Source organism: Streptosporangium sp. G12, assembly GCF_052983175.1.
In genome coordinates, this window is record NZ_JBRIQO010000006.1 from 225868 (window position 1) to 282034 (window position 56167).

Annotated in this window: 51 protein-coding genes and 2 pseudogenes (2 of these 53 running past the window's edge); 23 read left to right on the forward strand and 30 right to left on the reverse strand. The window is 72.1% G+C overall.

The genetic code is table 11. The features are described 5' to 3' along the window. Both ACVCAG_RS11800 and ACVCAG_RS11805 read right to left on the reverse strand, forming a co-directional pair. Positions 1-513, reverse strand: a pseudogene (locus tag ACVCAG_RS11800) (Tn3 family transposase) (its annotated part extends 3 nt beyond the left edge of the window); the annotation flags it as partial. Positions 514-525: 12 nt separating this feature from the next. Next, a pseudogene (locus ACVCAG_RS11805) lies at positions 526-879 on the reverse strand (DUF4158 domain-containing protein); the annotation flags it as partial. Positions 880-1193: 314 nt separating this feature from the next. Between ACVCAG_RS11805 and ACVCAG_RS11810 the strand changes: the two are divergent. Together ACVCAG_RS11810 and ACVCAG_RS11815 are read left to right on the forward strand one after the other, a co-directional pair. Continuing rightward, positions 1194-1913, forward strand: coding sequence for a TetR/AcrR family transcriptional regulator C-terminal domain-containing protein (locus tag ACVCAG_RS11810; protein ID WP_440083374.1), 720 nt, complete (start codon positions 1194-1196; stop codon positions 1911-1913). A gap of 468 nt (positions 1914-2381) precedes the next feature. Next, entirely contained in the window at positions 2382-4307 is a 1926-nt protein-coding gene (locus ACVCAG_RS11815; protein ID WP_440083376.1) for an amino acid transporter, read from the forward strand. Here the strand turns inward: ACVCAG_RS11815 and ACVCAG_RS11820 are convergent. Then, a complete protein-coding gene (locus ACVCAG_RS11820; protein WP_440083377.1) occupies positions 4205-5218 on the reverse strand; it encodes an EamA family transporter in 1014 nt (337 codons plus the stop codon). The genes ACVCAG_RS11815 and ACVCAG_RS11820 overlap by 103 nt on opposite strands. Positions 5219-5256: 38 nt before the next feature. Here ACVCAG_RS11820 and ACVCAG_RS11825 point away from each other — a divergent pair, with 38 nt between their 5' ends. Both ACVCAG_RS11825 and ACVCAG_RS11830 read left to right on the forward strand, forming a co-directional pair. Next, entirely contained in the window at positions 5257-5760 is a 504-nt protein-coding gene (locus tag ACVCAG_RS11825) for a MarR family transcriptional regulator (RefSeq protein ID WP_440083378.1), read from the forward strand. 139 nt (positions 5761-5899) lie between these two features. Further along, the gene (locus ACVCAG_RS11830) at positions 5900-6871 is read left to right on the forward strand and encodes an alpha/beta fold hydrolase (protein WP_440083379.1); all 972 of its coding nucleotides are present in this window, start codon (positions 5900-5902) and stop codon (positions 6869-6871) included. A 51-nt stretch (positions 6872-6922) separates the two neighbouring features. On the opposite strand, the gene ACVCAG_RS11835 is transcribed toward ACVCAG_RS11830, so the two are convergent. From ACVCAG_RS11835 to ACVCAG_RS11845, 3 genes are all read right to left on the reverse strand, one after another. Next, a complete protein-coding gene (locus ACVCAG_RS11835) occupies positions 6923-8083 on the reverse strand; it encodes an MFS transporter (RefSeq protein WP_440083380.1) in 1161 nt (386 codons plus the stop codon). Between the two features lie 64 nt (positions 8084-8147). Continuing rightward, positions 8148-8921 carry an SDR family oxidoreductase gene (locus tag ACVCAG_RS11840; RefSeq protein WP_440083381.1) on the reverse strand — a complete coding sequence of 258 codons (774 nt, stop codon included), beginning with the start codon at positions 8919-8921 and terminating at the stop codon, positions 8148-8150. Between the two features lie 14 nt (positions 8922-8935). Next, positions 8936-9415: a MarR family transcriptional regulator gene (locus ACVCAG_RS11845; protein ID WP_440083382.1), complete on the reverse strand. Its 480-nt coding sequence runs from the start codon at positions 9413-9415 to the stop codon at positions 8936-8938. 118 nt (positions 9416-9533) lie between these two features. On the opposite strand from ACVCAG_RS11845, the gene ACVCAG_RS11850 reads away from it, so the two are divergent. From ACVCAG_RS11850 to ACVCAG_RS11865, 4 genes are all read left to right on the forward strand, one after another. Then, complete coding sequence (locus ACVCAG_RS11850; protein ID WP_440083383.1) at positions 9534-12779, forward strand: efflux RND transporter permease subunit; 3246 nt, start codon at positions 9534-9536, stop codon at positions 12777-12779. Positions 12780-12906: 127 nt separating this feature from the next. Next, on the forward strand, positions 12907-14337 hold the full coding sequence (gene purB / locus ACVCAG_RS11855) for an adenylosuccinate lyase (protein WP_440083384.1): 1431 nt from the start codon (positions 12907-12909) through the stop codon (positions 14335-14337). A 29-nt stretch (positions 14338-14366) separates the two neighbouring features. Then, positions 14367-15122 carry a GNAT family N-acetyltransferase gene (locus ACVCAG_RS11860; RefSeq protein WP_440083385.1) on the forward strand — a complete coding sequence of 252 codons (756 nt, stop codon included), beginning with the start codon at positions 14367-14369 and terminating at the stop codon, positions 15120-15122. Between the two features lie 90 nt (positions 15123-15212). Beyond that, positions 15213-16235: a DUF4037 domain-containing protein gene (locus tag ACVCAG_RS11865; protein ID WP_440083386.1), complete on the forward strand. Its 1023-nt coding sequence runs from the start codon at positions 15213-15215 to the stop codon at positions 16233-16235. A 26-nt stretch (positions 16236-16261) separates the two neighbouring features. Here the strand turns inward: ACVCAG_RS11865 and ACVCAG_RS11870 are convergent, their stop codons facing one another. Beyond that, entirely contained in the window at positions 16262-16567 is a 306-nt protein-coding gene (locus tag ACVCAG_RS11870; protein WP_447189824.1) for a DUF3817 domain-containing protein, read from the reverse strand. A gap of 324 nt (positions 16568-16891) precedes the next feature. On the opposite strand from ACVCAG_RS11870, the gene ACVCAG_RS11875 reads away from it, so the two are divergent. Further along, positions 16892-18883, forward strand: coding sequence for an ABC transporter transmembrane domain-containing protein (locus ACVCAG_RS11875; RefSeq protein ID WP_440083388.1), 1992 nt, complete (start codon positions 16892-16894; stop codon positions 18881-18883). A 106-nt stretch (positions 18884-18989) separates the two neighbouring features. On the opposite strand, the gene ACVCAG_RS11880 is transcribed toward ACVCAG_RS11875, so the two are convergent. Continuing rightward, on the reverse strand, positions 18990-19817 hold the full coding sequence (locus ACVCAG_RS11880) for a TipAS antibiotic-recognition domain-containing protein (RefSeq protein WP_440083389.1): 828 nt from the start codon (positions 19815-19817) through the stop codon (positions 18990-18992). Positions 19818-19867: 50 nt separating this feature from the next. Further along, positions 19868-20848 carry a zinc-binding dehydrogenase gene (locus ACVCAG_RS11885; protein WP_447189825.1) on the reverse strand — a complete coding sequence of 327 codons (981 nt, stop codon included), beginning with the start codon at positions 20846-20848 and terminating at the stop codon, positions 19868-19870. Between the two features lie 156 nt (positions 20849-21004). Here ACVCAG_RS11885 and ACVCAG_RS11890 point away from each other — a divergent pair, with 156 nt between their 5' ends. Together ACVCAG_RS11890 and ACVCAG_RS11895 are read left to right on the forward strand one after the other, a co-directional pair. Further along, the gene (locus tag ACVCAG_RS11890) at positions 21005-21559 is read left to right on the forward strand and encodes a TetR/AcrR family transcriptional regulator (protein ID WP_447189826.1); all 555 of its coding nucleotides are present in this window, start codon (positions 21005-21007) and stop codon (positions 21557-21559) included. A 185-nt stretch (positions 21560-21744) separates the two neighbouring features. After that, the gene (locus ACVCAG_RS11895) at positions 21745-21999 is read left to right on the forward strand and encodes a helix-turn-helix domain-containing protein (protein WP_440083392.1); all 255 of its coding nucleotides are present in this window, start codon (positions 21745-21747) and stop codon (positions 21997-21999) included. A 68-nt stretch (positions 22000-22067) separates the two neighbouring features. Here the strand turns inward: ACVCAG_RS11895 and ACVCAG_RS11900 are convergent, their stop codons facing one another. Both ACVCAG_RS11900 and ACVCAG_RS11905 read right to left on the reverse strand, forming a co-directional pair. Then, the gene (locus tag ACVCAG_RS11900; RefSeq protein WP_440083393.1) at positions 22068-23144 is read right to left on the reverse strand and encodes a tyrosine-type recombinase/integrase; all 1077 of its coding nucleotides are present in this window, start codon (positions 23142-23144) and stop codon (positions 22068-22070) included. Between the two features lie 313 nt (positions 23145-23457). After that, positions 23458-23919 carry a hypothetical protein gene (locus ACVCAG_RS11905; RefSeq protein ID WP_447189827.1) on the reverse strand — a complete coding sequence of 154 codons (462 nt, stop codon included), beginning with the start codon at positions 23917-23919 and terminating at the stop codon, positions 23458-23460. Between the two features lie 1127 nt (positions 23920-25046). On the opposite strand from ACVCAG_RS11905, the gene ACVCAG_RS11910 reads away from it, so the two are divergent. The 3 genes from ACVCAG_RS11910 to ACVCAG_RS11920 all read left to right on the forward strand — a co-directional run bounded on the left by ACVCAG_RS11910 (position 25047) and on the right by ACVCAG_RS11920 (position 29186). Next, positions 25047-26072: an ATP-binding protein gene (locus tag ACVCAG_RS11910; RefSeq protein WP_440083395.1), complete on the forward strand. Its 1026-nt coding sequence runs from the start codon at positions 25047-25049 to the stop codon at positions 26070-26072. A gap of 25 nt (positions 26073-26097) precedes the next feature. After that, on the forward strand, positions 26098-26802 hold the full coding sequence (locus ACVCAG_RS11915; protein ID WP_440083396.1) for a response regulator: 705 nt from the start codon (positions 26098-26100) through the stop codon (positions 26800-26802). A gap of 206 nt (positions 26803-27008) precedes the next feature. Beyond that, the gene (locus ACVCAG_RS11920) at positions 27009-29186 is read left to right on the forward strand and encodes a BTAD domain-containing putative transcriptional regulator (protein ID WP_447189828.1); all 2178 of its coding nucleotides are present in this window, start codon (positions 27009-27011) and stop codon (positions 29184-29186) included. Between the two features lie 157 nt (positions 29187-29343). Here ACVCAG_RS11920 and ACVCAG_RS11925 read toward each other — a convergent pair whose 3' ends face one another. Continuing rightward, on the reverse strand, positions 29344-30564 hold the full coding sequence (locus ACVCAG_RS11925) for a nucleotide disphospho-sugar-binding domain-containing protein (protein ID WP_440083398.1): 1221 nt from the start codon (positions 30562-30564) through the stop codon (positions 29344-29346). A gap of 485 nt (positions 30565-31049) precedes the next feature. On the opposite strand from ACVCAG_RS11925, the gene ACVCAG_RS11930 reads away from it, so the two are divergent. From ACVCAG_RS11930 to ACVCAG_RS11945, 4 genes are all read left to right on the forward strand, one after another. Then, positions 31050-31970, forward strand: coding sequence for an NAD-dependent epimerase/dehydratase family protein (locus tag ACVCAG_RS11930; RefSeq protein WP_440083399.1), 921 nt, complete (start codon positions 31050-31052; stop codon positions 31968-31970). A gap of 36 nt (positions 31971-32006) precedes the next feature. After that, positions 32007-33485: an NDP-hexose 2,3-dehydratase family protein gene (locus tag ACVCAG_RS11935; protein WP_440083400.1), complete on the forward strand. Its 1479-nt coding sequence runs from the start codon at positions 32007-32009 to the stop codon at positions 33483-33485. Between the two features lie 46 nt (positions 33486-33531). Then, entirely contained in the window at positions 33532-34809 is a 1278-nt protein-coding gene (locus tag ACVCAG_RS11940; RefSeq protein ID WP_447189829.1) for a cytochrome P450 family protein, read from the forward strand. Positions 34810-34880: 71 nt separating this feature from the next. Further along, positions 34881-36146: a methyltransferase domain-containing protein gene (locus ACVCAG_RS11945; RefSeq protein ID WP_440083403.1), complete on the forward strand. Its 1266-nt coding sequence runs from the start codon at positions 34881-34883 to the stop codon at positions 36144-36146. Between the two features lie 56 nt (positions 36147-36202). Here the strand turns inward: ACVCAG_RS11945 and ACVCAG_RS11950 are convergent, their stop codons facing one another. The 9 genes from ACVCAG_RS11950 to ACVCAG_RS11990 all read right to left on the reverse strand — a co-directional run bounded on the left by ACVCAG_RS11950 (position 36203) and on the right by ACVCAG_RS11990 (position 44264). Beyond that, on the reverse strand, positions 36203-37012 hold the full coding sequence (locus tag ACVCAG_RS11950) for a methyltransferase domain-containing protein (protein ID WP_440083404.1): 810 nt from the start codon (positions 37010-37012) through the stop codon (positions 36203-36205). Further along, a complete protein-coding gene (gene rfbB / locus ACVCAG_RS11955; protein WP_447189830.1) occupies positions 37009-38028 on the reverse strand; it encodes a dTDP-glucose 4,6-dehydratase in 1020 nt (339 codons plus the stop codon). The genes ACVCAG_RS11950 and rfbB overlap by 4 nt, the downstream gene beginning before the upstream one ends. A 46-nt stretch (positions 38029-38074) precedes the next feature. Continuing rightward, a complete protein-coding gene (locus ACVCAG_RS11960; protein ID WP_440083406.1) occupies positions 38075-39229 on the reverse strand; it encodes an SRPBCC family protein in 1155 nt (384 codons plus the stop codon). A gap of 13 nt (positions 39230-39242) precedes the next feature. Continuing rightward, a complete protein-coding gene (locus ACVCAG_RS11965; RefSeq protein WP_447189831.1) occupies positions 39243-40544 on the reverse strand; it encodes an activator-dependent family glycosyltransferase in 1302 nt (433 codons plus the stop codon). A 31-nt stretch (positions 40545-40575) separates the two neighbouring features. After that, entirely contained in the window at positions 40576-41364 is a 789-nt protein-coding gene (locus ACVCAG_RS11970) for a phytanoyl-CoA dioxygenase family protein (protein WP_440083408.1), read from the reverse strand. A gap of 52 nt (positions 41365-41416) precedes the next feature. Then, positions 41417-42565 (reverse strand): nucleotide disphospho-sugar-binding domain-containing protein, encoded by a 1149-nt coding sequence (locus tag ACVCAG_RS11975; RefSeq protein ID WP_440083409.1) that lies wholly within the window; start codon positions 42563-42565, stop codon positions 41417-41419. 20 nt (positions 42566-42585) lie between these two features. Continuing rightward, positions 42586-42789, reverse strand: a complete 204-nt coding sequence (locus tag ACVCAG_RS11980) for a hypothetical protein (protein WP_440083411.1) — start codon at positions 42787-42789, stop codon at positions 42586-42588. 19 nt (positions 42790-42808) lie between these two features. After that, positions 42809-43594 (reverse strand): SDR family oxidoreductase, encoded by a 786-nt coding sequence (locus tag ACVCAG_RS11985; RefSeq protein ID WP_440083412.1) that lies wholly within the window; start codon positions 43592-43594, stop codon positions 42809-42811. 211 nt (positions 43595-43805) lie between these two features. Further along, positions 43806-44264 carry a nuclear transport factor 2 family protein gene (locus ACVCAG_RS11990; protein ID WP_440083413.1) on the reverse strand — a complete coding sequence of 153 codons (459 nt, stop codon included), beginning with the start codon at positions 44262-44264 and terminating at the stop codon, positions 43806-43808. Between the two features lie 167 nt (positions 44265-44431). Here ACVCAG_RS11990 and ACVCAG_RS11995 point away from each other — a divergent pair, with 167 nt between their 5' ends. Continuing rightward, positions 44432-45211: a cyclase family protein gene (locus ACVCAG_RS11995; protein ID WP_440083414.1), complete on the forward strand. Its 780-nt coding sequence runs from the start codon at positions 44432-44434 to the stop codon at positions 45209-45211. Positions 45212-45234: 23 nt separating this feature from the next. Further along, on the forward strand, positions 45235-45948 hold the full coding sequence (locus ACVCAG_RS12000; RefSeq protein ID WP_440083415.1) for a methyltransferase domain-containing protein: 714 nt from the start codon (positions 45235-45237) through the stop codon (positions 45946-45948). A 12-nt stretch (positions 45949-45960) separates the two neighbouring features. Here ACVCAG_RS12000 and rfbA read toward each other — a convergent pair whose 3' ends face one another. After that, a complete protein-coding gene (gene rfbA / locus ACVCAG_RS12005) occupies positions 45961-46836 on the reverse strand; it encodes a glucose-1-phosphate thymidylyltransferase RfbA (RefSeq protein WP_440083416.1) in 876 nt (291 codons plus the stop codon). Positions 46837-46988: 152 nt separating this feature from the next. On the opposite strand from rfbA, the gene ACVCAG_RS12010 reads away from it, so the two are divergent. After that, positions 46989-48101, forward strand: a complete 1113-nt coding sequence (locus ACVCAG_RS12010) for a DegT/DnrJ/EryC1/StrS family aminotransferase (protein ID WP_440083417.1) — start codon at positions 46989-46991, stop codon at positions 48099-48101. A gap of 16 nt (positions 48102-48117) precedes the next feature. Here the strand turns inward: ACVCAG_RS12010 and ACVCAG_RS12015 are convergent, their stop codons facing one another. From ACVCAG_RS12015 to ACVCAG_RS12035, 5 genes are all read right to left on the reverse strand, one after another. Continuing rightward, positions 48118-48375 (reverse strand): phosphopantetheine-binding protein, encoded by a 258-nt coding sequence (locus tag ACVCAG_RS12015; protein ID WP_440083418.1) that lies wholly within the window; start codon positions 48373-48375, stop codon positions 48118-48120. A gap of 22 nt (positions 48376-48397) precedes the next feature. Next, positions 48398-49609 carry a ketosynthase chain-length factor gene (locus tag ACVCAG_RS12020; RefSeq protein WP_440083494.1) on the reverse strand — a complete coding sequence of 404 codons (1212 nt, stop codon included), beginning with the start codon at positions 49607-49609 and terminating at the stop codon, positions 48398-48400. Between the two features lie 41 nt (positions 49610-49650). After that, entirely contained in the window at positions 49651-50919 is a 1269-nt protein-coding gene (locus ACVCAG_RS12025) for a beta-ketoacyl-ACP synthase II (protein WP_440083419.1), read from the reverse strand. A gap of 43 nt (positions 50920-50962) precedes the next feature. Further along, on the reverse strand, positions 50963-51256 hold the full coding sequence (locus ACVCAG_RS12030; RefSeq protein WP_440083420.1) for an antibiotic biosynthesis monooxygenase: 294 nt from the start codon (positions 51254-51256) through the stop codon (positions 50963-50965). A gap of 143 nt (positions 51257-51399) precedes the next feature. Continuing rightward, on the reverse strand, positions 51400-51711 hold the full coding sequence (locus ACVCAG_RS12035) for a muconolactone Delta-isomerase family protein (protein ID WP_447189832.1): 312 nt from the start codon (positions 51709-51711) through the stop codon (positions 51400-51402). A gap of 339 nt (positions 51712-52050) precedes the next feature. Between ACVCAG_RS12035 and rfbD the strand changes: the two genes are divergently transcribed. Beyond that, entirely contained in the window at positions 52051-52917 is an 867-nt protein-coding gene (rfbD, locus tag ACVCAG_RS12040; RefSeq protein ID WP_440083422.1) for a dTDP-4-dehydrorhamnose reductase, read from the forward strand. Between the two features lie 70 nt (positions 52918-52987). On the opposite strand, the gene ACVCAG_RS12045 is transcribed toward rfbD, so the two are convergent. From ACVCAG_RS12045 to ACVCAG_RS12055, 3 genes are all read right to left on the reverse strand, one after another. Continuing rightward, positions 52988-53797: an SDR family NAD(P)-dependent oxidoreductase gene (locus ACVCAG_RS12045; RefSeq protein WP_447189833.1), complete on the reverse strand. Its 810-nt coding sequence runs from the start codon at positions 53795-53797 to the stop codon at positions 52988-52990. Positions 53798-54029: 232 nt separating this feature from the next. Continuing rightward, the gene (locus ACVCAG_RS12050; RefSeq protein WP_440083425.1) at positions 54030-54854 is read right to left on the reverse strand and encodes an NAD(P)H-binding protein; all 825 of its coding nucleotides are present in this window, start codon (positions 54852-54854) and stop codon (positions 54030-54032) included. Between the two features lie 37 nt (positions 54855-54891). After that, entirely contained in the window at positions 54892-55476 is a 585-nt protein-coding gene (locus tag ACVCAG_RS12055) for a TetR family transcriptional regulator (RefSeq protein WP_440083427.1), read from the reverse strand. Positions 55477-55587: 111 nt separating this feature from the next. Between ACVCAG_RS12055 and ACVCAG_RS12060 the strand changes: the two genes are divergently transcribed. Beyond that, positions 55588-56167, forward strand: partial view of an ATP-binding cassette domain-containing protein gene (locus tag ACVCAG_RS12060; protein ID WP_440083428.1) — the 5' portion only. It continues 398 nt past the right edge of the window; only the first 580 of its 978 coding nucleotides appear in the window; the start codon lies at positions 55588-55590; its stop codon lies beyond the right edge, outside the window.

Below are 56167 nucleotides of genomic sequence, written 5' to 3' on the forward strand. Positions count from 1 at the left end.
CCGGCGCAGGCCTTCGGCCGGCGCGGAGGAGGAGGTGGCATAGCGGCCCAGGACGTTGAGGTGGGCGTGGCCGAGTGGGCTGAGCCGGGCGGCATCCTCATCCTTGACCGGCACGCCCTGCGCCCGCAACTGGTCGACGGCGGCCGACAGATACTTCGAATTCCACAGCGCGACCGCATTGACGACCAGCCCCAACGCGGCTAGCTGATCCTCCTGGCCCTCCCGATAAGCCTTCCGGATCTGCCCGCTTGCGCCATGGCAGATCTTGCGGGCGAGTCGATGCCGGGACTCCTGGACGGTGAGCTGCTTGTTGAGCCTGCGGCGGTAGGTGTCGTCGATCGGGTCCAGGATGGACAGCAGGTGCAGGGTCTTGTCGATGCGGCCGTACTCGGCGAACGCCTGCCCGAGCGGGGTCGGGCGCCCGCCTCGGGCGAACATGCGCAGCAGGTCGTAGGCGCGGACCTGGTTGGTCACCGGCGATCCGGCGACCCGGGACATGTCCGACCACTGGGTATCGAACAACGCCGTCGGCCCCTCGGCGTGTGTCCACGCGCGGCCGTGCAAGAACGTCAAGAACCGTTTCGCCAGCACCCGGCTCTCCCACGACTCCCGATCGTCGAAGTCGTGACAGCCGTAGACATCGCGGATCATCCACGCGTACTCATAGACCGTCTTCGGCCGCTCCCCGTATCGTTTCACCTGCGAGGGGTCCCCGATGCCCAACTGTTCGGCCAGGTAGTCCACCACGCGTGAGCGCGCGATCACTTCCCGGTCGAAGGCGTCCAGGAAGAAGAACTTCTCCATGTCCGGCAGCGACGGCATCTCACTGAGGGTCGCGTACGCCGACCTCTGCTCATCAGACAGAAACTCTGCGGGCATGACCGACGACCGTAGGCACACCACCCAGCGCCCGGTAACAACCGGAAGCACACCACACGTCCAGATCTTGAACGGAAATGATCACCCGCAGGACGACCTGCCGGAGCGTCCACCTAAGTTGCTCGCGGGTACCGCCAACGGCTGTCCGCAGGTTCCTCAACCCCGTTCACGGCCGATCTCCTTCATCGGGGCGCCTCCGGTACGCCACATCGAATTGCACTAAGTTCAAGGCGAACGAGGACCGTTTCTTGAACTAAGTGCAAGACGCTTTTTGAACTTTGTGCAAGTCGGGTTCGGTGGCCTATCGTGGCCGCATGCCGCGCGACACGCTGACCCAGGAACAGATCGTCCGCACCGCGATCGAGCTGCTCGACGAGGAGGGTCTGGACGGCCTGAACATGCGCAGCCTGGGCGGCAGGCTCGGCACCGCCGCGACGGCGGTCTACTGGCACGTCAAGAACAAGGACAACCTCATCCTGCTCGCCGGCGACCGCGTCTGGGACGAGGTCGAGCTGCCCGACCCGGAGGCGGCCGGCTGGCGCGCGGCGGCCACCACGATGGCCACCGGCCTGCACGCGATGTTCAGCCGCCACCCCTGGCTCGTCCAGGCCTTCGGCTCCCACCTGTTCTACGGCCCCGGCAAGGCGCGCCACGACGACCACAGCCTGGCCGTCTACGAGGCGGCCGGTTTCGCCGGCGCGCGGGCGGACCGCGCCGCGGCGACCGTCTTCACGTTCGTCATGGGCAACGTCCTCGGCGCCTCGGCCGCGGTCTCCCTGACCAGGCGGCTGAGCCGGGACGGCGCGGACGCCGGGGCGCTGATCCAGGACGCGATGGCCAAGGCGACCGAGGTCGCCATGGACTTCCCCCGGCTGCGCGCCCGCCTCGAGACGCCGACGGCCGCGGACTACGCCGCCGCCCCCGACAGGACCTTCGAGTTCGGTCTCCAGGCCCTCCTCGACGGCCTGGAGGGCCGGCTCGCCGGCACGGCGCCCGGTCCGCCCCCCGGCGGCGCGAGCCGACGCGACGCCTAGGGCGGGGTGCGGGCCCGGGAAACCGGGAAAGGGGTACGGACCGGGAAGCGCGACGCGACGGCCGGCGCCCGAGTGCGGTAGGGCGGATCTGGTCGAATTCGGATGAACCGGCGTCAAGAACGCGTATGGATCCGCATGATTTTCTAGGCGCCCGGCGGCCGGACCGGTAGGGAATATGGGGTGTCTTGTCTTCCTCTCCGGCGATCCCTCCCGGTTCCTCTTCCGCGGCGATCCCTCCCGGCCGCGCTCCGCCGTCCGGGACGCCTCGCCGTTCCCTCACCGGCCGGTGGCCGGTGGCCACGCCACCCCCGTACCGGACATCCCTCCCGGCGGATGTTCCTCGGTCACCCGCTCTGATCTCGCGGCGGCAGGGACCGGACATCGGCACCTGGCGGCCGGCGGCGCGACAGCGCGCCGTCCACATCCGTCAGGGACAGGGCAACGACGTGAGCGCGGGGAGAGGAAACAGTGGCAGGTACGTCGGCATCGGCGCGGGTGGACTCGGGGCTGCGGGGGTGGTTACTGCATGGGCTGCAACGCTCCGACCCCAGGACCAGCGGCCCGCACCACGAGGAACCGCCCGAGCACCGGCATTCCTGGTGGCAGGTGATGTGCCTGACCGGGGTGGACTACTTCTCCACCCTGGGCTACCAGCCGGGCATCGCCGCGCTGGCCGCCGGCGCCCTCAGCCCGCTCGCGACGTTGCTGCTGGTGGCGCTGACCCTGTTCGGCGCGCTGCCGACCTACCGGGCGGTGGCAGGGCAGAGTCCCCACGGGCTGGGCTCGCTGTCGATGCTGGAACGCCTGCTGCCCGGCTGGCGCGGCAAGCTGCTGGTGCTGTTCCTGCTCGGGTTCGTGGCCACCGCCTTCATCGTGACCATCACCCTGTCGGCGGCCGACGCCACCGCCCACATCCTGCACAACCCCTTCGTGCCGGAGTTCCTGTCCGGCCGGCAGGTCCCGGTCACCCTGGCGCTGATCGCCGCGCTCGGCGGGGTGTTCCTGGTCGGGTTCAGCGAGGCCATCTCGATCGCCGTCGTCCTGGTCGCCATCTACCTGGTGTTGAACGTGGTCGTCCTGGGCACGGCCCTGCACCGGGTGCTCGCCGACCCCGCGCTGGTCACCGGCTGGGGTGAGGCGTTGGTGGCCGAGCACTCCAGCCCGATCGCGATGGTCGCCGTCTCGCTGTACGTGATGCCCAAGCTCGCCCTGGGCCTGTCGGGCTTCGAGACGGGCGTGGCCGTGATGCCGCTGGTCAAGGGGGACCTCGTCCAGCGGATCGGCGGCGCGAGGAAACTGCTGACCACCGCGGCGGTCATCATGAGCGCCTTCCTGATCACCTCCAGTTTCGCCACCACCGTGCTCATCCCGGCCGGTGAGTTCGCCGAGGGCGGCGCGGCCAACGGGCGCGCCCTGGCCTACCTGGCGCACGAGTATCTGGGCGACGGGTTCGGCACCGTCTACGACCTGTCCACCATCGCGATCCTGTGGTTCGCCGGAGCCTCCGCGCTGGCCGGGCTGCTCAACATCGTGCCGCGCTACCTTCCCCGCTACGGCATGGCCCCCGACTGGTCGCGCGCGGCCCGGCCGATGGTGCTGGTCTTCACCGCCATCTCCTTCCTCATCACCCTGTTCTTCGGCGCCGACGTGGAGTCCCAGGGCGGCGCCTACGCCACCGGCGTGCTCGCGCTGATCCTGTCGGCCGCCGTCGCGGTCACCCTGGCCGCCTGGAACGACGGCCGTACCCGCGCGGCGGTCTCGTTCGGGGTCATCACGCTGATCTTCGCCTACGCCACCGTCGCCAACATCGTCGAACGCCCCGACGGCCTGGTGATCGCCCTGCTGTTCGTGCTGGCCATCGTGATCACCTCGCTGATCTCCCGGGCCACCCGGTCCACCGAGCTGCGCGTCACCAAGGTCACCCTGGACGACCTGGCCCGCCGCTACGTCAGCGAGTCGGGAGAGATCCGGCTGATCGCCAACGAGCCGCACGCGCGCGACTGCAAGGAGTACGTCGACAAGGCCCGCGAGGCCTGGGAGCTGCACCGGCTGCGCACCGGCGAGGGCCTGCTGTTCCTGGAGGTGAGCGTCTCCGACGCCTCGGAGTTCGCCGGTGAGCTGCACGTCGTCGGCGAGGAGCGCCACGGGTTCCGCATCCTGCGGATGGAGAGTCCCACCATCGCCAACGCCATCGCCGCCCTGCTGCTGTACCTGCGTGACCAGACCGGCAAGACCCCGCACGTCTACTTCCACTGGGCCGCCGAGGGCAACCCGGTCGGCGCGTTGCTGCGCTACCTCGTCTTCGGCGGCGGCGATATCCCGCCGCTCACCCGCGAGGTGCTGCGCCAGGCCGAGCACGAGACCGCCCGCCGCCCCCTGGTCCACGTCGGCTGACGCCGGCCCCGCCCTCCTCCGGTCCCCGAAGGCCGCTTCCGATCCCGCAGGAGGGCGGCGAGGCGGGCCGCGGCGGGCTGCCCGAGGAGGATTCCGAGGAGGACCAGGGCCAGCCCGCAGAGCTGCCGCGCGGTGAGGGCCTCTGCGGCGATCGTCGTGCCGAGCAGCACCCCGGTCACCGGGTTCAGCAACCCGACGAGGCCCACCGTCGCCGCCGGCAGGTGCCGCAGTCCCGAGAACCAGGCGGCGAAGGCGAGGGCCGTCGCGACGACGGTGACGTAGGCGAACCCGAGGACCGCGGGTGCGTCCAGCGCCGGCGGCGGCCCCTCCAGCGCGACGGCGAAGGGCAGCAGGACCAGCCCCCCGGCGATGAGCTGCCATGAGGCCGACGACAGCGCGCCGGCGCCGGTGGTCCATCGCTTGGCCAGCACGTAGCCGAACGACGACATCACCATGGCCGCGACGGACGCGAGCACGCCGAGGGCGTCGACGGCGGACGCGCCGGTGAACAGCATGAGGCACACCCCCGCGATGCCGACGCCCGCTCCGGCCAGGTGCGCGATCCGCGGCCGTTCCGAGAGCATCGACCAGGCCAGGAGCATCATCACCACGGGCGACATCGCCATGATCGTCGAGGCGACGCTCGTCGGCAGCAGCTGGGCCGCAAGATAGACCAGCGCGAAGAACGCGCTCATGTTGAGCGTTCCGAGGACGAGGGACTTCCACCACCACGAGCCGTGAGGGAGCCTTCCGCTCAGGAGGAGGAGCAGGAGCCCGGCGGGCAGCGCCCTGACGGCCGCGCCGTACAGCGGGTAGCCGGGCGGGAGGAACTGCTGGGTGACGAAGTAGGTCGTCCCCCACGCGATCGGTGCCGTCGCCGTGACCAACGTCCAGCGAAAGGTAGCTTCCATGGAAGGAATATAGCTTCCCTGGAAGCTATGCTGGGCGCATGAGCGAACCCCTGGATCACGTCGCCCGCATCCAGCGGGAGTGGGCCCGCGAGCGACCGGATGTGGATGTGAGCCCGCAGGGGGTGATCGGGCGCCTGCACCGGCTCGCCGGACACCTCACCGAACAGCTCTGCGTCGTCTACCGGCGGTACGGGCTCGGGGAGGGGGAGTTCGACGTCCTGGCCACCCTGCGGCGCGGGGGAGCGCCCTTCGAGCGCGCCCCCGGAGAGCTCGCCGCCTTCACCATGGTCACCACCGGCGCGATGACCAAGCGCATCGACCGGCTCGAACGCGACGGGCTCGTCACCCGCCGTCCGAGCGAGAGCGACGGCCGGGGGCGGGTGGTCGCGCTCACCGCCGCGGGCAGGGAGCTGATCGACCGGGCCTTCGCCGAGCACATGCGCAACGAGCGCCGCCTCCTCGACGAGCTGTCTCCGGAGGACTCGGCCCTTTTGGAGTCGCTCCTCACCACCTGGCTGGCCCGTTTCGAGGCACCCCAATAAATAAATCTACATTGTAAAGGCGTCCGATCGAGTTCAAGATCATTTACAATGGACTAAAGACTCATCACCGAAAAACAGGGCGGCCCGATCGCCGGTTGTAGCGTGGAACTCCGGCGGCCACGCGACCCCGGGAGGCCTGGTGCGATACGACGACTGGGGGGAGCGTTCGCCGCGCTGGGCGGGCATCCGCAGTGAGATGGTCGACCTCCAAGGCACCCTGGTGCACCTCCTGCGTGCGCGGGGGGACGCGGGAATGCCCACTCAGCTGCTGGTTCATCCGATGGGCGCCACCGGGACGTTCTGGCTGGACGTCATCTCGTCGCTGGCCGCTCACGGGCCGGTCATCGCGCCGGATCTGCCGGGTACGTTCACCGGTCACACGGGGACGCCGCATCACCGGGCGGCCAGGGCGCACGTCAATGCCAGGTTCCTGCGGGTGTTGACGCGCTCGCTCGGGGTGGAGCGCGTGGTCGTTCACGGCTGGTCCATGGGTGGGCTGGTGGGCCTGTTGTTCGCGCACGGTGCCGGTGAGGTGGAGGTGGAGGGGCTGGTGCTGACCAGTCCGACTCTGCCGGGTCCTTTGACGGTGGCCGGGGCGCTCGGCTGGCAGACGCTGGGCCGGCTCGCGCTGCTGGCCGGGGTGCCGGCCTTGCGTGGCGCGTTGTGGTTGTACGGCGGGCGGTTGCTGGAGGTCAAGTTGCGCAGGGGTGATCCCGTGGTCTCGCCGGGCGGCGGGCTGGATCTGGTGGGGGGTGATCTGAGGCGGGTCTCGCCGGAGCTGGTGGCGTTGCAGGCCGAGGAGCGTTGGGAGATGCGTGCTCGGCCGGACAGGCTGGCCGATGCGATGGTGGCGTTCGCCTCGGTGGTGTCGGCCATGTACGTCGATCGGCGGCCTGTTCTGGGGGCGGTCGACGGGGTGGGGGTGCCGACGTTGTTGTTGTGGGGTGATCGGGATCCGCTGATCGGGCGGGCGGTGGTCGGTTATCTGCTGGGGCGCAGGCCTGACTGGGAGTCGGGGGTGTTGGAGGGGGTGGGGCATCTGGCGCCGATGGAGGTTCCGGTGGCCTATGTGGAGGCGGTGGCGCGCTGGCGGGTGTCGCGGGCGTTGTGAGGGTGTGTCTGGGTGTGTCTTTTCGTCGGTGCCGGTGGAGTGGGTGTGGTGTCATGCCGTTTTCTTGGGGTGTAGTGCTCCGGCGGAGGCGGCCATGAAGGCGGCGAGCAGGGCGGGGATGCCCAGGGCGGCGGGCAGGCCGATGAGTTCGGCGGCGCCGCCGATGATGGCGGGGCCCGCGACGAGGCCGGCGTAGCCGACGGTGGCGACCTGGGCGATGGCCTGTCCGGCGCGGGCGGGGTCGTGGTTGCCGGCGGCGGAGAAGACCTGGGGGACGATGGCGGCCAGGCCGAGGCCGAAGAGGGCGAATCCGGCGATGGCGGTGGGGATCTGTCCGATGAGCAGGGCGGTGGTGAGGCCGAGGGTGGCGAGGAGGCCGGAGTAGCGGACCAGGCGTACGGGGCCGAGGCGTTGGGCGAGGTGGTCGCCGGTGAAGCGGCCGATGGTCATGGAGATGGAGAAGGCGGCGAATCCGGCGGCGGCGACGGCTTGGGAGGCGCCGAGGTTTTGGAAGAGGTAGACGGCGGTCCAGTCGTTGGCGGCGCCTTCTCCGACGAGGCCTGCGAAGGAGACGATGCCCATGAGGATGATCCAGGCGGTCCAGGGGGCGCGTCGGCGGGGTGTGGTGGGGGTTGTGGGGGGTGGGGTGGTGGGGAGGAGGTGGCGGCGGGCGTACAGGGAGGTGAGGGCGAGGGGGAGGCCGACGGCGGTGAGGGTGGTGGCGGCGCTGAGGTCGAGGGCGGCGAAGAGGCCTCCGATGCCTGCTCCGATGAAGCAGCCGAGGCTGAACATGCCGTGGAAGGAGGACATGATGGGGCGGCGGTAGGCGCGTTCGACTTCGACGCCGTGGGCGTTCATGGAGACGTCGAGGAAGGCGTTGGTGAAGCCGAAGAGGAAGAGGGTGGCGATGAGGGCGGGCAGGGTGGTGGCGTAGCCGGGGGGGATGACGGTGAGTGCGGTGGCGATGGCGGCGGGGGTGATGAGGCGGGCGCTGCCGAGGCGGTCGGTGAGGTGTCCGGCGAAGCGCATGCCGGTGACGAGTCCGATGGCGATGGCGAGGAGGCCGTAGCTGAGCTGGCCGTCGCTGAGGTGGAGGGTGTGTTTGACGGCGGGGATGCGGGCGGCCCAGGCTCCGGAGGTGATGCCGAGGAGGACGAAGAAGTAGCAGACGGCTTTGCGGGCACCTGTGGGGGGCCGGTGTGTGGTGGTCATGAGCTCCCCGGGTGTGTGGGATCCGGGGCGTATTCAATCATGGTGGGTTTTGGTGGTGGGGGTGTCAGTGGACGGAGAAGCCTCCGTCGACGCAGATGGCCTGGCCGGTGATGTAGGCGCTGGCGTTGCCGGCGAGGAGGACGGCGATGCCGGCGAAGTCGGCGGGCAGGCCGTTGCGGCCGGTCATGGTGCGGGCGGCGAGTGCTTCGACGCGGCCGGGGATGGCTTGGGCGGGTTGGGTGAGGGGGGTGAGGACGAAGCCGGGGATGATGGTGTTGGCGCAGACGCCGTGGGGGGACCAGGCTTCTGCCTGGGAGCGGGTGAGGCCGGCGATGGCGGCTTTGGAGATGCCGTAGGCGCCGCTGTCGCCGAAGGCTTTGTGGGATTGCTGGGAGCCGATGTTGATGATGCGGCCCCAGCCGCGTTCGGCCATGCGGGGGCCGAAGTGCTGGCCGAGGAGGTAGGGGGCGGTGATGTTGACGGCCATTGTCTGCTGGTAGTCGGCGGTGGTGAGGTCTGCCATGGGGGCGCGGATGTTGTTGGCGGCGTTGTTGACGAGGATGTCGATGTCGCCGAAGTGGGTGGGGGCCTGGTGGCACAGGCGGGTGAGGTCGTCGGGGTCGGCGAGGTCGGCGGTGATGGCGGCGGCGGTGATGTTGTGGTCGTGGAGTTCGTTGAGGGTGCGGGTGAGTTCGGTGGTGCGGCGGGCGGCGATGACGACGGCGGCGCCGGCGTGGCCGAGGGCGTGGGCGATGGCGTGGCCGATGCCGGAGCTGCCGCCGGTGATGAGGGCGGTGCGGCCGGTGAGGGAGAAGAGGGTGTCGGTGGGTGCTGTCACAGCGACGGAACCTATCATCCCACCTTTTTGTGAGGGGGGTGATCCTGGAGGGCGAGGGCGGCCTGCTGGAGCTTGTCCATGATGGCGGACAGGTCGTGCAGGGTGGGGGTGTCGAGGTGTCGCAGGAGGCGGCGGAACTCGGTGAGGCCGGCGTCGGCGATCTGTTCGACGAGGGCGCGTCCGGCGGGGGTGAGCCGGGCGCGGCGGATGCGGCGGTCGTGGGGGTCTTCGCGGCGGGCGACGAGGCCGTGGGCGACGAGGCGGTCGACGATGCCGGTGACGGTGCCGAGGCCGACGTCGAGGTGGGTGGCGAGGTCCTGGCCGGAGGCGGAGTCCTGGCCGGAGAGGATCATGACGACTTTGAGCTGGCGCATGGTCAGGTTGGAGTCGAAGAGGGGGGATGGGGCGCTGTGCTGGGCCAGGAGGCGGCCCAGGTCGCGTTGCATGGCGCCGATCTGGTCGATCAGTTGTTCGCGGTCGTCGTTCACGCTCACCTCTCGCTTCCTGAGAAGGTTATCAGGATTGGTAAGCATCGTTAAATATTCGTATGAGGCGAAGTGTTAGTCTGGGGCGAATCTTGTTGTGATATCCCTCCTTGAGGAGCCCGCCCCCATGACCTCCCTGGCCAGGTTGAGCCTCGCCAACCGCAGCCTCGTCATAATGATCGCGCTGGTGTTGAGCGCGTTCGGCCTTTTCTCGATCCCCTCGCTGAAGCAGCAGCTGCTGCCCTCGCTGTCGTTCCCGGGCGCGTTCGTGGCGGCCTCCTACCCGGGGGCCTCTCCTGAGATCGTCGAGGAGCAGGTGACCGAGCCGATCGAGAACAGCTTCCAGGGGCTGGAGGGGGTCTCGGAGGTGACCTCGACGTCTCGGGAGGGGATGGCGCAGGTCCAGGTGGCGTTCGAGTACGGCACCGACATCGACGCGGCGGTCGCGGAGATGCAGCAGGCGATCTCGCGGATCGAGGCGCAGCTGCCCGAGGGGGTCGATCCGCAGGTTCTGTCGGGCGGGACCGACGACATCCCGGTGATGCAGCTGGCGGTGGGCGACGGCGGTGACCAGCGGGTCATGGCCGAGCGGCTGGAGCGGCTGGTGGTGCCGGAGCTGCAGGCCATCGAGGGGGTGCGCTCGGCGACGGTGACGGGGGCCCGCGACGAGGTGGTGACGATCACTCCGGACGCCCGCAAGCTGGCGGTGCTGGGGTTGTCGCCGGCGGCGGTGGCCGAGGTGCTGCGGGCCAACGGGCAGCCGGTTCCGGCGGGCAGCGTGACCCAGGACAAGCTGTCGCTGACGGTTCAGGTGGGGTCGCGGGTCTCGACGCTGGAGGAGCTGAAGGATCTGTACCTGACGCCTGCCGCGCCGGCGGCGCAGCAGGCGCCCTCGCAGGCCCGGCAGACGCCGGGCGGCGGATCGGCCCAGCAGGCCCAGCAGATCCAGCAGGCGCAGCGGCCGCCGGCGGCTCCCAAGCCGGTGCGGCTGGGCGACGTGGCGACGGTGGAGCGGACGCTGGCAGAGGGGACGTCGCTGACGCGGACCAACGGGCAGCCGAGCCTGGGGTTGTCGGTGACGATGACTCCGGACGGCAACGCGGTGGCGATCTCGCATCAGGTGCGTGAGAAGCGCGCGGAGCTGGTGCGGGCGATCGGGGACTCCTCGGAGATAACGGTGATCTTCGATCAGGCGCCGTACGTGGAGCGGTCGATCGAGGACCTGACGACCGAGGGGCTGCTGGGCCTGGCGTTCGCGGTGCTGGTCATCTTGGTCTTCCTGCTGTCGGTGCGCTCGACGCTGGTGACGGCGGCGTCGATCCCGCTGTCGGTGGTCATCGCGTTGATCGCTTTGTGGGTGGGCGACTACTCGCTGAACCTGCTGACGCTGGGCGCGCTGACGATCGCGGTGGGCCGGGTGGTCGACGACTCGATCGTGGTCCTGGAGAACATCAAGCGTCACCTGGGATACGGGGAGGCCAAGCGCAAGGCGGTGCTGGCCGGGGTGCGCGAGGTCAGTGGCGCGGTGACGGCCTCGACGTTGACGACGGTGGCGGTGTTCCTGCCGATCGCGGTGGTGGGCGGCATGGTGGGGCAGCTGTTCGCGCCGTTCGCGATCACGGTGACGGTGGCGCTGCTGGCGTCGCTGCTGGTGTCGCTGACGGTGGTGCCGGTATTGGCGTACTGGTTCTTGAAGGCGCCGGTGCTCTCGCCGGAGCAGGCGCGGGTGGTGCGTGAGGAGGCCGAGGCCAAGGAGCTGCGCAGCCCGCTGCAGCGGGCCTACCTGCCGGTGCTGCGGTTCGCGACGCGGCGGCGGCTGGTGACGCTCCTGGTCGGCGTGGTGGTGTTCGCCGCGACGATGGGCCTGGCCGGGCGGCTGGAGACCAACTTCATCGACTCCTCCGGTCAGGACACGGTGTCGATCAGCCAGCGGATGCCGGCCGGTACCGACCTGGCGACGACGGACGCGGCGGCCAAGAAGGTCGAGGAGGTCCTGGCGTCGCTGAAGGGCGTGCGCGACTACCAGGTGAACGTGGGCGGCGGCGGCGGATTCCTGGGAACGGGCGGCGGTGGCGGTGACCGGGCGTCGTACTCGGTGACGGTCGCCGAGGAGACCGACAGCGCGGTGCTGGAGGAGGAGCTGCGCGGGCGGCTGAAGGAGCTGCCCGAAGCCGAGATCGGTGAGGTCACCGTGGGCGGCGGCCAGGGCGGCCCCGGCGGCGGGGCGACCGACCAGCTGCAGGTGATCGTGCAGGCGCCGGATGTGGCGACGCTGCGGACGGCGGCCGAGATGGTCCGCACCGCGATGGCCGACCTGGGCGGGCTGCGGGATGTGACCTCCAACCTGGCGGCCGGCGCCGAGCGGGTCGAGGTGCGGGTCGACCGGGAGAAGGCGGCGGCCAGGGGGCTGACGGAGACGCAGATCGGGCAGCTGGTGGCCCAGCGGTTCCGCGGGGCGCCGCTGGGTGAGATGACGCTGGACGGCCGCTCGGGTGCGGTGGTGCTGCGGACGGCGGACGCGCCCGAGGACGTCAAGGCCGTGGGCGCGCTGAAGCTGCCGACGGCGACGGGCGTGGTGAAGCTGTCGCAGGTGGCCAAGGTGTCCACGGTGGCCGGTCCCACGCAGGTGACGCGGATCGACGGTGAGCGCAGCGCGACGGTGTCGGGTACGGCGACCGGCAGTGACCTGGGCGCGGTGACGACGCAGCTGACGTCGAAGCTGGAGGCGCTGGCGTTGCCGGCGGGGGCGAGCTTCACCATGGGCGGGGTGAGCGCGGACCAGGCCGAGGCGTTCGGGCAGCTGGGGCTGGCGATGCTGGCGGCGATCGCGATCGTCTTCATGATCATGGTGGCGGCGTTCCGTAGCTTCGTGCAGCCGCTGATCCTGCTGGTGTCGGTGCCGTTCGCGGCGACCGGCGCGATCGGGCTGCTGCTGGCGACGGGCACGCCGATGGGGGTTCCGGCCCTGATCGGCATGCTGATGCTGATCGGCATCGTGGTGACCAACGCGATCGTGCTGATCGACCTGATCAACCAGTACCGCGAGCAGGGCATGGGCATCGTGGAGGCGGTGATCGAGGGGGGCCGGCGCAGGCTGCGGCCGATCCTGATGACCGCGGTGGCGACGATCTTCGCGTTGATCCCGATGGCGCTGGGACTGACCGGTTCAGGGGGGTTCATCTCCCAGCCGCTGGCGATCGTGGTGATCGGCGGGCTGCTGTCGTCGACGCTGCTGACGCTGGTGCTGGTGCCGACCCTGTACGTGATGGTGGAGCGGCTCAAGGAGCGGCTGCGGCGCACGCCCAAGGACGGCGGCGAGCGGCCGCAGCTGAAGGTCTACGACAAGGACGAGCTGGCGCCGACGACCCGGTAGGCCGCCGGCCGAAGACGAGCCGGGCGGGAGGGCCGCTCGCCCGCGCGGGCGAGCGGCCCTCCCGTTTCGCGGGGGCCGCCCGCCCCTGGTCGGGGCGGGCGGGGACGGCGGAATATACTGACCCAACGTGACTGCCAAGCCGCGTATCCCCAATGTCCTTGCCGCCCGCTACGCCTCCGCGCAGCTGGCCCGCCTGTGGTCTTCCGAGTACAAGGTGGTGGCCGAGCGGCGCCTGTGGCTGGCCGTGCTGGCCGCCCAGGCGCGGCTGGGGGTGGCGGTGCCCCCCGAGGCGCAGGCGGACTACGAGAAGGTGGTCGACCACGTCGACCTGGAGTCGATCGCCGCCCGCGAGCGCGTCACCCGCCACGACGTCAAGGCCCGCATCGAGGAGTTCAACGCGCTGGCCGGCCACGAGCAGGTGCACAAGGGCATGACCTCGCGGGATCTGACCGAGAACGTCGAGCAGCTGCAGATCCGCGACAGCCTGGTGGTGGTCCGCGACCGGTGCGTGGCGTTGCTGGCCGCGCTGGCGCGCCTGGCGGCGGAGCATTCGCGGCTGGTGATGGCCGGGCGCTCGCACAACGTGGCCGCGCAGTCGACGACGCTGGGCAAGCGGTTCGCCTCGGTGGCCGACGAGCTGCTGGTGGCGTTCGCCCGGCTGGAGGAGCTGATCGCCCGCTACCCGCTGCGCGGCGTCAAGGGGCCGGTCGGCACCGCCCAGGACATGCTGGACCTTTTGGGCGGGGACGCGGCCAAGCTGGCGGCGCTGGAGGACGAGGTGGCCGCCCACCTGGGGTTCGCCCACCGGCTGACCAGCGTGGGGCAGGTGTATCCGCGTTCGCTGGACTACGAGGTGGTCACCGCGCTGGTGCAGCTGGCGGCGGCCCCCTCCTCGCTGGCCAAGACGATCCGGCTGATGGCCGGGCACGAGCTGGTCACCGAGGGGTTCGCCGAGGGGCAGGTCGGCTCCTCGGCGATGCCGCACAAGATGAACACCCGCTCGTGCGAGCGGGTCAACGGGCTGGCGGTCATCCTGCGGGGGTATGCGTCGATGACCGGGGAGCTGGCCGGCGACCAGTGGAACGAGGGGGACGTGTCGTGTTCGGTGGTGCGCCGGGTGGCGCTGCCGGACGCGTTCTTCGCGTTCGACGGGCTGGTGGAGACCATGCTGACGGTGCTGGAGGAGTTCGGCGCCTTCCCCGCGGTGATCGCCGCCGAGCTGGACCGCTACCTGCCGTTCCTGGCGACGACGAAGATGCTGATGGCCGCGGTGCGCGCCGGGGTGGGCCGCGAGAGCGCCCATGAGCTGATCAAGGAGCACGCGGTGGCCTCGGCCCTGGCGATGCGCGAGGGGGCGGGCGGCAACGAGCTGATCGCCCGCCTGGGAGCCGACGAGCGTTTCCCGCTGCGGGAGGCGGCGCTGCGGGATCTGCTGGGCGAGCCGATCTCCTTCACCGGCGCGGCCTCGGCCCAGGTGGAGGCGGTCGTGGCGCGCGTGGCGCAGGTCGTGGCCCGCTACCCGCAGGCGGCCGCCTACCGGCCCGGGGCGATCCTCTGAACGCTCTGAACGCCACGCCGACACCGCTGGTGAAGGCCTCCGAGGTCGCGCAGGCCTGCGCGGGTGACGCGCTCGTGCTGTGGGGGGCCCAGGCGATGGGCCCGGGAGTGCGGGCGTGGGCGCTGGGGGAGGCGGTGGCGGTGGCCTGCCCCGACCTCAACCGCCGCGACCGCCTCACGGTGTGCGGCCCGGCGGGAGCGGTGAGCACCCTGGTGCGGTGGGCGCTGCGACAGGTCGGCCCCTCCTACCGGATGGTGGGGGAGCGGACGCTGGTCGAGGAGGTGGCCGCCCGCTCGGCGCACCTGCGGGTGCTGGGCTCGTTCGAGTGGATGGACACCCCGGCCGGCGTCCCGGGCGCCGCGCTCACCCGGCCGCCGGGCGGGCAGGCGGGCCCGGGACGGGTGGGGTGGCTGCGCGGCGACCAGGAGGGGGAGGTGAGCGCCCTGCTGGCGCGGGCGGCCCCCTCGGCGTGGGCGGTGCCGGGCGTGGCGGGGGTGCGGCGCTGGGCCGGGGTGCGCGACGACGACGGGCGGCTGGTGGCGGTGGCCGCCGACGCCTGGTCCTGCCCGCCGGTGGGGTTCGTCGCCGGGGTCGCCACCGCGCCGGCCGTGCGCGGGCGCGGGTACGGTGAGCGGGTGTGCCGGTTCGCCCTCGGTGAGCTGGCGGCCGCGCACGAGCGGGTCGCGCTGATGGTCGACACCGACAACCACGCCGCCATCGCCCTGTACGAGCGGCTGGGGCTGCGCGGGCGGCCGCTGGCCGCCGCGGCGCCGGACGACGCCTGAACCCCGACTGAACCTCGCCCGCCGATCGAGTGCGCCGGGCGGGGGGAAAACCTGGTGCGGAGCGCGGTCCCGGCAGGCAAAGTGGACGAAATGATGTCCAGTTTCATCCCTGGCCTGGAGCTTTCACGTGTTTTCTACGCCCAGGTCGTGCGGCCGATCGTGGCCGACGTGCCGCACAGTGCCGCGCTGATCGGCGCCGGGTCGGAGGTGCTGGCCTTCGACACCGAACGCTCCACCGACCATGACTGGGGGCCCAGGGTGGTGGTGTTCGTCGCGGCGCACCGGACCGAGCCGGTCCGGCGCGCCGTCGCCGACCGGCTGCCCGAGGCCTTTCGCGGATATCGCACCACCGTGACCGGTGAGCGATGCGGGGTGCAGGTGAGCGATCCGGCGACCTGGTTCACCGAGCGGCTCGGTTTCGACCCGCTGCGGGAGATCGGCGTGCTGGACTGGCTGTCGACCCCCTGGCAGCGCCTGGCCGAGGTCACCAGCGGGGAGGTCTTCCACGACGGCCTGGAGGTCATGGAACGGGCCCGCGCCGCGTTGCGCTGGTATCCGCCCGACCTGGAGCGCTACGTGCTGGCCGGGCAGTGGCGGCGCCTGGCCCAGCAGGAGGCCTTCCCCGGGCGGTGCGGGGAGGTCGGCGACGACGTGGGCTCGGCGCTGGTCACCGCGGCCCTGGCCCGTGACCTGATGCGGCTGGTGGTGCTGATGCGCCGCCGCTACCCGCCCTACGCCAAGTGGCTGGGCAGCGCCTTCGCCCGCCTGCCGGGTACGGCGGAGCTGGGGGACGCGTTGTCGGCGGCGGTGGCGGCCACCGGGTGGCGCCGGCGCGAGGAACACCTGGGGGTGGTGTACCGGCGGGTGGCGGCCCTGCACAACCGGATGGGGGTGGCGCCGGCGCTGGAGGGGAGCCTGCGGCCCTATCACCGCCGGCCCTTCCAGGTGATCGACGCCGGCCGGTTCGCCGACGCCCTGCACGGCGCCATCACCGACGCCCGGGTACGGGCGCTGCCGCCGGTGGGCTCGATCGACCAGTTCGGCGACTGCGTCGACCTGCTGACCGACCCGCGGCGCTGCCGGGCGGCCACCCGCGCCATCCTGGACCTGTGAAGCCGCGGAACCGGGGTCAGGCGGGGTCAGGCGGTGGCCGGTTCCCTGTGGCGGGCGAGCATGCGCCGCTCGAACCACAAGGTGGCCAGCGGCGGCACCGAGCACACCAGGCCGACGACGATCGTGCCCAGGCTCCAGCGGGCCTGGCGGGCCGCGTACAGCACCGCGGCCAGGTAGAGCACGAACAGGGCGCCGTGCACCGGGCCGAAGATCTTCACGCCGACGTCCCCGGTGGCGGCGACGTACTTGAAGTACATGCCGATGAGCAGTCCCGCCCACGAGCACGCTTCGGCGATCGCCACGTAACGGAACAGGCGGAGTGCGGTCGGCACGGCGGGTACACCTCTTCAAAAAAAGGGGGAACCGTCCGGAGAACGGGGCGTCCGGACCGGGGGGAAACGACCTCCAGCCTAGGGGGACGGGGCGCCGCCCACCCCGCCGGGCCCCACCCGCGCCGGCGGGGGCACGCGACGCAGGCGAGGGGCCGCGGAGGCGGCGCCGTTGACCTGAGGTTAACTTCAGGTTCTATGGTCGTGGTGTGGCACCGCCCACGCGCCCCGGCCGGGCGCCACCCGGCGGTGCGCGTGGAGGCGGGCCGCCCGGCGGCCGCCGGCGATCCCCCCGTACAACGAGCGCAGGAAACATGGTGACGTGTGATGAGCATGGAAATGGCGGCCTGGCATTCGCTGTACAGCACGATGCACGCCCAAGACGACCGGCGGCCCTTCTCGGCGGCCACGCTGCGGCGCATCGCCGCCTTCGCCCGTCCGCACCGCACCCTGCTGGTGTGGTTCCTGCTGCTGAGCGTGGTGTCGGCGGTACTGGCGGTGGCCACACCGGTGCTGGCCGGGCGGGTGGTCGACGCCATCGTCGGCGGCGCCGCGACAGGCGTCGTGGTCAGGCTGGCCGTTCTGATCGCGGTGATCGCGCTGGCCGAGGCGGGGCTGGGCCTGCTGACCCGGTGGATGTCGGCGAGCATCGGCGAAGGGCTGATCCTGCGCCTGCGCGGCGCCGTCTTCGACCACGTGCAGCGCATGCCCATCGCCTTCTTCACCCGCACCCGTACCGGCGCGCTGGTCAGCCGGTTGAACAACGACGTCATCGGCGCTCAGCGGGCCTTCAGCGACACCCTCTCGGGGGTGGCGGGCAACCTGGTGACGCTCACCTTGACCCTGGTGGTGATGGTCGGCATCTCCTGGCAGCTGACCGCGCTGGCACTGGTCCTGCTGCCGCTGTTCGTGCTGCCCGCCCGGCGCGTCGGCACCCGGCTGGCCCGGATGGAACGCGAGGCCGCCGACCACAACGCGGCGATGAGCAACCAGATGACCGAGCGCTTCTCCGCGCCCGGCGCCACCCTCGTCAAGCTGTTCGGCCGCCCGGCCCAGGAGTCGGCCGAGTTCCTGGCGCGAGCCCGGCGGGTGCGGGACATCGGGGTCCGCACCGCGATGGTGCAGTCGGTGTTCGTCACCGCTCTCACCCTGGTCTCGGCGCTGGCACTGGCCCTGGTGTACGGGGTCGGCGGCTTCTACGCACTGAGCGGCCGGCTGGAGCCGGGCGCGCTGGTGGCGCTGGCGTTGCTGCTGACCCGCCTGTACGCGCCGCTGACCGCGCTGGCCGGGGCGCGGGTTGAGGTGATGAGCGCCCTGGTCAGCTTCGAGCGGGTCTTCGAGATCCTCGACCTGCGACCGCTGATCACCGACAGGCCCGACGCCCGGGCGGTGCCCGAGGGGCCGGTGACGGTGGAGTTCGACCACGTCGGCTTCGCCTACCCCTCGGCGGAGAAGGTGTCGCTGGCCTCCCTGGAGGAGGTCGCCACGCTGGACGCGCGCGGCGGCGCGACGGTGCTGCACGAGGTGTCCTTCCGCGCCGAGGCCGGGCAGATGATCGCACTGGTGGGCTCCTCGGGAGCGGGCAAGTCCACGATCGCGCAACTGCTGGCACGCCTGTACGACGTCGACGCCGGCGCGGTGCGGCTGTCGGGGGTGGACGTGCGCGAGCTGTCGGCGGCCTCGATCCGCCAGACGCTGGGCGTGGTGACCCAGGACGGGCATCTGTTTCACGACTCGATCCGCGCCAACCTGCTGCTGGCCCGCCCCGAGGCCACACCCGAGGAGCTGTGGCAGGTGCTGCGGCGCGCGCGGCTGGCCGATCTGGTCCAGGCGCTGCCCGACGGGCTGGACACCGTGGTCGGCGAGCGCGGCTACCGCCTCTCGGGCGGGGAGCGCCAGCGGCTGACCATCGCCCGCCTGCTGCTGGCCCGCCCCCGGGTGGTGGTGCTGGACGAGGCCACCGCACACCTGGACTCCACCTCCGAGGCCGCGGTCCAGGAGGCCCTGGCCGAGGCCCTGGCCGGGCGGACGGCGCTGGTCATCGCCCACCGGCTCTCGACGGTCCGCGCCGCGGACCTGATCTTGGTGGTGGAGGGCGGGCGGATCGCCGAGCGGGGCACGCACGCCACGCTGCTGGCCGCCGGAGGCCGCTACGCGCAGCTGTATCGCACCCAGTTCGGCCGCCAGGCCATCACCCCGGCCGGCCATCTGGACGCGGGCCGGCCCGGCGACGGTGAACTCGACGGCGAACTCGATGAGCTCGACGGTGAGCTCGACGGGGGGCGGGAGGTCGCCGGCGGCGCCGTGGCCGCCCGCTGAACACCCCTCGGCCGCCTGGCCCCCTGCCCTGTCCCCGCCTGTCTCCGCCTGTCGCCGCCGATTTCCGCGCCATCGGCGGCCGGGGAGCCGGGGAGGGGAGAGGCAGTCAGGCCGGCCGCCCGGCGCGGTCGGCGTTGGCGTGGATGGCGTCGCGGATGTAGGAGGCCAGGCCGGCGGCCGAGGCCTCGTAAACGGCGGTGAAACGCGGATCGGCGACGTACATGTCACCCAAGCCGCGGTGGAGATCGTAGGAGCAGTCGTAGCACCAGCGGGTGAGGTGTGCCCGGTGGCGTTCGGCCAGCTCCATCGCCCGCGGGCCGCCGGCCGGCAGCCCCGCGAGGTAGGCCTCGGTGAAGTCCCGCACCGTCTGGGCGGCCTCCTCGGTGAATCGCGCCCAGTCGGCCCTGGTCATCGCGGCCGTCCTGGCACGAGACTGCCGCCAGGCCTCGCTGTGGCCCCAGCGCCGGCGCGCCTCCTCGTCGTGGTCCTCGGGAACGAAACCGCCGAAGATCTCGAAACGCTCCTGGGGGGTCAGGGGAATGCTCAGGATGTTCGCCTCCATCGCGTGCTCGACCGCGTCCGCCATCGCCCGCAACCGGTCGATGCGCCGGGTGAGGAGTTCGTGCTGGCGCCGCAGGTGCGCCAGGGTGTCGGTGGCGGGGTCGTCGAGGATGGCGGTGATCTCCTCCAGCGCGAAGCCGAGCTCCCGGTAGAACAGCACGTGCTGCAGGCGCTGCAGGTCGGTCTCGGTGTAGCGGCGGTATCCCGCCGCGGTACGCCGCCCCGGTGAGACCAGCCCGATCTCGTCGTAGTGGTGCAGCGTGCGCACGCTGACCGAGGCGATGCGCGCCACCTGCCCGATGGCGTAGTCCGGCGCACCGCCGGGCACGTGATCAGGCCCCTGGTACGTCGCGTCGCCCGCCGCGTGCCTCATCGCCTCTCCCCGCTCACCGTGCCAGCCTGCACCCTCACGTTACGGCAGGGTCAAGCGCCCAGGCCCGTGCCCAGGCCCGTGCCCAGGTCCGTGCCCAGGTCCGAGGCCGGAGCCGGGGTGACGTCGATGACGGCCTTGCCGGTGACTTTCCGCTCGCGGACCGCCCGTACCGCCTCCTCGGCCCGCTCCCAGGAGCCGCGCCAGCCGACCTGCGCCGACAGCGCCCCCGAGGCGAGCAGCCCGGCCAGCAGGCCCAGGTCGGCGCCGACGGCGGCGGCGTCGCCGAAGGAGCTCAAGGTGCGGGCCGCGCCGGGAAAGAAGGTCGAGCCGGGAGGGAAGACGGCGGGCTCGCCGCCGGCCCAGCCGATGCTCTGCAAGGTGGCGCCGGGGGCCAGCAGCGCCCAGGCGGCCACCAGGTAGGGCCCGCCGACGGTCTCCAGCACCACGTCGACCGGCTCGGCCACCTGCCGCAGGCCGGTGAGGCCCACGACGACCTCGTGGGCGCCGAGCGCGGTCAGGGCGGGTACGCAGGCGCCGTCACGGACCGAGGCGAGGACGTGGGCGCCGGCCCGGGCGGCCAGCTGCACGCCGTAGCGGCCCACGGCGCCTCCGGCTCCGGTGATCAGCACCCGCCGGCCCAGGACGGAGCCGGCGGCGCGCAGGGTACGCAGGACCGTCATGCCCGCCATGGGCAGTGCCGCGGCCTCGGCCAGGGCGGCTCCGCGCGGCAGGGGGGCGACGTCGGCGCTGGAGACCGCCAGCAGCTCGGCCCACGCGCCGGGGCCGAAGGCCAGCACCCGGGTGCCCTTCGCCGGGCCGGTGCCGTCGGCGGCGGGGCGGACGACGACTCCGGCGGCGTCGTAGCCGGCCACGTGGCCGGCGGGCAGCTGGGCGAGCATGCCCAGCTCGCCGGGGTTGAGGGAGGCGTGGCGCACCTGGACGAGCAACTGGCCGGGGCCGGGTTCGGGGTCGGCGGCCTCACCCAGGCGCAGACCGCAGGGGAGCGAGGGGTCGACGACGAGAGCGCGCATGGCGGATGCTCCTGACCGGGAGAAGTAGCGTGCGGAACCCCCGCACGCCGAACAAAAGGGACTAATAGTCCGGTTATGTATGGGCTAATATACGGACTAATAGTCCGGTTACGCAAAGGAAGCCGGTTACCCAGAAGGAAAAAAGGGGGGAGAGCGATGGGCGAACGCGCCGACGCCGCCCGCAACCGCCACGCCATCCTGCGCGCCACGGAGGAACTACTGGCCACCCACGGCGCCCACATCTCCCTGGACCAGGTCGCCGCGCACGCCCGGGTCGGCAAGGGCACCGTCTTCAGGCGCTTCGGCAGCCGCACCGGCCTGATGCAGGCCCTGCTGCAGGAGCGGGCCGTGCAACTGCGCGAGGCACTGGAGGCGGGGCCGGCGCCGCTGGGACCCGGCGCGCCGCCCGCCGAGCGCATCGTCGCCTTCCTCGACGCCCTCTCCCGGCTGGCCGCCGGCAACCTCGCCCTGCTGGCCGCCCACGAGCGCTCCTGCGCCACCGACCGCCACGCCGACCCCACCTACGTGCACTGGCACGCCCACCTGGAAACCCTGATCGCCCAGGCCCGCCCCGACCTGGACGCCACCTTCGTGGCCCACGCCCTGCTGGGCATGTTCGACGCCGACATGGTGCGCCACCTCACCCGGGAGGGCGACCCCGGCAGGTTCGCCCGCTCACTGCGCCAGCTGGTGGGGGAGTTGCTGGCCTGAACCGGCCCGTGCGCCGGCGCACCCGGCGGCGGGCGCGGCGCCGGTCACCTCGACCGGCTCCACGTCACCGGGGCACGGCGGGCCGGCGACGAAGCCGACCACCGCGTCACCGGCCCGCCTGTGACACACCCCTACCACCCAACACCTATACCGGTATTGTTATCGCGATTGCTAGGATCGGGCGTATGGTGCGACCCCCGCTGACCGAACTCGACCGCGAACGCGGCCACCGCCTTGGCGCCATCCTGCGCCAGGCACGCGGCACGCGCAGCATGACCGAAGTGGCCACCGCCGCCGGGCTGTCCGCGGAAACCCTCCGGAAGATCGAGACAGGCCGCATCCCCACCCCGGCCTTCTTCACCGTCGCCGCCCTGGCCCACGCCCTCAACGTCTCCCTGGACGTCCTGGCCCAGGTGCGCACCGAAGAACGCGCCGCCTGAACACCCACCTCACCCCGCAACGGCGACCCCGGCACGAAAACCCGCCGGACCCACCGTCCGGCCGGTGATCAGCTCGACGCCGGACCGCGCAGCAGCGGATGCGACCGCATCGCCACCTCCAGCTCCCCGGGCAGCTCATCGCGGTAACGCCCCAGCGTCGCCAGGTCACTGTGCCCCAGAACCCGCCGCACCGCGTCCATGTCCACCGCATCGGCCAGCAGGTGAGTGGCCGTGGTGTGCCGCAACCCGTGCGGCGTCACCGAACGGCGACGATCGGGATCCACCCTGCGCTGCACCCGGTCGATCACCGCCTGCACGTCCCCCCGCGCCAGGCGCCGCCCCCGCCACGACAGCAGCAACGCCTTGTCCGCGGAGGCCGTCCGCCCATGCAGCAGATATGCCTCCAGCACCAGCGCGACATCACCGGGCAGCGGCACGTCCCGCGTCTTGCCACCCTTACCGAAGATCCGCCAGTACCGCACCCCGTCGTTGGTGTAGAAGTCCTCCACGTTGGCCCGCACCAGCTCCGACACCCGCGGCCCCATCGTCGACAACATCAACACGATCAGCCCGTCACGCAACTCGGTGTCCTGGTCACGCCGCCGCACCCGCCCCGCACCCGCCACGGGCGCCCCTGACGCCTCGGCCGCCGCCGCACCACCGCCCGGGCCACCGCCCAGCTCACGCGCCGCACCGATCAGCCCCCGCGCCTGCTCGCGGGTCAACGCCCGCCGCTCGGGCCGCAACCCCCCGCGCTCCCTGGCCGTCACCGTCGCCATCGCCATCGGATTGACCTGCACCCACCCCGCCAGCACCGCGTGCTTGAACAACGCCGAGATCGACCGCCGAAACCGCGCCTGGGAGGAGGCCGACTGCGTGGCGCCCGCCTGTTCGCCGGGCTGCGAACGCCGCCGGCCGTCGGGCTTGCGGGCGAAGGCCAGCAGGACGGCGTCCACGTCCTCACCGGTCAGGTCGTCCAGCACCACCTCCTCGCCCACCAGGTCCACGAAGGTGGACACATCCCGCGCGTACACCTCCGCCGTCGACACCGACAGCGCGCCGGTCAGGGTCTTGGCCCGCACCAGCTCCACGTAACGATCAGCCGACTCGCCCACACTGAGACGATTCAGATCAGCAGGCCGCATGATCCCGGCGACACCCCTCCCGCATCCGGGCCGCCGTCAACGGCCGCTCGCCTCGCACCAGTGCCACATCCGCGACCGCCGAAACACCGCCACCGGCACCGCCCCACACCGCCGTCACCGGCGACGGCACCGAGAGCACCGGCGGCCATGACCGCGGGGGAACGAGCCACCCGACAGATCACCGATCATGCACATCCCCCCACGGTAGACGAACGCCCGCGCCCGCAGGACCCGCGCGAGAAGTCCCGCCACCCCGCCCCGGGACCGCCGCGTACCTCACTCAAGCGGCCGTCTCGCCCAGCAGGTGTCTCACTCAGCGGATGTCCCCGGCGCCTTCCGCCACTCTGGCGGTCGCGGCGGCGTACTCCTCGGCGGTCATGCCGCGGTCAGGGTAGCGCTGGTTGAGCTCATGCTGGTCGTCGGCCCACCGCTGGTAGGCCCGCCGTACGGCGAACTCGTCGGAGTCGACGACATGGGCGATCTGCGCCCACGTGACCCCGGCCAGCAGCGCGTGATGAAAGTTGGAGGGATGGCGCACCGTACGCGCGATGCACTCCGCCAGCGCCAGCAGCTCGATGTGCTCGGCCACGGTGAGCGCGGGTCGGTCATCGGCCCCGTGCCGGGCGGGATCATAGATCCCCCGGGCCACCAGCTCGGCCCGGGCGCGAGCCGACGCGTTCCTGGCGGCCAGCTCGTCGTAGCGCTCCAGCTGCCGGCCGACGGGCATGTCGAAACGGGCGTCGCGCCAGGTGGTGATGTGCTCAGGCGTGGTCATGACGACTTCTCCAAGACGGTCGGGGGACCGGCGTCGCAGGGGCCCGGCAGGTGCTCCTGCCAGGAGCGCTCGCGAAGGAGGGGCTTGGCGGCACCCCTCCCAGGACGCCTCACCCGAGTCGCCTCACCTGCTCCCCGAAGCGGAACGCGACCGCTACCCAAGCCGGTGCGGGATCGGATCTCAGCCACCCCACGGAGCATAGTGCGGCGCGACACGCCGGATCACGGGGGAGAAGGGAGACGTCCATGCCACCGGTGTATTCATCGGCCGGCAACCAGCTCAGGGGCGCCTCGTGGTGCCAGGTTCATGCTTGATCCACCGAGCTCCCGCCTGTGAAACGTCGCTGCCGGCCGACCCTGTCACGATTCGCCATGGCGCCATGGCGAATCGTGACAGGGGGGCGCTGGGAAAGCAGCCGACCCTCACGTATGAAAGCACCCCTAGGGTCGAAAACCGGCAATCAGCAAATATTCGTTCTCAGGATGCGGGGGAGGCCGCCCGTGCGCTGATATCGCCGGACACCGGGTGTCCGAAAAGGCCGTGGCGGTCCCGGCGGGCGCGATCTCATGAGTCCCACGGGCCCCACCGGTCACGAAAAGCTCAGCTCACCCCTTATTTTGTGTGACTGAAATGTGACGCAAAATGACTTTTGCCTTAATTCGTGAGCAGGTATTGACCTTGCTCTCGCCGATTGAAATCCTCGATCGATAGGAAGGCGCGGCACGGCGCCGTGCGCGGTTCGGCGGGCAGGTTTCTCGCTGATCAGGCGCGACGCCGTCAGGCCGGGCCGTTCGATACGGGGACTTCCAGACGGTCATATCCGCTCGCCGTCGAATGTGTTTGCCAAGCGACCTCCTGGTCGGAGTGGAATGCGCGAGCGGCCCACCGTCGCCGGACGAAAAGGAGATTGGATTTCGTGCAGCTGCCGACCGACTCGGTTGTTCGGGCATGACCGGGGCGGCTCCTTCCGAACTGAACGACCCCGCCACGAGGCGCACCGTCCCTGTATCGCGACCGGACGCCTGCAATGGATTCGACAAGTTCTGAGGCTGCTGGTGACAAGAGATATCGACGTTGACGGCATGTTGCCGACGCCGGAAAGCGCGGCGCAGAATCTGGCATCACTCATGGAAACCGACAGGGCCGGGATCCGGGCCGCGTGCGAGCGTGCGCTCGACGCGATGAGCGGGCCGATCGCCGACGACACCGACGCCCGCGCCCGCGTTCTGGCCGACGCCGACCTGGTCCTTTCCGACGTGGTGGACAGTCTGCGCGCCGGACGCGCCCTGGTAGCGGAGAACGACCTGCGGGTGACCGGCGACGGCGAGAGCGCCGCCGCGCATCCGCTCGACTCGCTGCTGTTCTGGAAAGCGTTCTCTGACGTCGTGGTGCGCCGGCTGACGTACCACGCGGACGCCGCCGGTGACCGCGCCCTGTTCGCGCTCGCGGTCTCCGTCCTGAACGGGAGCATCACGGCGAGGCTCTCGGCAGGTCTGGTCGCCCACTCCGGCCGGCTGCTCGACAGGGTGCACGCGGCCCAGGCCGGCGAACGCGACCGCATCGCGCGCGACCTGCACGACCGGGTGGGCTTCTGGCTCGACACGGCGTTCCGGCAGACGGAACTGTTCGATGTGGCCAAGGAGCGGGGCTCGGATCTGCGCAAGGCCGCCAAACCCGTCGAGCGGGCGCGCTTCGCGCTGCAGGAGGCCATGCGGAACCTGCGGGAGACGACCTCCGACCTCCGGGTGCAGGAGGTGAACAACCTGGAGAAAGCCCTGCTGACCGCGTTCGCCGCGCTGCCGGTCAACGAGGCGGACCTCCGCCTCACCATCAACGGGGACGAGTCCTGGGCGCCGAACACGGTCAAGGACGAGGTCTTCCTCATCGTCAGGGAGGCGGTCCGCAACGCGATCGTGCACGGGCGCCCCGGTCTTCTGTCTGTCAGCGTGCACATCGCGCCGCACGAGCTGCGCGTGTACGTCGACGACGACGGCACGGGGTTCGATCCGGAGGAGGAGGCCGGGGGTATCGGCCTGCTGGCGATGCAGGAACGCGCCGAACTGCTCGACGGCAAGCTGACCATGTCCACGGTGCAGGGGAGAGGAACTCATGTCGACCTTTACGTCCCGCTTTCCGAACGCGGCGAGGCCTGACCCGGCGCGGACGGAGATCCTGATCGTGGACGACCACGCTCTGGTGCGGGACGGAGTGCGGGAGATCCTGGAAACCCAGGAGGACATGGTCGTCGTCGGTGAGGCGAGCGACAGCGGCACCGCCGTCACCCTGACCGCCGAGACGAGGCCGCAGGTGGTGCTGCTCGACATCAGCATCCCCGGAGACGACGCCGTCACCACCGTGACCCGGATCCGCAGGCTCTCGCCCGGCACGGCCGTGGTCGTCCTCAGCATGTTCGAGGGACCGCAACTGCTGCGCAGCCTGCTGCACGCGGGCATCCGGGGCTATCTGCTCAAGAGCGCCACCAGGCAGGAACTCGTGGCGGCGATCCGCAGCGTCACCTCCGACGACGCCAGGGTGGTGCTCTCGGTCTCCCAGGACAGCCTGTTCCACCTGCGCGGCCCGGTCGAGGGGGTGCTGACCACGACCGAACGGGAGATCCTCCAGCTCACCGCGGAGGCGTTGAGCAACGCCCAGATCGCCGCGAGGCTCTCCCTCACCGAGGCGGCGGTCAAGCGGCATCTCGGCAAGATATTCGGCAAGCTGGGGGCCGTCTCGCGGATCGATGCGGTGAACAAGGCGGTGGCGGCGTCGCTGATCACGGTCGGGGCCGCGGCCGCCGGCCAGCCCGGCCCCGCGGAGCGGGCGCGGAGCGCCGGGCCGAAGCGCCGGCCGTCGAGGCCGGACCGGCAGGTCCGGCCGGGCTGAAGGGCGAAGGGGCCCGGAGATCGCGGCGAACGGTGAACCGCGGCGTGCCGTACGGCGGCACGGCGCGCCCCGCGGAGACTTTCGGTCGTGCCCGAGCGGCCCGACGGGGCGCAGTCAGAAAACTTTCGGACTGACCGTCTTGTAAGGAGTCAAGGTCTTAGTTAGCTTCAATGAGTTCTGCGCCGACGGTTCAGCTTGGGGGCTCAATGGATTTTCGGGTGCTCGGTCCTGTGGAAATACTCTGCAACGGTAACAACGTCTTACCGACGGCGTCCAAACCGCGTCAGGTCATCTCGCTCCTGCTTCTTCGCAGGAATACGATGGTGCGCACCGACGAGCTTATCGACGAGCTCTGGGAAGAAAGCCCGCCCATGAGCGCCATGACGACGCTCCAGACGTACGTTTACAAACTGCGGAAGATCCTGACCGAGCCCGGCACGGAGGAGATCCTGAGGACCCGGCCGGGCGGATACGTCCTCGAGGTCCCCGACGGCTCGATCGACCTCCACCGCTTTGAGCGGGACGCCGCCCTGGGCCAGGCGGCGCTGGAGGGCGGCGACGTCACCGCCGCGGCCACGACCCTGCGCCGGGCCCTCGCCATGTGGCGCGGCCAGGCGCTGGTCGACGTCGTGCAGGGCGGGCTGCTGTCGTCCTACGTGACCCGCCTGGAGGAGCTGAGGACGCGCACCCTGGAACTCCGCATCGAGACCGACCTCCAGCTCGGCCGCCATCGCGAGCTGGTCAGCGAGCTCAAGTCGCTGGTGCTCGCCTATCCGCTGCACGAGCACCTGCACGCGTCCCTGATGGTCGCCCTGCACCGCTCGGGACGCCGCCACGAGGCGCTGGAGGTCTACCGCGTCCTGCGAGAGAACATGATCGAGAACCTGGGCCTGGATCCGGGCAGGGAGCTGCGCGAACTGCACCAGGCGCTGCTGGCCGACGCCCCGCTCGGCGACCCGGGCGACCAGGGCCGGCTCACGATCACCCCCGGCCCCCCGGCGGACCCCACGCCCCTCCCCGCCCACGGCGGGCCCGGCCGGCCCGAGACCCCGGCGGCGGACCGCTCGCCCAAGCCCGCCCACGAAACCGCGCGTCCCGTGTACGAGAACCCGCGTCCCGCCCACCAGGCTTCGCGTTCCGCGCACGAGACCGAGCCGGAGGCCGTCGCGGTCGACGCGACCGGCACCCCCGCCCTGCCCGCCTCGGCCATCGCCATCCCCGCCGCCCCCGCCGCCCCCGGGGTCGACGCGGGGCCGATCGCCGCCCTCGTTCCGCCGCTGGGACCCCCGGCCCAGCTTCCCGCCGACATCGCGGACTTCACCGGGCGCGCGGAGATCGTCAAGGAGATCCTCTCGGGTCCGGCGTCCTCCGCAAGGGAGCGGACCGCCACCCTGATCGTGGCGATCAGCGGCATGCCGGGGGTGGGCAAGACGGCGCTGGCGATCCACCTCGCGCACCGGCTGCGCGACCGGTTTCCGGACGGACAGCTCTACGCGGAGCTTCGCGGCTCGGCCGAACGGTCCCGCGACCCGGCGGAGGTGCTCGCCGGGTTCCTCCTTGCGCTGGGCGTCCCGGAGGCGCTCATCCCCGGCGGGCTGGAGGAGCGCAGCACGCTGTTCCGTTCGGTGACGGCCGGACGGCGGCTCCTCGTGGTCCTGGACGACGCCGCGTCCCCGGCGGACGTGCGGCCCCTGATCCCGGGCGATCCGCGGTGCGCCGCCGTCGTCACCGGGCGGCGCAGGCTCCACGGGCTGGCCGGGAGCTGGGACGCCGACCTCGACGTCATGGACCGCGCCGAAGGCGTCGAGATGCTCGGGCGGGTGGTCGGCCGCGCGCGGCTGGACCGGGCGCCGGCGGCGGCGGACCGGCTGGTGGAACTGGGCGGCCGGTTGCCCCTCGCCCTGCGGTGCATCGGCAGCCGTCTGGCGATGACACCCGGCGTCTCGATCACCGACATGGTCGAGCGGCTGTCCGGGCCGCAGCCCACCCTCGACCTCCTGCGGGTCGGTGACCTCGACCTTCGAGCCAGGTTCGACTCCAGCTACGTCGGGCTGGGCAGGCAGGAGCAGGCCGTCTTCCGCCTGCTCAGCATGTTGCCCACTCCGAGATTCACCGCGCACGAGGCGGCCGAACTGCTCGGCTGGGACGCCGCCGACATCCGCGCCGCCCTCGAAGGCCTGGTCGAGCACCGGCTGATCACGGTGACGCAGTACGAGGACGGCGAGATCCGCTACCGTTTCCCCCAGCTGATCCTGAGCTACGCCCGGGAGCGCCTGACCATGGCGCTGGACCCCGGATCCCACCCCGGCCGGCTGTGCCCCGCCGCCGGGCCGGGAAAGCCCGCGGCCGCCGGCCGCAGAAGGCTGATGAGCGTCGGCGAGTAGTGCGGGGACCGGCTTCAGCGGGCCTCCAGCACCCTTCAAGGGGTCCTGCGCCGTCGCTCCCCGGATTGAGCGCGGATGCCGGACGGCGGCGAAGGAGGCACGATGAGATCTTCCGCGATCGGTCGCCCGGCGGTGACGGAGCCGGGCTCCCGCGCCCTCAGACGGCGGCCAGCTCCTCCAGTGACTCCACCAGCCGGGCCGGAGTGGGACGGGCCATGATCTCCTCACGGAGCGCGGTCGCGGCGGCGCGGTAGGAGCCGTCGGACAGGAGCTCGCCCACCGCGGCGCGGATGGCGTTGCGGTCGGCGAGGTGCCCGAGCAGGTGCCGGGCGGAGCCGGAGGCGGCCAGGCGCTCGCCCGTGACGGTCTGCTCGGCGGCGAAGGTCGCGACGAACTGCGGTATCCCGGCGTGCAGGGCGGTCAGCGTGCTCCCGCTCCCACCGTGGTGCACGACGGCGTCGCATCCGGACAGCAGCAGCCGCAGGGGCACGTGTTCCACGACGCGCGTCGACACCGGCACCGCGCCGAGCGCGGCCACGTCCGCGGGCGTCGCGGTGACGATCACGTCGCAGTCCAGGTCCCTCAGGGCGTGGATCACTTTGGGCAGCAGGTAGGAGTTCGGTCCCGAGACGGTGGACAGCGCCGTGGACCAGGTGACGCAGACGCGCGGCCGGTCCGCGGGCTGGAGCAGCCAGGTGGGGGCCGGCCGGTTGCCGTTGTAGGGCACGTACCGCACCGGAAGGCGCCGCGCCGAGGTGGGCGGGGCCAGGGAGGCCGGGCAGGGATCCACCACGTTCTCGATCATGTCGAGGCTCATTTCGCCCAGGCCGTACCGGGGGAACGAGCCGCTGTGGTCGGTCGGCACGATGCGCATGTGCTCCGCCTCGTGCGTGCCGACCGGCCCCCACAGGCACAGCGCGGACGGCACGCCGATCACCCGGCCGGCCAGCAGCCCCTCGAGGCTGGCCGGATCGTGGAGCACGACGTGCGGACGCCAGGCGCGGGCGTACTCGACGGCCGCGTCGAAGCTTCGAGCGGTCCTCGCGGAGAGCTCCGGCGCGACGTTCTCCCGGAAGCCGTCGACGTCGAAGTCGCCGAGGTCGCCGAGCTGTTCCCCGGTCAGCGGGTGCAGCGGCAACCACGGATAGGGCCACACACCCTCCACGGCCTCCGCGTAGTACTGGAGCCGCAACCGGGTGACCACGTCCATGCCGTTCAGTACGGGGGCGGGGTGCAGCCCGGCCTCGCCGACCGGGCGGGCCTGGGAGGGCGTGCACAGCACGCGGGCCTCGTGTCCCGCGGCCTGTAGCGCCCACCCGAGCGGCACCATCGCCGAGTAGTGGGTCGGCCACGAGGACACCGTGAACAACACACGCATAAGAACTCCTCCGGTCTGGGCGATCGGGCGCCGGTCGCCTTCGGGGGCGTCCCGTACCACCACGCCCGTTCCGGGCGATCCGTCCTTCCCGCCGGCCCTCCTCGAAGGCGGCGCGCGTTTCCGCGAAGACGTCTCCTCGAAGGCGGCGGCGCGGCGGACGTGCGCCCCGGTCGCGCGGCGCCGGGCGGTACCCGGTTCGGGCCGTCGCGGGCGCTCGCGGTGACCCGGCTCCTCCGGCGTCCGGTGGCGAGCCGGTTCGGGTCGAGCATGTCCGGCGCGTCTCGGATCGGGCTCAACGATGACTGGGCGGGTCGCGCGCCGCTCGACTGCCGATCGTCCCGGCCAGGCGGCCGCCCCGCGGGCGTCAAGCGCACCGCGAGCGGCGGGTGGGAGCCTCGCCTTCAGAAGGCGCGCGGGTGGACGCGGAGGGATCGGGGAGCCGCCGGCGCCACGAGAGGACCACGAGAGGACACGGAGGAGCCGTTGTGGGCGAATCGCGAGTGGCCGTGGTCCTTGGCGCCACCGGCTTCGTCGGCGGCGCCGTCTGTGAGGCGTTCTCGGCCGCGGGACACGAGGTCGTCGCGGTCGCCAGGCACCGCACGTCGCGCGCGGCCGCTCACCGCTTCGTGCCGCTGGACGTCGCCACGGCGGTGCCCGCCGAACTGGCGCGGACCCTGGTCCGGCTGCGCGCGGACGTCGTGGTCAACGCGACCGGGGGGTGGCTCGCCACCGAGGAGGCGAACACGTTCCACCACGTGACCCTGGTGGAGAACCTTCTGGCGGGCCTGGCCGGCATGACCTCACCGCCGCGCCTCGTCCAGGTCGGCTCCATACACGAGTACGGCCCGGTGCCGCGCGGCGAGCCCATCCACGAGGAGATCAGCCCCCGCCCGCTCACCCCGTACGCCCGGACCAAGCTGGCCGGTTCCGAGGCGATCCTGCGCGCCGCGCGCCTGGGCCGGGTGGACGGGGTCGTGCTGCGGGCCGTCAACGTGTGCGGCCCGCACGTCACCACGGCGAGCTTCCTCGGCTCCGTCCTGGCCGGGCTGCGCGCGCTGCCGCCGTCACGGAAGCTGGAGCTTCGCATCGGCGACGATCGGCGGGACTTCCTCGACGTGCGCGACCTCGCGGACGCGGTGGTCAGGGCCGCCGGCGCGCCCGCCTGCGGGCGGGTCGTCAACGTGGGCCGCGGCGTGGCGGTCGCGATCCGCGAGATGGTGGCGCGCCTCGTCGCCGCGGCGGGACTCCCGCCGGAGGTCCTCCAAGAGCGCGGGGAGCCGGTGGGGTCGCGCGGAGACGGCTGGACCATGGCCGACATCCGCCTCGCCGGAGAACTGCTGGGCTGGGCCCCCCGAATCGGCCTCGACGAATCTGTGCGGGACATGTGGGAGGCGGCCGCTCGCTGACGTCCCCGTCCCCGGCGGCTATCCAGGAGAGTTCTCATGACGGATCTTTTCCCGCGTTCCTTGGCCGTGCCGGCGGCCCCGCCGACCGGGCGGGGAGGTGAGACGGCCCTGCGGATCGCCGAGTCGGCGATGTGCCGGGACGGGCGGGTCATGGACCTCGCGAGCTTCCGCCGCTGGTTCGCCGACCTCGGGCTCCGTACCTATACGCGGGCCGAGCGGGTCCCGCTCGAAGCGGTCGAAGGCTGGAGCAGCGACCCGGTGACCGGGAACATCGGCCACCGCAGCGGCGGGTTCTTCACCATCGAAGGGCTCGACGTGCGCATCCAGGACGGCCCGGTGCCGGACTGGCGGCAGCCCATCATCAACCAGCCGGAGGTCGGCATCCTCGGCATCCTCGTCAAGGAGTTCGACGGGGTGCTGCACTGCCTGATGCAGGCCAAGGTGGAGCCGGGCAACTGCGACGGCCCCCAGCTGTCGCCCACCGTCCAGGCGACCCGCAGCAACTACACCAGGGTGCACCAGGGCAGGCCGATTCCCTATCTGGAGTACTTCCAGGACGCCGGACGGCACCGGCTGATCACCGACGTGCGCCAGTCCGAGCAGGGGTCGGCCTTCCACCGCAAGCGCAACCGGAACATGGTGGTCGAGGTCACCGAGGACGTCGAGCTCCTCGACGGCTTCTGCTGGCTGACCGTCGGCCAGCTCCACCGGCTGCTCGCCGTCGACGACCTGGTCAACATGGACGCCCGGACCGTGCTGTCCTGCCTGCCGGTCGCCCACCCCGGCCTGGCCGCAGTGCTGCGGCCGGGCCCGGACGGCTTCCGCTCCGCACTCGTCAGGTCCTGCGACCCCGGCGCGCCGGCACTGTGGTCGATGGACGACGTGCTGAGCTGGATCACCGACCTGCGCAGCCGTACCGACGTGCGGACCGGCACCGTCCCGCTCAACGCCCTGCCCGGGTGGCGCAGGGTGGACGGGCGGATCTCGCACGAGAGCGGCCGGTTCTTCGACGTGATCGGCGTCCGCGTCGAGGCGAGCGGGCGCGAGGTGAGCCGGTGGTCGCAGCCGATGATCGAGCCGCACGGCATGGGCGTCGTGGCGTTCCTGGTCAGGCGCATCGACGGGGTGCTGCACGTGCTCGTGCACGCCCGCGTGGAGGCCGGCTACGTGGACGTGGTCGAGCTCGCGCCCACCGTGCAGTGCACGCCCGACAACTACGAGGTCCTGCCCCGCTCGGCCCGCCCGCGCTGGATCGGTGAGGTGGAGCGGGCCCGGCCCGGTCAGATCAGGTACGACGCCGTCCTGTCGGAGGAGGGCGGGCGCTTCTACCACGCCCGCAACCGCTACCTCATCATCGAGACCGACCTCGACGTGCACGCCCAGCCGCCGGACCACCGCTGGCTGACCGTGCACCAGCTCGGCGAACTGCTGCGGCACAGCCACTACGTCAACATCCAGGCGCGCAGCCTGATCGCCTGCCTGCACAGCCTCTCCGCCGGGCCCGATCCCGGGTGAGGGGGAATCGAGGCGGGCTATAGCGCCCCCTCCTAGCGTGAGGCGCATGGTGCAGACAGCGCCGGCCCGCCGGCTGAGCGAGGACCTGCTGGCACTTCGCGGCGTTCAGTGGCTGCCGGAGTCCATGGACGACCCGTACGCCCGGTTGCTGCGGGCGGCCGGCGACGACCCGGGGGAGCTCGGCCGGCGGATCCGGGAGCGCGGCCCCGTCTCCCTCAGCCTCGCGCGGGTCTGGGTGACCGCCTCCTACGAGCCGGGCGCGGCGATCCTCGCCGACCCGCGGCTGAGCCCCCGCCACCCCGGCGCCAGGACCGCGGAGGAGGAGGCGCCGTGGGACGTTCCCGCCCTCGGGCGGGTCCTGCCGCTGGAGGACGCCTTCGTGACCCTGGACCGGGCCGAGTACGACCGGCTGGCGCGCCGGGCCGGTCCCATGATCGCCGACGCGCTGGAAGGGCGCCGCCGCGAGATCGCGGACCTCCACCGGGCCCGGGTACGGCGGCCGACCGGCGGGTTCGACCTGATGACCGGATTCGCCCGCGACGCCGCGGTCACCGTGCTCGGTGACCTGCTGGGCCTGCCCCCGGCGCTGCGCGGCCGTTTCGCCGCCCTCTGCGCCGGAGCGGCGGGCACGCTGGACGCGACCTTCTGCCCGCCGCGCCTCGCCACCGCCCGCGAGCTGCTCGCGGCGCTCGCCGGGCTGCGCGAGCTGCTCGGCGAGACGATCCCGCCGGCGCGACCGTCTCCGGGGGAACGCCCGGCCGACGGGCCGCCGGGCGCGTCGGCCGACCTGGACGACCGCCCGGCCGACGCCCTCGCCGTCCGCGTGCTGCTCGCGGCCGTCGGCACCGACACCGCCGCCAACCTCGTCTGCGAGGCGGTCGCGGCGCTGCTCGACCATCCGCAGCAGCTGCGGCTGCTGCGCGAGGACCCCGGCCTCGCTCCCGCCGCGATCGAGGAGACGCTGCGGTACGCGCCCCCGATCCGGCTGCACCGCCGGTACGCCCACCAGGACGTCGAGATCGCCGGGCGGCGGATCGAGGCCGGTCAGGAGGTTGTCGTGGTGGCCGAGGCGGCGAACCGCGATCCCGAGGCGTACGCCGGGGCGGACCGCTTCGACCTCACGCGGCGGCCCGTGCGGCACCTGACCCTGCCCGCGGGCTCGCCCGCCGCCGTCGTCGCCCCGTTCGTGCGGGCCCAGGCGGCCGCCGCCGTCTCCGCCGTGGTGGCCGGCCTGCCGGACGTCCGCCGTGCCGGCGACGTGCTTCGCCGTCTGAGGTCCCCGGCCACCGCGGCGGTGCTGCGGTCGCCGGTCCGTACCGGATGAGGCCACGGAGATCCTCCGGCTGACCTCCGGGGCGGGCGCGGCTTTCATCGTCATCGAGAGAGGAGCCAGACATGGATACCAGTGGCAGCGTGCGAGAGGTCGTGGAGTGCCGGGTCTGCGGGGGAACGGACTGGCAGGAGGTGGTCTCCTTCGGGCTCGTCCCCCTGGCCAACGGCTTCCTGGACCCCGCCGACTCGTACGACGACGAGCCGTACTTCCCGCTGGGCGTCATCTCGTGCCGGTCCTGCCGGCTGCTGAGCGTGACCCACATCGTCGACCCGGAGGTCCTCTACCGCGACTACCCCTATGTCACCTCCGACTCCGACATCATCACCCGGCACATGACGTACGTCGCCGACACCTGCGTGGAACGCTTCGCGCTGCCGGAGGAGAGCCTGGTGGTGGAGGTCGGCAGCAACACGGGCGCGCAGCTCGTGGCGTTCCGGGACGCCGGCATGCGCACGCTCGGCGTGGACCCGGCGCGCAACCTCACCCAGGTGGCCACCGGCCGGGGCATCGAGACCCTGCCGGACTTCTTCTCCGCCGAGACCGCGCGGTCGATCGCGAAGGGGTACGGCCAGGCGCGGCTGATCGTGGCGCGTCACGTCTTCGCCCACATCGACAACGTGGCCGGGGTGGTCAGGGGCGTGCGCGAACTGCTCCCGCCCGAGGGGGTCTTCGCCGTCGAGGTGCCCTACGCGCTCGACCTCTTCGAGCAGAACGCCTTCGACACGATCTACCACGAGCACCTGTCGTACTTCAGCGTGGGCACCCTCGTCTCGCTCTTCGCCCGGCACGGGATGCGGGTCTTCGACGTCGAGCGGCTACCGGTGCACGGCGGCTCGATCCTGGTCTTCGTCGGGCACGACGACGGCCCGTGGGCGACGCGTCCCTCGGTCGGGGAACTGCTCCGCCTGGAGACGCGGGCCGAACTGCACAGCGACGCGGTCTACCGGGACTTCGCACTCAACGTCGACCGGGTCAGGGACGAGCTGCCCGCGCTCGTGCGGCGGCTCGCGACCGAGGGCAAGCGGATCGCGGGATACGGCGCCTCGGCCAAGGGGAACACGATCCTCAACGTGTGCGGGCTCGGCTCGGAGGAACTGGAGTTCTGCAGTGACACGACGGAGCTGAAGCAGGGCAAGGTGCTGCCGGGGACGCATGTCCCGGTCCGCTCGCCGGAGTTCGCGAAGGCCAACGTCCCGGACTACTACCTGCTGCTGGCCTGGAACTACTCCGACGAGATCCTTCGCAAGGAGTCGGCCTTCCTCGACAACGGGGGCAGGTTCATCCGGCCGATTCCCAAGCCCGTGATCACCTCGGCCGACTCGTTGTGACGCGAAACGCGGGTACGGCCCGTCAGGGGCCGTACCCGCGTGAGCGCGGCGGGACGTCAGCGGGTGGCGGTGACGATGGCGTAGCCGAGCCGTGCCGACCTCAGCATCGGCACCGTGCCCTCGACCTGGTCCACCAGCTCGGCGCCGAACCGTTCGACGAGACGTGCCCGGTCCTCGGAGATCTTCCCCGCGATGCGGTCGAGCGTGCGGCCGACGGACTGCTCGGTGATGTCGGCCGCCTCGACCGGGGTGAACCCGGCCCGGTTCAGCAGCGGCGGGTAGTCGGCGAGCTGGATCGGTTCGCCGAACAGCGACGCGAACGGCTTGTCCGGCACGTCGTGGGCGGGGGAGGTGAGCACGTCGGTGAGCGCCAGCCGGCCGCCGGGCCGTAGCGCGGCCGCCGCCTGCCGGAGGGGCTGGAGCCGGTCGGGCATGTGGAAGATGGACTCGAAGAACCACACGGCGTCGAAGGAGCCGGCGGGAAACGGCAGTTCCATGGCGTCGGCGAGCCGGAAGGTCACCTGGCCGCCCAGCCCCGAGGACTCCGCGAGGGCCGTCGCCTGCTCCACCTGGACCTGACTGATGGTGACGCCCACCACCTCCGCGCCCGTCTCCGCGGCGAGCTGGACCGCGGGCCCGCCGGTGCCGCAGCCGATGTCGAGCACCCGGTCGCCCGGTTTCACCGCGATCTTCTCGATCATCAGCTCGGTGAGCCGCCGCGAGGCCCGTTCCATCGTGGACTCGTCGGAGGGCGAGTCCCAGTAGCCGAAGTGCAGGCTGCCGCCCGTCAGCTCGGCCAGGAAACGGGTGGACTGCTGGTAGAAGTCGGCGACGTCCTGCTGCTGGGGTGCGGGGGTGGAGGTCATCTCGTCTCTCTCTCATCGCGGGTAGGGTTCGCGCCGGGCCCGGCGCGGCGGTGTTTGAGCGGCTCCCACCAGTCGCGGTTCGCGCGGTACCAGGCGACCGTGTCGGCGAGGCCGCGCGCGAAGTCGTGCCGCGGGCGGTAGCCGAGCTCGGTGCGGGCCTTGCCGGAGTCGAGGGAGTAGCGCAGATCGTGGCCCTTGCGGTCCGGCACGGGCCGGACCCTGCTCCAGTCGGCCCCGAAGGCGGCCAGCAGGCGTTCGGTGAGCTCGCGGTTGGTCAGCTCGACGCCGCCGCCGAGGTTGTACACCTCGCCGGGGCGGCCCGCGGTGCGCGCCAGGTCCACTCCCCGGCAGTGGTCCTCCACGTGCAGCCACTCGCGGACGTTGCGCCCGTCGCCGTAGAGCGGCACCCGCTCGCCGTCGAGAAGGTTGGTGACGAACAGCGGGATCACCTTCTCGGGGAACTGGCGCGGGCCGTAGGTGTTGGACGCCCGGGTGATCCGCACGTCCAGGCCGTGGGTGTGGTGGTAGGACAGGACCAGCAGGTCGGCGGCGGCCTTCGAGGCCGAGTACGGCGACCTCGGGTCGAGCGGGCTGTCCTCCGTCCAGGAGCCGTGCTCGACGGAGCCGTAGACCTCGTCGGTGGAGACGTGCACGAACCGTCTCACGCCGTGCCGCAGCGCCGCGTCCAGCAGCGTCTGGGTGCCCACCACGTTCGTGCGCACGAAGTCGCCGGCCCCGGCGATCGACCGGTCCACGTGCGACTCGGCGGCGAAGTGCACCACCTGGTCGGTCTCGGTCATCAGCTTGCCGACGAGCTCGGCGTCGCAGATGTCGCCCCGGACGAACCGCAGCCGGGGGTGCCCCTCGACGAGGTCGCCGAGGTTGCTCAGGTCGCCCGCGTAGGTGAGCTTGTCCAGCACGGTGACGTGCGGGGCGTTCGGCCCCCGCGAGTCCGTCAGCATGCGCGCGTAGGCGGAGCCGATGAAGCCGGCCGCGCCGGTGACGAGGAGTTTCAACCGGTTCCTTCCTCCAGGAGACGACCGCCGGGAACGCGCGGCGCGCTCATCCGGACCGCAGGGCCCGGGCCAGGCCGCGGTAGAAGGCGAGGACGCCGGGCTCCTTGGGGCTGAGGTGGCCCCGGTTCGCGAACCGGGAGCCGATCGTGCGCTGGACCGCCTCCAGCCCGTCGCGGTCCTCGGTGTTGACCACGGCCGCGCTCGCCTCCTGTTCCTTGCGGAGCGTCTCGAGATCGGCGCCCTCCAGCAGGGCCGGTGGCAGAAGGACGCCGCCGCGCACCTGGGTACGGTCGATCGACAGCGGGATGAAGCTGATCCAGACGATCGAGTCGGCGAAGGTCGCGACGCTGCCGGAGGGGAAGACGCAGTAGTTGTCCATGAACGCCCGCTGCTCGTCGCCGAGCGGCAGCACCCCGGGCTCCGCGGGCTCCCTGAAAGGGCTGCGCAGGCGCGTCGCCCACGGCGAGTCGACCCGCACGTCCATGTCGCCGCCGGGCGGGGTGATCAGCGCGACCGTGTTCGGGTGCAGGCCCATGACGTGGTAGTTCTCGTGCGCGTTCTCGACGGCGAGCTTCCAGTTGACCTGCCACTCCTCCTGCCAGGAGGCGACCTGGACCATGTCGCCGAGCGGGTAGCAGGCCGTCTCGCGCTCGAAGCGGTCCAGGTGCGGGGCCAGCGGTTCGGCGTCCGGGTCGAGGTTCACGAACACGAACCCGCGCCACTGTTCCACCCCGAACCCCGGCAACCGGCAGGACGCCGGGTCGAACGCCCTGTTGCCCCGCATGAACGTCGCGCCGAGCAGCCGCCCGTCCAGCCCGTACCGCCACAGGTGGTACCGGCAGGTGAAGGCGTCGGTACGGCCCGCGCCCGGCTCCACCAGCGGCATGTTCCGGTGCCGGCAGATCGGCGACATCGCGTGCAGCGAGCCGTCGGCGCCCCGGGTCACGACGACGGGCTCGCCCGCGACCGTGAGCGCGACGTAGTCGCCCGCCGCCGCCAGCTCGCCGGCGTGCCCCACCAGCACCCAGCTGCGGCCGAACACCCGCGAGCACTCCAGTTCGTAGAACTCTGGAGAGGTGTACGCCCGGGGCGGCAGGCTGATCGCCCGCGCGTCGTCCGCGTAGCGGCCCAGCTCCTGGAGGATCTCCTCGGTCTCCGTGGTCGCCCGTCCGCCGGCACCGGGCCGGTCCTCGCTCACCATGGGATTCCCTTCGTCAGGACCGCGGGCCGGTACCCGGCGCGCTGGCCAGGTGCCCGGCGGTCAGTTCCTCGATCGTCGGTACGATGTCGTTCGGCGTCCTCATCGCGAGGAGCTCGTCCCTGACCCGCCGGGAGTTCTCGGCGAACGAGGGGTCGCCCAGCACCCGCTCCAGCCGCTCGCGGAACAGCTCGGCGCTGAACTCCCTGAGGGAGACGGCCAGGAGCGTGCCCTGCCTCTCGTAGTCCCGGCCCATCCCCTCGCTGACCCACTCCCAGCCGGTGACGATCACCTGCGGGACAGCGTGCAGTTCCGCCGTGGCCTTCGTCTGGTAGCCGCCGTGGTGGACGACCGCCGCGCAGGTGGGCAGCAGGTCGTCGATCGGGACGAAGTCCACGACCCGCACATTGCCCGGCACCTCCCTCAGCAGTGCCCGCTGCGTCGGGGCGATGGCCGCCACCACCTCCACGTCCATCTCCGCCAGCGTCCCCATCAGGGCGTTGAGCATGGTGTCCAGGTCGAACAGCGCGTAGTCGCTGTCAATGCTGGTGCCGAGGGTGAGGCACACGCGGGGGCGGGCGGGTGGCTCCCGCAGCCAGGCGGGCACGACGCATCGCCCGTTGTAGGGCACGTATCGCACGGGCACGGTGGTGAGCCCCAGGTCCTCGCGCATGCTCGCCGGCCGGCTGTCGATGATCCACTGGCCGGTCAGCATCGTCTCGTCGAAGCGGCGGTCGCAGCCGATCCGCTCCAGGGTCGAGTCGATCCATTCGGCCGTGGGGTCCTCGCGGTTCTCCGGCGGCAGCTCGGCCGACCGCCGGACGAACTCCCTGCGCACCCCCATCTGCAGAGCCATGTCCGGGCCGGACACCAGCCGCGCGTGCGCCGCGCCCGAGGCCAGCGCCGCCACCGGCCCCGCCATGCAGAAGCTCTCCCACAGCACCAGGTCCGGCCGCCAGAACCGGGCGTACTCCACCAGGCCGTCGATCATCTCGTCCCGGTTGAGCCGCGACCACAGGGCGGGGACCACGAGACTCTCGTAGGCGAGCAGCGTCTCCCACGACGGCCGCTCCTGTTCCAGCTCGGTGGTGTCGAGCTCGTTGCAGCGGGCGATGGCCGCCGTGTGGAACCGGCCGAGTCCCTCCTGCCAGGGAGGGCACTCGACCGGCACCGCCGTCAGGCCGGCCTGGGTGACGGCGTCGGCCAGGTCCCGCTTGCAGGCCACCCTGACCTCGTGTCCCGCGGTGCGCAGCGCCCAGGCCATCGGCACCATGAGCTGGAAGTGGCTGCCTTCGAGCGAGGCGAACATGACTCTCATCCGGGCTGCTCCTCCCGACCGGCCTCTGCGCTCACCCGATGGACGGGAACTTCTCGCCCTCCAGCCGCTGCCCCGGCCGGAGGTGGGTGAGGTACTGGTCCTGGACGCCCGGCCGGTAGGCGACGTCCTCGTCCGCGTAGATGACGCCGTTGGCCATCCTCGGCAGGTCCGTGGTGTTGGCCCCGGCCATGTGCACCGTGCGGAAGTGGTGGAAGACGACGTCGCCGGCGCGGATGGGCACCGACACCCTCGGCCGCCACGGGAACTCCGGCCAGATCTCCTCCATCGGACGGTGGTCGGCGAAGCTCTCCATGTGGATCTGGCGGTCGGCGTCCCCGCGCAGGTGGGAGCCGGGCACGTAACACAGGCAGCCCCGTTCCACCGGCACGTCGACCAGCGCGATCCAGGCGGTCAGCGTCCGCGACATGTTGGACAGCGGCAGTCCCGCCTCGTCGTCGTGGATCATCGTGGGCAGCGCCTCGCGGGGTTTCTTCACCAGTACGTCGCTGCTGTACAGGCGCAGCGGCCCGCCGGCGAGCCGCCTGGCCATCCCGGTGACGCGCGGATGCAGCGCCAGGCCGCGCAGCGTCTCGCTCTTGAGCCACGCCTCCTCGATGTAGTGCACCTGGCAGTCCTCCTCCGACTCGCCCCAGATCGTGGGCGTCTCGCGGCGGAGCAGCTCCTCCGACGCCGCCAGGAACGCCCCGACCTCGTCCTGGGACAGCACCCTGGGGACGTGCACGTATCCCTGCTCGCGGTAGAACCGGACGATGTCGCCGGTCAGGGACTCCGGTGTGCTCAGTTCGGCCTGGGCCGTCATGCCGGTGCTCCTTCCTCTCGCTGTTCCGCGGGCTTCGAGGTCATCGCGGAGGTCATCGCGGCCGCCCGGCCAGCTCGGCGAGCCGGGGGACCAGCTCGGCCGGCGCCGGCATGGACCGCAGTTCGTCGCGCGCCCGCAGCGCCGCGTCCCGCATGGACTCGTCCTTCAGCAGCGTGTGGCACTCCTCGGCCCCCAGCGACGCGGCGTCGGCCAGGATGCCGATCCCGCGCTGCGCGATCACGTCGACGTCGCTGTGCTGGTAGGACCCCTGGGGGAGCACGCACTGCGGAATCCCCGCCTGGATCGCGGTCATCGACGTCCCGCTCCCGCCGTGGTGGATCACGGCCGCGCAGGTCTCCAGCAGCGCGTCGAGCGGCGCCCACTCCACCACCCGGACGTTGTCCGGCAGCGGACCGAGCAGCGACACGTCGCCGCCGCCGAGGGTGAGCACGAACTCGGCGTCCACATCACCGGCCGCGGCCATCAGCGGCGCGAGCACGGCGATGCCGCCCCACTGGGCCTCGATGGTGCCGAGGGTCACCGCGATCCTGGGGCGCTCCGGCCGGCGAAGAAGCCAGTCCGGGAGCACCGATCCGCCGTTGTAGGACACGTGGCGCATCGGCCAGGCGCCGGCCGACGACCGCTCCCGCGGGAGCAGCCTCGCGAAGCTCGGCGGGCACGTGCTGATCCGGGCGGCCGCGACCGGCTCGCCGGTGACGTCGTGCCGTTCGTACTGCTCGCGCATGGCCTCGCGCACCATCGCCGGGAGGTCCTCCCGCGCGTCGTACAGGCCGACGGGCATGTCCACGTACGGCAGGCCGAGCGCGGCGGCGGCGAGCGGGCCGGCGCCCTGAAGCGGCGGCGAGAAGATCAGGTCCGGCGACCACGACCGCGCGGCCTCGACGACGCCGTCCACCATCACCGCCGACACCCGGGCGAAGAGGCGGGCGAGCATCTCGTCCTCGGGATCGTCGGCGTGGACCGGCTGGGGACCGTCGCCGCCGCCCTCCGAGATGAAGATCGGCGCGTAGTCGAGGCCGGGCGTGACGTCGAACACGCCGAACCCCGCCTCGGACGCCGCGACGCTCAGGCCGCCGGTGGCGTAGCGGACCTCGTGCCCGGCGGCGCGGACGGCCTGCGCCAGGGGCACCGTGGGGAAGAGGTGCCCGAGGCCGGGAGAGGCGACGAACAGTACACGCATGGTTCCTCCAGCGATGGTTTCTACTTGCGGGGTCGGCCGGCGGTCCCGTGCGGGCCGGCCGTACCGGGCGGGACGTGGCCGGACTCGCGGAGCGCCAGGGCCCGCACGGCCCTGCCGGCCGTGAGGAAGGGCGTCGCGGTGAGGGGCGCCGCGGCGAGACGCGCCAGGCAGAAGCGGGTGAACCGCTGCCGGCGGTCCGCCCATCGGTTCTGGGTCGTATGCATTCCGCCTCCCGCCGGCGGGTCAGGTGAGGGACAGCCCGCCGTCGATCGGCAGCACCACGCCCGTCGCGTAACCGGCCTCACGACGGGTCAGCTGGACGATCCACCACGCGACCTCGGCGGGGTCGCCGACCCGGCCCAGCGGGGTGCGCGTGCCGATCTGCCGGAGGAAGTCCTCGTAGCCGTCCTCGGTCAGCCCCATCCGGGGGCCGGACCGCGTGTCGATCACGCCGGGGGCGACGCCCACCACCCGGATGCCCCGGGGGGCCAGCTCGACGCCCCAGGTCCGGGTGAGGAAGTCGAGCGCGGCCTTGGCCGCGCCGTACACGCCGTTGTCCGGCCAGGCGCGTGTCCCGAAGGAGCCGGCCGTGCCGATGTTCACCACGGTGCCGCCGCTCGCCTCCAGCGCGTCGAGCGCGGCCCGGACGAGGAGGATCGGGGCGATGAGGTTGGTGCCGATCTGGGCGTCGACGAGCTCGCGGTCCACTTGGGCGAGCGGCCGGTACCCGAGCGCGGCGGCGTTGTTCACCAGCACGTCGATCCGGCCGAACTCGCGCAGCGCCGTGTCCACGACGAGCTCGGGGGTGGCGGGGTCGGTGAGGTCGGCCGCCAGCACCCGGATCAGGTCATGGTCCTTGGCCGTCTCGACGAGGGTGGACTCGGTGCGCCCGACCACGAGGACTCCCGCGCCTTGTTCGGCGAACGCGTGCGCCGTGGCCCTGCCGATCCCGGTGCCGCCCCCGGTCACGATCACGGCGCGGGACACCCGGTCGTCTCTGTCGTCTCGGTCGTCGTTTGACGTCGTCATGCCCGGCACCGTAGGAACCGCTGCTCGAACCCGGATCGACTCTCGGTGGGCGCCGCGTCACCCGCCGCGTCACCCGCGGTGTCATCCGCCGCGTCACCCGCGGTGTCATCCGCCGCGTCACCCGCCGCGTCACCCGCAGTGTCATCCGCAGTGTCATCCGCAGTGTCATCCGCAGTGTCATCCGCGGTGTCCTGCGGCGGCCCGTGGCCGGTCACGCCGTGCCCGTCCGCAGGTCCGGGCGGTCGTCGCGGGTGACGTGGCGCTCGCGGACGCGAAGCTCGCCGTCCTCGCGGACGAGGAGGTCCTCGCACACGCACATCAGGTGCAGCCGGGGCGCGCCGCCCCGAGGCGTGGCGATGATCTGCGCGTAGCTGCGCACCCGCAGCGCGTCGCCGTCCAGCGGCTCCACCGCCACCATGCTGAGCAGGTGACGGTGCACCTCACCGGCGTCGGCCAGGCCCGCCGCCGCCGCGCGCACCCCGGCGGCGAGGTTCTCCCGGCCCCGGATCGGCTCCGGCGCCGAGGGCGGGGCGAAGACGCCGTCCTCGGTGAAGGTCTCCGCCCACTCCCGCGCGGCTCCGGCGTCGAGCAGGTGCATGTGCCTGGCGTAGAACTGCTGCACTTCGGCGTAGAGGGCGGCGAGTGGCGGGCTGCCGGTCTGTACGGACATGGTTCCTCCTCCGTTCGGCCCCAGGGGCAGGGCCCCGATGCTGGGCGACCCGTCCGGAGAGCCGCTGGAGCGCGCGGTACGAGAGCGGGTTCGAGCGAGGCTCCAGGCGTTCGCGGGCGCCCGCGGCGACGATCGACGCGTTCAGTGGCGTTCTCCCGGAGGCGTACATGCGGCTCATCGACCTGTCCTCACCGGTGGACTCCTCCTCCTACGAACCCGATCCGCTGGTCCACGAGGTCCTCACCCCGCGCGAGGGGGCCGTCCACATGAGCGAGGAGATGCGCGAGCACTTCGGCGTCGACTTCGACCCGGACGAGCTGCCGGACGGGGAGTTCCTCTCGCTCGACCGGATGACCCTCACCACCCACACGGGCACCCACGTCGACGCGCCCTCGCACTACGGCTCGCGCGCCTCCTACGGCGACGGCGTGCCCCGGCACATCGACCGGATGCCGCTGGAGTGGTTCTTCAACCCTGGCGTGGTGCTCGACCTCACCGACGCGGCCACCGGAGCCGTCGGCGCGGACCGGGTGCGCAAGGAGCTCGAGCGCATCGGCTACACGCCCCGCCCGCTGGACATCGTGCTGCTGCACACCGGAGCGCAGCGGCACGCCGGCACCCCGCGGTACTTCACGGACTTCGCCGGGCTCGACGGCTCCGCCGTGCACTTCCTGCTGGATCTGGGGGTGCGCGTGATCGGTACGGACGCGTTCAGCCTGGACGCCCCGTTCGGGGACGTCATCGCCAGGTACCGGGCCACCGGGGACCGCTCGGTCCTGTGGCCGGCCCACTTCGCGGGACGCGACCGGGAGTACTGCCAGATCGAGCGCCTCGCCAACCTCGGCGCCCTGCCGGCGTCCCACGGCTTCCGCGTGGCGTGTTTTCCCGTGAAGATCGCCGGGGCGGGCGCCGGCTGGGCGCGCGCGGTCGCCGTGCTCGACGACTGACCCCACCCGGCTGTTAAGGAGGCATGATGTTCGGCCACGAGCTTGCGGAAGTCTACGAGGTCATCTATGGGAGCCGGGGAAAGAGCTGGACCGAGGAGGCCGAGGAGACCGGCGGGCTGATCAGGGCGCGCTTTCCCGGCGCGGACTCCCTGCTCGACGTGGCCTGCGGGACCGGCGCCCACCTGGAGGCGTTCGGCGGGTTGTTCGCGCACACCGAGGGCCTGGAGCTGGCACGGCCGATGCTGGACCTGGCCGTGAAGCGGCTCCCCGGTGTGCCGTTGCACGCCGGGGACATGCGGGACTTCGACCTCGGCCGCACCTTCGACGCGGTGGTGTGCATGTTCACCGCCATCGGGTACCTGAGCACCGAGGCGGACATGCGCGCCGCCGTACGGTCGATGGCCGGCCACCTCGAACCGGGCGGGGTGCTCGTGGTCGAGCCCTGGTGGTTCCCCGACCGGTTCATCGACGACTACGTCGCGGGCGACCTGGCCCGTACGGAGAGCATGACGGTCGCCCGCGTCTCGCACTCGACCCGGCACGGGCGCACCACGCGCATGGAGGTGCGCTTCCTCGTGGGGGACTCCGCCGGGGTCAGAGCCTTCACCGAGGTCGACCTGCTGACGCTGTTCACCCTGGAGGAGTATCTGGCGGCGTTCGCCGACGCGGGGTGCCCGGCGGAGTACGTCCAGGTCGGCTGGACCGAGCGCGGGGTCTTCGTCGGCCGCAAGCGGTGACGCCGGCGGTGCTCACGCGGCCAGCTCGTCGGCGATGGCCATGACGTACCGGCCGTAGCTGGACTTGCCGAGCCGCGCCCCGAGACGGTGGCACTCCTCGGCCCCGATGAAGCCCATCCGCAGCGCGACCTCCTCGACGCAGGCGATCCGCACCCCCTGGCGCTCCTCCAGCGTCCGCACGTACATGCTGGCCTGCAGGAGGGACTCCGGGGTGCCGGTGTCCAGCCAGGCGAACCCGCGGCCGAGGTCGATCAGCTTCGCCTGGCCCCGTTTCATGTAGGCGCGATTCAGGTCGGTGATCTCCAGCTCGCCGCGCTCGGACGGCCGCAGCTCCCCGGCCAGGCCGACCACGTCGTTGTCGTAGAGGTAGAGGCCGGTGATCGCCCGGTTGGAGCGGGGCAGGGCCGGCTTCTCCTCGATGGAGACGAGCCAGCCCTCGGCGTCGGTCTCGCCCACGCCGTAGCGCTCCGGGTCGTGCACCGGGTACCCGAACAGGGTGCAGCCGCGCAGGTTCGCGGTCTCCCTGGCCAGCAGCTCGGAGAAGGAGTTGCCATGGAAGATGTTGTCGCCGAGCACCAGCGCGACATCGTCGGAGCCGACGTGGCCGGCCCCGATGAGGAACGCCTCGGCGATCCCGCGCGGCTTGTCCTGCCGCGCGTAGGCGATGTTCAGCCCGAGGTGCGCCCCGTCGCCGAGCAGCCTGCGGAACTGCGGCATGTCCCCCGGCGTGGTGATGAGAAGGATGTCCCTGATACCGGCGAGCATCAGGACCGACAGCGGATAGTAGATCATCGGCTTGTCGCCCACCGGCAGCAGTTGCTTGGACACCGCAAGCGTCGCCGGATGCAGTCGGGTGCCGTTGCCGCCGGCCAGGATGATTCCTCGCATGCGTGTTCACCCCATTTATTAGAATTGCCCCATATTATTGCCCGCGTTTCTTCGGGCCACAAGGGCGGGGTCGTTGAATTGAGATGACTTCGAGCTGATTACGAGTGGTGTGCATTGTGCTGGAAGGCGAACCCGAAGGTGGTGGATAAAGCATGACCATTCGCGTGTGGGACTATTTAGCGGAATACGAGAAAGAGCGTGAGGACATTCTCGACGCGGTCGAGACGGTTTTCGGCTCCGGGAGGCTCGTGCTCGGCGCGAGTGTCAGGGGGTTCGAGGAGGAGTTCGCCGCCTACCACGGCGTACCGCACTGCGTCGGCGTCGACAACGGGACCAACGCCCTGAAACTGGGTCTCCAGGCGCTGGGAGTGGGGCCGGGCGACGAGGTGATCACGGTGTCCAACACCGCGGCGCCGACCGTGGTGGCCATCGACTCCGTGGGCGCGAAAGCCGTCTTCGTGGACGTGGACCCGGACACCTACCTCATGGACACCGGCCAGGTGGCGGCGGCGATCACCCCGCGCACCCGGTGCCTGCTCCCCGTGCACCTCTACGGCCAGTGCGTCGCCATGGCGCCGCTGGAGGCGCTGGCCGCCGAGCACGACCTGGTGATCCTGGAGGACTGCGCGCAGGCCCACGGCGCCCGGCACCACGGCCGGCCGGCCGGTTCGATGGGCGGGGCCGCGGCCTTCTCCTTCTATCCGACGAAGGTCCTCGGCGCGTACGGGGACGGCGGCGCGACGATCACCGCGGACGACGCGGTGGCCCGCGGCCTGCGGCGGCTGCGCTACTACGGCATGGAGGAGCGCTACTACGTCGTCGAGACCCCCGGCCACAACAGCCGGCTCGACGAGGTGCACGCGGAGATCCTGCGCCGGAAGCTGCGCCGCCTCGACGGGTATCTCGCCGCCCGGCGCGAGGTGGCCCGCAGGTACGAGGAGGGGCTGGCCGGCACCGGGCTCGTGCTGCCCCGTCTCGCCGAGGGCAACGACCACGTCTACTACGTCTACGTCGTGCGCCATCCGAGGCGGGACGAGATCATCGCGGCGCTCCGGGGATACGACATCGAACTGAACATCAGCTACCCGTGGCCGGTGCACACGATGACCGGCTTCGCCCATCTCGGATACGCCCCCGGGTCCCTTCCGGTGACCGAGAGGCTCGCCGGGGAGATCTTCTCCCTGCCGATGTACGCCTCGCTCTCCCCGGACCTTCAGGACAAGGTCGTCAGCGCCCTTCGCGAGGTGCTGACGACCCTGTCCTGAACCGGGCCGGCGCCGCTCAGGCGACTCCGGTGGCGGCGTCGTGGACCAGCCCGAGGAAGGCTCGGGGGGTCTTCGCCTCCGTCACCTGGTCGTCGGCCAGCCGTATGCCGTGGTCGCGCTCGATCCGGCTCGCCGTCTCCAGCATCGCGAGCGAGTCGTAGCCGAGAGCGGTGAACTCCATGTCCAGGACGTCGTCCGCCGGGGCCGGCACCTCGCCGTCCCCGGCGCACTCGCGGACGATCTCCATGAGCCTGGTCACCGTCAGTTCTTCCATGTTCCACTCCTTCTGGGCTCCGTCAGGGAGCGTCTTGCTCCGGTCGCCGCGGGCCGCGCACGACCATCGCGGCGTTGAACCCGCCGTGTCCGCGGGCCAGTACCAGGGCGGCGGGCGACGGCAGTGGCCGGGGCCGCAGCACCAGGTCGATCCGGTAGTCCGGCACGGGGCGGGACACGTTCACCGTCGGCGGGATCACCCCGTGCCGCAGCGCCAGCAGGGCCGTGGCCAGGTCGAGCGCCGCACCGCCGGCGCCGAGCCGGCCGGTCAGCGTCTTGGGCGCGGTCACCGGCACCCCGTACGGGCCGAAGACCGCGCGCAGCGCGTCCGCCTCGATCCGGTCCAGCTCGGGCACGCCCGCGGCGTCGGCGAAGACCACGCCGAGGTCGGCGGGATCCGCCCCGGCGTCGTCGAGCGCCCGCTCGATCGCCCGGCGCAGGGTGGACGGGCGGCCCGACCCCGGAGGCGGGTCGAAGGTCGCGGCGTACCCCGCGATCTCGCCGTACCAGGAGGTGGCACCGCGTTTTCTGGCCGCGTCCTCCGGCTCCAGGACGAACAGCGCGCCGCCCTCACCCGGGACGAACCCGGCCGCGTCGGCGTCGAAGGGCAGGTAGGCGCGCGCCGGGTCCCGCGAGGCGCTGAGCCGGCCGCTCGTCTGCTGCGCGACCCAGCCCCACGGGCAGGGCGAGCCGTCCACCCCGCCGCCGAGCATCACCGGCGTCCCCCGGCGCAGGTGCCGCCGCGCCTGGGCGATGGCGTCGAGCCCGCCCGCCTGCTCCGTCACCAGCACGCCGCTGGGCCCGCGCAGGCCGTTCCGGATCGAGATCTGGCCCGAGTTCACCGCGTAGAACCACGCGAAGGACTGGTAGGCGCTGACGTGCTCGGGCCCCTTGCTCCACAGCTTCTCCAGCTCCCGGTGGCCGAAGTCGAACCCGCCGGCCGTGCTCGCGGTCACCACGCCGGCGCCGTACTCGGGCAGCGCCGACGGGATGATCGCGGCGTCCTCCAGCGCCCAGTCCGCCGCCACGAGCGCCAGCCGGGTCATGTGGTCGGTCTGCGGGAGCAGCCGGCTCGGCAGGTGCTCCTCGGGGACGAAGCCGTCGATCTCGGCGGCCAGCCGGCTCGTGTACGGCTCGCTGTCGAAGCGGGTGATCGGCCCGATCGCGCCCTCGCCGCGCAGCGTGGCGCTCCAGTGCGCGTCCGCGCCCAGGCCTGTCGGGGCCAGCACGCCCATGCCGGTCACCACCGTCACCGCCGTCCCCGCCGTCCCCGTCGTCACGGCCCCGTCCCTTCCGGTCCGCAGAGCACCATCGCGCTCTGGAAGCCGCCGAACCCGCTGCCGACGGTCAGCACGGTGTCCACCCGCCGCTCCCTGGCCCGCAGCGGGACGTAGTCCAGGTCGCACTCCGGGTCGGGCTCGTGCAGGTTCGCGGTGGGCGGGATGACGCCGTGCTCGATGGCGAGCGCGCAGGCGGCGATCTCCAGGGAACCGATCGCGCCGAGGGAGTGACCGATCATCGACTTGATCCCGCTGACCGGGACCCGGTAGGCGTGCCGGCCGAGGCTGCGCTTGAAGGCCGCCGTCTCGTGCCGGTCGTTCTGCTTCGTTCCCGAGCCGTGCGCGTTGACGTAGCCCACGTCCTCGGGGGACCTGCGCGCCTGGGCGAGCGCGGCCCGGATGGCCTCGGCCATCTCCTTGCCGTCCGGGCGCAGGCCGGTCATGTGGTAGGCGTTGGACCGCGAGCCGAAGCCGCCGATCTCCGCGTGCACGTGCGCCCCGCGCCGCCGGGCGTGCCCCAGCTCCTCCAGCACGAACACCGCGGAGCCCTCGCCGAGCACGAACCCGTTCCGCGTCAGGTCGAAGGGCCGGGACGCGGTCGCGGGGTCGTCCTTGCGCGGCGTGGTCGCCTTGATCGCGTCGAAGCACGCCATCGTGATCGGCGAGATGGGCGCGTCGGTGGCCCCCGCGACCATGACGTCCGCCGCCCCCTCGCGGATCAGCTCGACGGCGTGCCCGACGGAGTCCAGCCCCGACGTGCAGCCGGTGGACACGGTCGCGACCGGGCCCTCGGCGCCGACGTCCCAGGCCACCTCGGCGGCGATGGAGCTCGGCACGTAGTGGCCGAAGAGGTGCCGTACGGCGTACTCCTCGTCCACGAGGTGGCGCCGCCCGCCGTCGCTGACGACGACGTACTCCTGCTCCAGGCTCATCGTGCAGCCCACGGCGCTGCCGATGACGACGCCGGTACGGGCCGGGTCGAGGTCCGCCGGGCTCAGCCCGCCGTTCGCCAGGCTCTCCCTGGCGGAGACGACGGCGAACTGCGCGGCCCGGTCCATGCGGCGTACCTGCTGGGGGGACAGGCCCTCGCGCAGCGGGTCGAAGTCGCACTCGGCGGCCACCTGCGAGCGATAGGGGGACGGGTCGAAGAAGGTGATGCGCCTGGTGGCCGTACGGCCCGCCGTCAGCAGTTCCCAGAAGCGCTTGGTGCCGATGGCGTCGGGGGCGACGACCCCGATGCCGGTGATCACGACGCGGCGGTTCATGAATGTTCTCGCTGGTCAGGGGCCGGTGCGCCGGCCTGCCCGCTCATCGGTCCCCGGTCTTCGCCGAGACGGTGAGGCGGGAGGTGTAGAGGTTGGGCTCGCTCGTGCTCAGCGAGCGGAGGGCGGCGGCGTGCGGCTGGAAGCCGGGTGCCGCCACCGCCCTGCGGAAGGCGCCCGCGTCGCGCCACTGCGCGATGTTGACGTAGCTGCGCTCGTCGTCCGCGTGCCGGAGCAGCGTGTGCCGGAGAAAGCCGTCCTGCTGCGCCATGAACGCGGAGGTCCGCGCGAAGACCCGCTCGAACTCCTCGGGCGACGCGTGCACCTTGAACCTGTTCACGAAAGTGACCGTGTCGCCTCTGACGTCTTCTGGCATCGTGCCTCTCTCGCCCTGGTGGGAAGCGGGGGACATCCCCAGCTCTCCACGATGTGCTCGTGCTCTCGCAGGCGGCTCAACGACGGCTGGACCACCTCCTGCGGTGGTCAGGCGGTGTCTCCGGGGCGCTCGCCGAAGGCCGCCGGGTCGAACCCCGCGGTCCGGGCGAGCGGGATGACCTCGAACTCCAGGTGCGGGCTGACCGGGTTCGCGTACAGCAGCGAGAGCAGTTCCTCGTGCGAGTCGACGTCGTAGACGAGCAGCCCTCCCGACGCGCCCACCCGCACCCAGTTGTGCTTGATGACGCCCTTGTCCACCAGGGCTTTGGTGTAGGCGAACCCCTCGGGCAGCCGGTGGCGGAACTCGTCGGCGCTGATACCGACGGGGTGTTGGGTCGCGAGGACGGCGAACAGTGCCATCGTGTTCCTCCCTGGAGTACCTGACGATGTCGTTCGAGCCTGGGGCCTCCCGGTCAGCGGCCCTTCGACGTACGGTGGAGCGCGCGGGGCGAGTCGCACTCGACGGATCTGCTAACGGGCCGCGTCACTCTCCTGGCACCGCAGGTTTCGCGGGCGATCCCACCGGCGGAGGAGTCCGTTGAGCACACTTGTCACCGGCCCGGGCGCGACGGCGCCCGGCACGCCGTTCCGTCGGCGGTTCGCTCCGCCGCCCGGCACGCGGTTCCGTCCGCGGTCCGCTTCGCCGCCCGCCGGGGGCGGGGGGAGCGGACCGCCGGCGTGGAAGGGCCGGGTGCGCGCATGAGGTGGCTGGTCACGGGTGCGGGCGGGCTGCTCGGCCATCACGTGCTCGAGCACCTGGCCGCGGCCCGCCCGCGGGACCACGTCGCCGCGCTGGATCGCGCCCGGCTGGACGTCACCGTGCCGGAGCGGGTGCGGGACGCGATCGCGGAACACCGCCCGGACGTGGTGGTCAACTGCGCGGGCTACACGGCGGTCGACGCCGCCGAGACGAACGAGCCGGAGGCGCTGCGCGTCAACGGTGCCGGGCCGCGCCATCTCGCCGTCGCCTGTGCCGGGCGGCGGGCACGGCTCATCCACGTCTCCACCGACCACGTCTTCGCGGGCGAGGCCCGCACCCCCTACGCCGAGGACCATCCGCCCGCCCCGCTCACCGCCTACGGCCGGACGAAGCTCGCGGGCGAGCGGGCGGTGCTGGCCGTCCTGCCCCGCTCCAGCGCCGTCGTCAGGACCGCCTGGCTGCACGGCGCCAGGGGAGGCAGCTTCGTCCGCACCATGATCGAGCTGGCGGCGCGGCGGGACACGGTCGACGTCGTGGATGACCAGCTCGGCCAGCCTACCTGGGCGGCGGACGTCGCCGAACGGCTCGTCCTGCTCGGCGGCCGGCCCGAGGCGACCGGCGTCTTCCACGCCACCAACTCAGGGGAGGCGACCCGCTACGAGCTGGCCAGGGAGGTCTTCCGGCTCATCGGGGCCGATCCCGCCCGGGTGCGCCCGACGGACAGCGCGGTCTTCGCCGCGCCCGCCCGCAGGCCCGCGTACGCCGTGCTCGGGCACGGGCGGTGGCGCCAGATCGGCGCCCCCCCGCTGCGCGACTGGCGCGAGGCGCTGCGCGAGGCGCTGGCCCGGCACGACGCGAAGGCCTGAAACCCTCACCCACGAGGTCGTCCGCGAGGACGCGTGGGTGAGGGGGCGCGGGCGCGCGGAGGGTGACCGGTCAGCCGCGGGTCGCGTTGAGGAACTTCAGCGTGGCAGGCCCGCCGGACAGGACGCTCATCCCGCCGTCCAGTGCCAGGCACGCCCCGGTGACCAGGCGGGCGGCGTCGCTCGCCAGATAGACGGCCGCGCCGGCCACCTCCTCGGGACGGCCCCAGCGGCCGGCCGGTACGGCCTCCAGCAGGCTCGCGCTCGTCGCGGGGTCGCCGGAGAGCGGCGCGGTCAGGTCGGTCTCGATCCAGCCGGGCACGAGCGCGTTGACCCGGACGCCCTGGCCGGCCCACTCCGCGGCGAGCGAGCGGGTGACGGAGATGAGCGCGGCCTTCGCCGCCGCGTACGGCGACAGCAGCGGCAGGCCGCCCTGCCCGGCGAAGGAGGCGACGTTGATCACCGAGCCGCCGCGCCGCTCGAGGAGGTGCGGGCCGGCCGCCCGGCAGACGTGGAGCGCCGATTCGAGGTTCAGGCGCATCGCCTGCTCCCAGGCGGAGTGGGGGAGCGTCAGGAAGGAGCCGAACGCGCCGGTGCCGCCGGCGTTGTTGACGACGATGTCCAGGTCACCGAACTCGGCCAGTGCCGTGCCCACGGCACGGTCCACCTGCGCGGGGTCGGTGACGTCGGTGGGCAGGGGGAGGGCGCGGACGCCGAGGCCGGTGATCTCCGCGGCGAGCTTCTCCAGCGCCTCGGCGCCGCGCGCGAGCAGGACCGGATCCGCGCCGGCCCGCGCGAGTTCGAGGGCGATCGCGCGGCCGATGCCCCGGGACGCTCCGGTGACGAGGGCCTTTTTGCCGCGGAGGTCGAACGGGGTCGGCATGGGATCTCCTCGTGGTGAGTCGGTGGGCTCGTCGCCGCAGGGCGTACGGCGACTGTCCGGCATCACGCTTGAGGTTCGGTCGATCCGGGGCCCGCGCCCAGGTCAGGTCGGCTCAGGTCAGGTCGGCTCAGGTCAGGTCGGCTCAGGTCAGGTCGGCTCAGGTCAGGTCGGCTCAGGTCAGGTCGGCTCAGGTCAGGTCGGCTCAGGTCAGGTCGGCTCAGGTCAGGTCGGCTCAGGTCAGGTCGGCGCGGTGGTCGGCGACCCACTGGGCGAAGGTGCGGGACGGGCGGCCGGTGACCTGTTCGGCGAACGGGCCCACCACGGCCTTGGCGGGGGGCGGTTCGAGGAGCCAGTCGGCCGCCTCCGGGGGCATGCCCTGGCTGATCCACAGCTCGCGGGCCTGCGGGCGGGTGAGTTCCTCGAAACGGACGTCCCGGTCGAGCACCTCGGCGATGATGCGGACCTGCTCGACCTTGGTGAGCGCCTGGGGGCCGGTCAGCGCGTACGTCGCGCCGGCGTGCCCGTCTTCGAGCAGGGCCTTCACCGCGACGTCGGCGATGTCGGCCTCGTGGACCATGGCGCTCTCCGCGTCGCCGTAGGGCGCGCGGACCACGTTCTCCGCCCGGATGGACGGCGCCCACAAAAACAGCACGTTGGCCATGAACTCGCCGGGGCGCACGTGCGTCCAGGCGAGTCCGGACGCCTCCACCGCCTGTTCCACGGTGCGGTGCTGATCACCGCTCAGGTCGCCCTCGGCGTAGGCGGCGGAGACCGAGGACAGGACGACGATGTGCCGGACGCCCGCCTTGGCGGCCAGGCGGGTGACGGTCTCGGCGGTCTCCGGCACGGGGAAGAGGTACATCCGGTCCACGCCGGTCAGCGCGGACTCCACCGTGCCGGGGTCGGTGAGGTCGCCGCGGACCACCTCGACCTCGGGGGGCAGCCCGGCCCGTTCGGGGGAGCGGGTGAGCGCGCGCACGGAGGCCCCTGCCCTGAGCAGGCCGTCGACCACGTGCCGTCCTACGGTCCCGGTGGCTCCTGTCACCAAAATGGTCATGTTCGCTGTCCCTTTCCGGTTGTGAAAAGTGAGACGTTCATGAAAGGTGGTCCCGCGTGCGAACGCCGTTCTCCAGGGTGCGCACGACCGCGGCGTAGACCCCGTGCCGCGGGATCTGGCCCTTGTCCACCTGCTCGACGCCGGTGTAGACGACCGCCCACAGCACGTTCTGGATCCAGTCGGCGCTGACCTCGGGGTCGAACACCCCCTCGGCCTGGCCGCGCTGGATGAGGTCGAGCACCGGCTGGGCCGGCTCGGCGCCGTTCTCGTTCGACGCGGACTTCTCGAACACCTCCAGCACGCGTGGATCCCCCCACAGGAACATCAGCCGGTGGGCGACGTCGAGCATGGCGGCGACCAGGCGGCGCAGCGCCTCCACCGGCGGCCCCTGGCCGAGGGCGGCCTCGTCGATGGACCGGTTGATGACCATCAGGGAGTCCTCGACGACCTCCTTGATCAGCTCCTCGCGGTCGGAGAAGTAGCGGTGCAGCGTGCTGCGCCCCACCCCGGCGGCCTCGGCGATGTCCGCCAGGGTCGCGGAGCGGTTGCGGGCGAGCACGGAGGGGGCCGCCGCCAGGATCGCGCGACGCGTCCGGCCACGTACCGCGGACTCGTTTTTCACGAGACCAGTGTACATGCAAGCTCCAGAGTGGGATATCTCTGACGCTGTTTGACACATCAATGTCTAACATTAGTAGAGTGAAGTCCTGGGCCGATGAATCGAGGGAGCTCCGTGACGACTTATGCGATCGAGGCCAAGGGGTTGTCCAAGCGATACGGCGACAAGCACGCACTCGCCGGCTTCGACCTGGCCGTGGCCGAGGGCACGGTGTGCGGGCTGCTCGGCCCCAACGGGGCGGGCAAGACGACGGCCGTGCGCATCCTGAGCACCCTGCTGCTGCCGGACGGCGGATCGGCGAGCGTGGCCGGATTCGACGTGGTGGGCGAGTCCGCGCAGGTCCGCTACCGGATCGGGCTGGCCGGCCAGCAGCCCGCGGTCGACGAGATCCTCACCGGCAGGGAGAACCTGCGGATGTGGTCGCGGCTGTACCGCCTGAGGGTGCGCGAGGCGGAGCGGCGCGCCGACGAGCTGCTGGAGCGGTTCGGGCTCGTCGAGGCGGCCGGCAAGCAGGTCAAGCACTACTCCGGGGGAATGCGCCGCCGGCTCGACCTGGCGGCGAGCTTCATCCTGGCACCGCGGGTGCTGTTCCTCGACGAGCCGACGACCGGGCTCGACCCCCGCAGCCGCGCCGAGGTGTGGAAGGCGGTGCGCGACCTGGTCGCGCAGGGCACCACGGTGCTGCTGACCACGC

Coding starts and splice junctions, on each gene's coding strand:
- ACVCAG_RS11965 (WP_447189831.1), bottom strand. CDS start 40,544: ATGAGAGTCATGTTCGCCTCGCTCGAAGGCAGCCACTTCCAGCTCATG.
- ACVCAG_RS12020 (WP_440083494.1), bottom strand. CDS start 49,609: ATGGGCGTGCTGGCCCCGACAGGCCTGGGCGCGGACGCGCACTGGAGC.
- ACVCAG_RS11825 (WP_440083378.1), top strand. CDS start 5,257: ATGAGCGAACCCCTGGATCACGTCGCCCGCATCCAGCGGGAGTGGGCC.
- ACVCAG_RS11875 (WP_440083388.1), top strand. CDS start 16,892: ATGAGCATGGAAATGGCGGCCTGGCATTCGCTGTACAGCACGATGCAC.
- ACVCAG_RS11835 (WP_440083380.1), bottom strand. CDS start 8,083: ATGACCACCACACACCGGCCCCCCACAGGTGCCCGCAAAGCCGTCTGC.
- ACVCAG_RS11950 (WP_440083404.1), bottom strand. CDS start 37,012: ATGACCTCCACCCCCGCACCCCAGCAGCAGGACGTCGCCGACTTCTAC.
- ACVCAG_RS11960 (WP_440083406.1), bottom strand. CDS start 39,229: ATGGTGAGCGAGGACCGGCCCGGTGCCGGCGGACGGGCGACCACGGAG.
- ACVCAG_RS11820 (WP_440083377.1), bottom strand. CDS start 5,218: ATGGAAGCTACCTTTCGCTGGACGTTGGTCACGGCGACGGCACCGATC.
- ACVCAG_RS12010 (WP_440083417.1), top strand. CDS start 46,989: ATGACCATTCGCGTGTGGGACTATTTAGCGGAATACGAGAAAGAGCGT.
- ACVCAG_RS12000 (WP_440083415.1), top strand. CDS start 45,235: ATGATGTTCGGCCACGAGCTTGCGGAAGTCTACGAGGTCATCTATGGG.
- ACVCAG_RS11975 (WP_440083409.1), bottom strand. CDS start 42,565: ATGCGTGTACTGTTCGTCGCCTCTCCCGGCCTCGGGCACCTCTTCCCC.
- ACVCAG_RS12015 (WP_440083418.1), bottom strand. CDS start 48,375: ATGGAAGAACTGACGGTGACCAGGCTCATGGAGATCGTCCGCGAGTGC.
- ACVCAG_RS11880 (WP_440083389.1), bottom strand. CDS start 19,817: ATGAGGCACGCGGCGGGCGACGCGACGTACCAGGGGCCTGATCACGTG.
- ACVCAG_RS11935 (WP_440083400.1), top strand. CDS start 32,007: ATGACGGATCTTTTCCCGCGTTCCTTGGCCGTGCCGGCGGCCCCGCCG.
- ACVCAG_RS12050 (WP_440083425.1), bottom strand. CDS start 54,854: ATGACCATTTTGGTGACAGGAGCCACCGGGACCGTAGGACGGCACGTG.
- ACVCAG_RS11895 (WP_440083392.1), top strand. CDS start 21,745: ATGGTGCGACCCCCGCTGACCGAACTCGACCGCGAACGCGGCCACCGC.
- ACVCAG_RS11910 (WP_440083395.1), top strand. CDS start 25,047: ATGGAAACCGACAGGGCCGGGATCCGGGCCGCGTGCGAGCGTGCGCTC.
- ACVCAG_RS12045 (WP_447189833.1), bottom strand. CDS start 53,797: ATGCCGACCCCGTTCGACCTCCGCGGCAAAAAGGCCCTCGTCACCGGA.
- ACVCAG_RS11925 (WP_440083398.1), bottom strand. CDS start 30,564: ATGCGTGTGTTGTTCACGGTGTCCTCGTGGCCGACCCACTACTCGGCG.
- ACVCAG_RS11945 (WP_440083403.1), top strand. CDS start 34,881: ATGGATACCAGTGGCAGCGTGCGAGAGGTCGTGGAGTGCCGGGTCTGC.
- ACVCAG_RS11810 (WP_440083374.1), top strand. CDS start 1,194: ATGCCGCGCGACACGCTGACCCAGGAACAGATCGTCCGCACCGCGATC.
- ACVCAG_RS11980 (WP_440083411.1), bottom strand. CDS start 42,789: ATGCATACGACCCAGAACCGATGGGCGGACCGCCGGCAGCGGTTCACC.
- rfbD (WP_440083422.1), top strand. CDS start 52,051: ATGAGGTGGCTGGTCACGGGTGCGGGCGGGCTGCTCGGCCATCACGTG.
- ACVCAG_RS11850 (WP_440083383.1), top strand. CDS start 9,534: ATGACCTCCCTGGCCAGGTTGAGCCTCGCCAACCGCAGCCTCGTCATA.
- ACVCAG_RS11920 (WP_447189828.1), top strand. CDS start 27,009: ATGGATTTTCGGGTGCTCGGTCCTGTGGAAATACTCTGCAACGGTAAC.
- ACVCAG_RS11970 (WP_440083408.1), bottom strand. CDS start 41,364: ATGACGGCCCAGGCCGAACTGAGCACACCGGAGTCCCTGACCGGCGAC.
- rfbA (WP_440083416.1), bottom strand. CDS start 46,836: ATGCGAGGAATCATCCTGGCCGGCGGCAACGGCACCCGACTGCATCCG.
- ACVCAG_RS12025 (WP_440083419.1), bottom strand. CDS start 50,919: ATGAACCGCCGCGTCGTGATCACCGGCATCGGGGTCGTCGCCCCCGAC.
- ACVCAG_RS12035 (WP_447189832.1), bottom strand. CDS start 51,711: ATGGCACTGTTCGCCGTCCTCGCGACCCAACACCCCGTCGGTATCAGC.
- ACVCAG_RS11995 (WP_440083414.1), top strand. CDS start 44,432: ATGCGGCTCATCGACCTGTCCTCACCGGTGGACTCCTCCTCCTACGAA.
- ACVCAG_RS11990 (WP_440083413.1), bottom strand. CDS start 44,264: ATGTCCGTACAGACCGGCAGCCCGCCACTCGCCGCCCTCTACGCCGAA.
- ACVCAG_RS11885 (WP_447189825.1), bottom strand. CDS start 20,848: ATGCGCGCTCTCGTCGTCGACCCCTCGCTCCCCTGCGGTCTGCGCCTG.
- ACVCAG_RS11905 (WP_447189827.1), bottom strand. CDS start 23,919: ATGACCACGCCTGAGCACATCACCACCTGGCGCGACGCCCGTTTCGAC.
- ACVCAG_RS11940 (WP_447189829.1), top strand. CDS start 33,532: ATGGTGCAGACAGCGCCGGCCCGCCGGCTGAGCGAGGACCTGCTGGCA.
- ACVCAG_RS11900 (WP_440083393.1), bottom strand. CDS start 23,144: ATGCGGCCTGCTGATCTGAATCGTCTCAGTGTGGGCGAGTCGGCTGAT.
- ACVCAG_RS11985 (WP_440083412.1), bottom strand. CDS start 43,594: ATGACGACGTCAAACGACGACCGAGACGACAGAGACGACCGGGTGTCC.
- ACVCAG_RS11890 (WP_447189826.1), top strand. CDS start 21,005: ATGGGCGAACGCGCCGACGCCGCCCGCAACCGCCACGCCATCCTGCGC.
- ACVCAG_RS11865 (WP_440083386.1), top strand. CDS start 15,213: ATGATGTCCAGTTTCATCCCTGGCCTGGAGCTTTCACGTGTTTTCTAC.